Raw genomic sequence first — 57,671 nt, 5'->3', positions numbered from 1 at the left:
TGTGGCCATTAACGGGGCCACCGGCTCCTCCTATACCATCAGCAATGCCGTGGCAGGCGATGCCGGCGACTACACGGTAAGAGCAACTGGAAACTGTGGCATACTGACCTCCTCAGTAGCTACTCTTATCATCAATACCCTGCCAGCGATTACGACGCAGCCCACTGCTGCGCAGGCCTGTGTGGGCGGAACCGCCAGTTTTAGTGTAGCCGCTTCAGGCACGGGTGTAACGTATCAGTGGCAGAAAAACGGGGGCAACATTACCGGTGCAACAAGCAATACACTAACTCTGACCAGTGTGCAGACTTCTGACGCAGGCAACTATCGGGTTATTGTGTCGGGCACTTGTTCGCCGTCGCAAACCTCTAATGCCGTGGCGCTGACCGTGAATACGCCTCCTGCCATCACAGCGGCTCCTCAACCGGTAACGGTATGCGAGGGGCAGTCGGCATCCTTTAGTGTAGGAGCCACTGGCACAGGTCTGTCCTATGTGTGGCGTAAAAACGGAGACCCGATAACAGGTGCAACCTCTAGTAGCTATACCATCAGCAATGTGAACCGGGCAGACGCAGGTAACTATACCGTGACAGTTTCCGGGACGTGTGGCACTCCTGTAACGACGCTGGGTGCATTGCTCACAGTCGATACCGCCCCGGAAATACAAACACAGCCAGTGGCAGATGTTGTATGTGCCGGAGAAACAGCCACATTCAGCGTAGATGCAGTCGGAACTGGCTTAACATACCAATGGCAGAAGAACGGGGCTAACATTAGTGGTGCGAATAGCAGAATACTAACCTTGAACAATGTGCAGCCAGCCGATGCGGGCAACTATAGAGTTGTTGTAAAAGGTACATGTTCCCCTCTTGGCGAAACATCTGCAGTGGCAGCTCTTACCGTGAATACAGCGCCACAGATCACGGCAGATCCTGAATCGGTTACGGTTTGTGAGGGAAGAGAGAACGTAAGCTTTAGTGTGGTTGCCACGGGTGCGGGCATTACCTACCAGTGGTATCGAAACGGAGCTGCTATATCCGGGGCCAGAGCCAGCACTTACACGGTGCCGGTAGCCAACAACCAGACCGCAGGCAATTACACGGTGTTGGTAGCGGGTACATGCTTCCCGCCTATAACATCGGAGGTAGCCCTGCTGACAGTTAACCCAATGCCAGTAGTCACAGTAAACAGCCCTGCGGCCTGCGAAAGCATGTCGGCGACTGTAACAGCAACGACAAACAATGGCTCAGGCAATTATACCTATAGTTGGGTTGTGCCGAATGGTGTAGCTAATCCAGGTAACGTTGCCAGCTTTGAAACTACTGTAGCTGGGCAATATACCGTGCGGGTAACAGACAGCCAGGCTTGTGAGAGCGTAACACAAACCAGCACGGTGACAATCAACCCTGTCATACAAGCAACCGGCGACATACTCATCTATGATGAAAACGGTGTGCAGGTGATGGATCCTAGGAATATGAAATCCGGGGAGAAGTATACCTTTAAAGTGCAGTCGAATATTCTGGACAACAATGACGCCAACGTTTCCGCGATCGAGTGGTACATGGGAGATGGCTCTGAAAGCGGTTGGGTGCTCAAGCAAACCGGTGGAACTGAATATAAAATGACAGAACCTATGGGTACGCTAAAGGTTTCTATCAGGTGCGATATCCCTAAGAATCCGGGTACCTGCTATTCGCTGCTGGCTGATCGCGCCTTCTCTCTAAGCACCGAAGCTATCGTTCCGCTTCCGGTAGAGTTGATCTACTTCAAAGCCATGAAGCGCGGCAACGACGTGGCCATGGAGTGGGCAACGGCCTCCGAGCAGGACAACAAAGGCTTTGAGGTGCAGGTGTCAACCGATGCGAAAAACTTCCGCAGCCTGGGCTTTGTGGAGTCGAAAGTGCAAACGACTAGCCTCAAGCAGGTCTATACCTTCGTAGACAAGGAAAACGGCAAACACGGTACGCGTTACTACAGACTCAAGCAGGTAGATCTGGACGGTCAGTTCGAGTACTTCAGCACCAAGGCTGTGAGCTTCGGCGAGGTAACCATGAACAAAGTGAAGGCCTACCCAAACCCGTTCGAATCCGAAGTGGAACTCAGCATTGACGCTGAAGGAAAGGGAGACGTGCTCGTGACGGTGACCAATGCCACAGGCCAGCAGTTGCTGCAGCGCACCATCAAGGTAGAGAAGGGGGCTAACGTAGAGAAACTTGTGCTAGACCCGAATCTGCCACGGGGTATCTACATCATCTCCACCCGTATGGGCGACTTCACCAATCATTTCAAATTGCTCAAACAATAGACTATTAGGGTTTAAAGCTGAAAGGGCCGGGTATCTTACCCGGCCCTTTTGCTTTTAGGACGCTGTGATTGGCACCGTGAAGGTTAGCTGTATTGGCAATATAATCGTATGAAGAAATAAATGTAAATAACTGGTAAGTTGCTTCGTGTCAGGTTGGTACAGAAAGTTTTGAGAGAAGTGAGCCCGGTGAAATAAACAGAAACCAAAATCAATATTCGCATGGAAAGGCCAAAACATCCAACAGATTACGAAACAGGCAGACCGCCGAAGGAGCACTACAGAGAAAACAGCCTCCAGGGCATGATCAGGAAGCCAGTCGTTTATATTCCTGTACTACTTATACTCGCTTTACTGGTCATTCTGCTTATCCTGAACAATTCAAAAAATAACCAAATACGCGAAGCACAGGAGCAAGCTGCACAGGAAAAAGAAGAGATGGTGACAAGAGCAAACCAACGGCTCTCCAACAATACCGCCTATTTTCTGAAAACCCTGATGATGCCCTTTTCCTGGGCGGTGCGGACAGCCATGCTCTCAGGCAATGTGGAGCAGGTGGACCAATACCTTTATCAGTTTGTGCAGGAGAAGAACTTTGAACTGATATTGGTAACTGACGCCGAGGGCAAGGTAATCAGTGCGACCAACCAAAAGTATACAGGCGAATCCTTTGCCGACCATTTCGAGGCAAGCTTGCTGAATGGAGACGACACAGTACTGAACACAACCGACTCTACCAGCATAAAAGTGGCGACCCCTATCATGGGGCTGAATTCAAAACTGGGAACGCTATACGCCGTCTACAAGCCTGATCGGCCTTTAGCTGTTGGCAATAAATAAAGTATAGCCACCATGCTGGTTTTAGACTTGGTGTACAATTGGGAAAGTCACAAGTCCGCCTTTATTCAAGGTTGGGAAAACGGCTCTGCTGAAGTTGCAAAATCAACAGAGGGTTTGAGGTTATAAGAGAGGAAATAAAACCTACTCCCGCACCTGCCGCATCACCGAAAAAGAGAAGGGTGCCCAAACGGCAGCCCGGTGTCCCATTGCCTTGAGCCCGCCGTTGGTCCAGCCGTTGCAGGTTTTAAAGAGGTGAAACTTGCCGGTGGCTTCGTAGAAGTTATCCCGGTCATGGTAGCCCTTTCCTTCGATCAACAGAAATTCCCTATCCGGCTGCTGCTGAAAACTATCCAGGATATACTGCACCAGCTGTTGGTACTGCGCTTCGCTTAAAATGACTGCTTGCTGGTATTTGTTTTGCCGCAAAGGCCGTGCGATGTACTCCACGTGCATGGCAGTGCGGGTAGGCCAAAAGAGCGAGGTGAGGGCAGTAGTCAGGGTCAGGTCTTTCCATTCGGGTGTTTCCATGTAAAATTGCCGGTCGCCCCAGCCAAAGCCTACGTGTGTGAACGAGCTGTCAGCACCGGCATAGTCCTGCACATGCAGCTTGCCACGCCAGTCAATAATCTCCGTTTTAACAGGCAATACCAGGTCGGTGTGCACGCCATTATCCGTTACAAAGATCTCTATACCTTGCGTGGCCTGCGCATAAGAACTGTTGACAGGTATACTGCCCAAGACAAGCCCTGCCAGCACGTATAGCACGGTCATCAGGGCCAGACCCGCCAAGAAGGCGGCCAGGCCTTTGCCTGTTTTTCTCCAATAAAGGTACATAGCTATAGGTACGCACATGGCGATTCTACTATCGGGTTTAGAAAAGAAACCGATCAATTCACGCTTAAATTCCCGGATAAAGCAGCCTCACTCCCCGATATCATTGTATAGACAAGCTTTGGGGGTATAAAATTGTCTATTTCAGCTTTTTTGCGCAGATTGTGACTTTATTGAATTTTCCCCTTATCATCTTTTCTAAAAATAAATCATGCAAAATACAATGAGGCGATTTTTCGCTTTTGCTTTGGTGTTGCTAAGCGTGCAGGCGGCCATTGCGCAGCAGGCAGCACTGAAAACACCGGCGCAGTTTCTGGGCTATACCTTGGGAGAGGAGTTCACGACCCATGCCCGTGTGGTAGACTATGTAAATTACCTGGCCCAGCAGGCCCCAAACCGCATCAAGGTACAGGAGTACGGCAAAACTTATGAAGGACGCCCGCTCTTGCTGGCCTATGTAGCCAACGACGAAAACCTGCCCAGGCTGGAGCAGATCCGAGAGAACAACCTGCGCCAGGCCGGTGTGATGAGCGGGCAGGTACAGGGCAAACAGCCGGCCATTGTCTGGATGAGCTACAACATACACGGCAACGAATCGGTGAGCACGGAGTCGGTGATGCAGGTGCTTTACGACCTGGTTGACCCCAATAACCAACAGACAAAAAAATGGCTGGAGAACACAGTCGTGCTGCTAGACCCTTGCGTGAACCCGGACGGTCGTGAGCGCTACGTGCAGTGGTACAAGCAGACGCAGAATCAGGGGGGCAACGCCTCGCCCTATGCCTGGGAGCACCACGAACCGTGGCCAGGCGGAAGGCCAAACCATTATTATTTTGACCTGAACCGGGACTGGGCATGGCAAACGCAAATCGAGTCGAAGCAGCGTTTGGCGAAGTATAACAGCTGGCTCCCACAGGTACACGCCGACTTCCACGAGATGGGTGCCGAATCGCCTTACTATTTCTCGCCGGCCGCTAAACCCCTGCACGAGAGCATTACCCCGTGGCAGCGTCAGTTTCAGTATACCATCGGCGACTACAACCGCCAGTATTTTGACAAGAACAACTGGCTCTACTTCACCCGCGAAAACTTTGACCTGTTCTACCCAAGCTACGGCGATACCTGGCCTACCTTCAACGGAGCCATCGGGATGACCTATGAGCAAGGCGGCTCCGGCCGCGCAGGATTGGCTTACAAAAAGCAGGATGGCGACACACTCACCCTGAAAGACCGTATCACCCACCACCATGCGGCAAGTCTGGCTACCATCCAGGCTACATCCGAGAAGGCCGAGCAACTGACCCAGGAGTTCCGCAAGTATTACGACAATAACCTGAAAAAGCCGGCAGGCAATTACAAAGCCTTTGTGTTCAAAGCGGAAAGCCGCACCGCCGGCAACCTGAAAGCTTTGACTAATTACCTTGACCAGCAGCAGATACAGTACGGCTACGCCGGCAAGAACAGCTCTGCCAGGGGCTTTAACTATGCAACTGGTAAGGAAGAGAGTGTGCGTGTAAATGAGAATGACCTGGTGGTGAGCATGTATCAGCCAAAGTCAACGCTGGTAAAGGTGCTGTTTGAACCCTCCTCTAACCTGGAAGACTCCCTGACCTATGACATTACCTCCTGGGCAATGCCTTATGCTTTCGGTTTGCAGGCTTATGCCCTGAAGAGCCGCCTGGAGCCCGGAAAGCAGCAGCCAGCTAAAGTGGCCCATACACTGGCAGTTGAGCGCCCTTATGCCTACCTGGCCCGGTGGAACAGTCTGCAGGATGTGAAGTTCCTGACCAAACTGATGAGCGAGAAAGTGAAAGTGCGTATGTCCGAAAAGCCGTTTGAGACGGAAGGGAAGCAGTACGATGCGGGCACGCTCATCATCACCCGCACCGGCAACGAAGGGATGGGCGATAAACTCGACGCTACCGTTCGTGCCCTGGCCAGCAAGCATGGGATAGACCTACAGATGACGACAACCGGTTTTGTGAGCAGTGGTGCCGATCTGGGTTCGGGTAGCGTTCGTTACCTTAAAATGCCACGTGTGGCAGTAATGTCCGGGGAGGGCGTGTCGCCTTATGCCTTTGGGGAGATCTGGCATTACTTCGAGCAGCAGATCGGTTATCCTGTGACTGTTTTGGGTACCAGCTACTTTGCCAATGTGCCGCTGCATGAGTTTGATGTGCTCATTTTGCCAGCCGGCTCCTATGCGCGTGTGCTGAATGAGCAGACGCTGGAGCAGGTGAAAAACTGGGTGCGCGGCGGCGGAAAGCTGATCGCCATGGAGAGTGCGGCAGGTTTCCTGGCCGGCAAGAAAGACTTCAGTCTGCAAAAGAAGGGCACCGACGAAGCCGCCGAGAAAGAGAAAGCCAAAGAGGAAAAGGCAGACCCTTACCGTTTGTTGCGTGCCTACGGCGACCGTGAGCGCGACGCCATTTCCGAAGACGTGCAGGGCAGTGTGTTCCGTGTGAACCTCGACAAAACCCACCCGTTGGCTTTCGGCTACGGCGATACGTACTATGCGCTGGTGCGTACCTCTGATACCTTTGAGTTTATGAAAGACGGCTGGAATGTGGGTGTGCTCAAGAAGAACAACTACGCGACCGGTTTTGTGGGGGCCAAAGCCAAGGAAAAACTGAAGGACGCCCTGATCCTTGGCTCACAGCCTATGGGACGTGGGCAAGTGGTATACCTGGCTGATAACCCACTTTTCCGGGGTTTCTGGCATAACGGTAAACTACTTTTCGGCAATGCTGTGTTCCTGGTAGGCCAATAAGCGGTTTAAGTTAATTCCTTCTTTAATATTGAAACAGCGTCACTCTGCTATACCTGGTAGGGCGACGCTGTTTTTATAATTGCCGCTACCCCTTGTACACATATAATTTGTACCTTCACGTTATACCTGAAACACTATTACAAAATCCACCATAAATTATGGATAGAATCATAACAGCCCCACAAGCATCTGAATACGACGAGTTCTTCAACAGCTACATCGGTAACGCCAACACCGATGACTTGCTGACGGCACTCGCTGCGAGCGAAGAGTACATCGTAAATCTTATGCTCTCTCTGAAAGAACAACAGCTAAAGCACCGCTACCAGCCCGGCAAATGGTCGATCAAAGAAATACTGATGCACCTGGCTGATACGGAGCGCATATTTGCCTACCGAGCCCTGTGTTTTGCCCGAAATGATAAGACGGAGTTGCCTGGCTTCGACGAGAATGCTTATGCTGAAGAAAGCAAGTCAGATGCACGTCCCATTACTTCTATCCTGGCTGAGTACGCTGCTGCCCGACAAGCTACGATCGAGTTGTTTAAAGGGTTTGAAGATGAAATGCTGGACCGGAAAGGTACTGCCAGCGGCCGTAGCGTATCAGTGCGTGCCTTGGGTTTTGCTATTCTGGGCCATGAGATACATCACCTGAATATTATAAAACAACGTTACCTCATTTAGAAACAAACAAGGGCAGGCTGAGCCAGTCTGTCGGCACCTGTCTTTTCTTGGACTATACCTTAAAACCAGCCCCTTGTGCTGGTTTTATTGTTATATTTAAATCCATGAATTTAACCAGAAGAAACATTGGATTGATAGTAGCTCCTTTACTGGCTACGGCAATGTGGTGGCTTACGGCAGGACTGGAGCCCGATGCCCGGAAAGTGGCGACCATCATGGTGTTCTGTCTTGCCTTCTGGATGACTGAAGTGATTCCGCTTTCCATGACCGCTTTTCTGGGAGTGCTCCTGGCCGTGATGACAGGTATAGGGGACATCAGCACCGCCTTTCAAAACCTCGGTCACCCGATTATCCTGCTATTTATAGGCAGCTTCCTGCTGGCCCGCTCCATGACCCGCCACGGCCTCGATAAACGAATCGCCCTCTTTATTTTATCCCGGCGGGTTTTTCAGAAAAGCCTGTTCAGTCTGTTTTTGGGTTTTTCGCTGGTGTCGTATATGCTCTCGATGTGGGTGAGCAACTCTGTGACGGTAGCCATGCTGCTGCCTTTGACCATTGGCGTAGTGCAGCTTATTCATGAACCCGGATCACATAAAAGCCCGGCGCCATTCTTTTTGTTAGGTATAGCCTACAGCGCCTCGATTGGGGGCATTAGTACCATCATCGGCTCCCCGCCTAACCTGATCGGGGTAAATTATCTGGCCAAAGAGGGCATACGCATTGATTTTCTGGAGTGGATGATCATGGCCTTGCCGATCTCTTTGAGTTTGTATGCCTTTATGCTGCTGTATGTGCGCTGGTTTCTGAAGAAATTTAGCTTTAGCCTGGCAGGTATAAAAGCTTATGTGGCAGAACATACACAAACGCAACCACCGATCTCGAAGGGCGAACAGATAACTATGGGCGTTTTTGCACTGGCTGTTATACTTTGGTTGAGTCCTGGTGTGTTTAACCTGTTGGGTATGGAAGAGGCTTATACCTTCATGAGCACCTATTTTGCCGAGAGCACGGTGGCTGTGCTGGCGGCCTTGCTGCTGTTCCTGATTCCGCCGGGGCAGGAGAACGAAGGAGAAGGCACACTCACGGGCGACGATCTGCTGAAAATTGACTGGGATACGATTCTTCTTTTTGGGGGAGGTATGGCCTTGGGGCAGTTAGTGGTAAGTTCGGGTTTGGCTGACGTGATCGGAGCCAGCATCACTACTTTTGTTGATCCGGAGCAGCTGTTTCTTTTGGTACTGGTCTTGGTGGGCGGGGTGCTTCTGCTGACAGAAGTGAGTTCGAACACGGCCATCGCCATTACCTTTGTCCCGATTGTGATTGGGGTTCTGAATCAGCTGCAATTGCCGGGGCTATACCCCGTGCTGGGTGTAGTAGTGGCTTGCAGCATGGCTTTTATGCTGCCCGTTGCCACTCCCCCTAATGCGATCGTGTACGGTAGTAAACAAGTGCCCATCAGCACCATGGTGCGTACGGGGCTACTACTCAATATGGTGGCAGCGGCTGTAATTACCTTTTGGGTAACTTTCTATTTGTCGCGCTGATTTTATACCTTGTTCTCTTTGTTCACACTTACATAACGTTTATGCCTAACCAGAGAATTTTCAGAATATTGCTTGCCATCGCCTGTTTTGTCTTCGCAGGCGTAAAAGGCTGGCAGATTATGCAGGGAGTCTACACGTGGATGGATATCTTCTTTTTGATTGCTTTCCTCGGATTCGGGATCATGTATGTGGTACTGCTAAACAGAAGCAGAAAGCAGCAATAGGTAGCGGATTAAAGAAGAAAAGCCTGAAAATCATAGAGTATCTTGGTAGATATTCCTGATTTTCAGGCTTTCAACTTTTAGCCAAAGGTACTCTTTATACGCCCCCATTTTTGACAGGGTTTCAGATGGGTTAGGAAAAATAAAATATTTTTACGGTAGATTCGTTTGTCTGGATCAGGATTAACAGGATTTTAGGATTAGCAGGATTTTCCTGGATACGGGAACAGGATCCAACCACCTCTGATCCCTCTCCCGAACTTGATTCGGGAGAAAAAAGTAGAGACCGGCTGGCCAAGCCAAACAACAATACAAGTTGCTATACTTGTAACTGATGTAGCTACGCTAGCAAAAATCGGATCAAGCAATAGTTAAGCAGCTTACGCCGGGTCCACATCCGCAACAACCCTTATCCCTTTAAAGTCAGGAAGCTGATACAGCTGCTGAATTACCTTCGAAATAGCCTGTTTGGCAGCTCTTAAATTCACGTTCTCACGCGGCAATTTTACATGAATCTCATTCAGAAACAGGTTCCGGATCTTGAAGATGTATGGCACTTCCGGTCCTAGCACCAGCTGGCGACCTAATTGATCGGTCAGATCCTTGGCTAGCACAATGGCGGCATTCTCAGAGATCTTCTCATCGGCATGCTTCACTGTAATTCGGATCATGCGGGCAAAGGGTGGGTAGCCGAAGCGCATGCGCTCCTCTATCTCGTGCTCGTAAAGCGAGGTATAGTCGTTGCTGTGTACTTTCCGGAAGATTGGCTGCAGTGGGTCGCGGGTCTGGATGAGTACCGTGCCCGGTTTGCCTTTACGGCCTGCCCGGCCGCTTACCTGCACAAACAGTTGGTAGGCCCGCTCATGCGCCCTAAAATCCGGGAAATGGATGATACTGTCGGCATTGAGTATACCTACCAGACTCACGTTCTCGAAGTCGAGTCCTTTGGTGACCATCTGCGTGCCGATCAGCACGTTGGTTTTGCCGGTTTCAAAGTCGGCGATGATCTGCTGGTAGCTGTTTTTCTTTTTGGTCGTGTCCAGGTCCATGCGCTGCACCTCAGCGTTTGGCAGCATAAGTTTGAGGTCGTCTTCCACCTTCTCAGTGCCGAAGCCCATACTTTTGAGCGTGGTGGCGCCACAGGCCGGACAATCGTGTGGCATGCGCTCGTGGTAACCGCAGTAGTGGCAGCGTAGTTCGCTGTTATACTTGTGGTAGGAAAGACTCACGGCACAGTGTTTACACTTGGGTATCCAGGAGCACTCGTCGCAGCTGATGAAGGGGGCATAGCCACGGCGGTTCTGGAAGAGAATCACCTGTTCGTTTCGTGCCAGCCGCGTTTCGATGGCTGTAATCAGCTTGCCCGAAAAGTGATTGTGCATGTTTTTCCGGTGCTGTTCTTCGCGCACGTTAATGAGCTCTATTTCCGGAAGCTTCGCCTCGCCGAAGCGTTTGCTCATGGTCACGAGTCCCCAGCGGCCGGTCTTGCAGTTATAGTAGGTCTCGATGGACGGCGTGGCCGAACCCAAGAGTGTTTTGGCGCCTTGCAGGTGGGCCATCATCAGGGCCGTTTCCCGGGCGTTATACCTGGGCGCCGGGTCATACTGCTTGTAGCTGGGCTCGTGCTCCTCGTCTACTATGATCAGCGACAGGTTATGGAAAGGCAGGAAAACAGCCGAACGCACACCCACCACCAGCTGGAAGCGGCCCGAGAGCACGCCTTGCCATACCTCCGCTCTTTCGTTATCCGAAAACTTGGAATGGTAAATGCCCAGCTTGTCGCCAAACACTTTCATGAGGCGGGTCACGATCTGGGCCGTGAGGGCTATCTCCGGCAACAGGTAGAGTACTTGCCCGCCGCCTTCCAGCGCATGCTTGATCAGGTCGATGTATACCTCCGTTTTGCCGCTGCCCGTCACGCCATGCAACAGCACCGTATCCTTCTCCTTGAACAATCCCAGAATTTCATCCTTTGCCTGCTCCTGATGCTCCGACAGTGTCATGGGCTTGAGCGGCACAGAGTTGTCTACCGGGAAACGGGAGATGATCTGGTCGAACTGCTCGAGCACGCCTTTTTTGATGAGCGAGTCAATAGAGGATTTGGAAAGGTGCGGATTGTTGGCCAGTGCACTTTTCTCTATGCCTGCATAGTTCAGGTTGATGTCCTGGTGCACAGGCACCTTCTGAAGATAATTGAGGAGGATGTCAAGTTGCTTTGGCTTGGGTGCGAGCTGGTTAAAGAGTTCCTCCAGCATACCTTCTTCCTGCACAAAATGCTCGGTCAAGCGGATCTTCTTCACCACTTTGGGCGAAAAACGATCGCTTACCTGCTCAAATATGATAATCGCCTCCTTCTGGATGAGCGATTTGATGAATTTGTGGTAACTCTTGATCTGTAACAGATTGCCTACGTCCGAGAAGGTGAGGGCTTGGTTCTGTTGCAAAGCATAGATGATCTTGGCCTCCTGCGTTGCAAAAGGAATATCGTCTTCCTCCGGATTGAAATGCGGATGCAGCTGTATTCGTGACTCACTGCTGAGCTTGAGTGCAGAGGGCAATGCCGCATTGATCACCTCGCCGATGGTGCACATGTAATAGTCCGCGATCCAGCGGAAGAGCTTGAGTTGCGGGGCTGTGACGATTGGCTTGTCGTCGAGCACATCCAGAATATACTTGGCCTGATAGTCTGCAGGGGCGTTTTCGTGGATGTCGGCAACGATGCAGCTGAGTACCCGCTTGGCCCCGAACTGCACAATTACCCGGGCGCCTACAAGCACATCGTCGTTCATTTCGAATGGGATGCGGTAGGTATAGAGCTTTGGCAACGGCAGGGGCAGAATCACATCGGCAAAGAGTGTGACACGGTCCACTGCGGGCTCAGGCGGATAATTGAAATCGAGTAGTTCGGACAAGTTTCAGGTATAGGGTATACCTTACAAAGGTCGTAAAAAAGCCGGTAAATCCCGAAGGCTTTCCATGAGGTATGGCTATACCTGCAACGTTAAGACTGAGACGAATCAGAAACTCAAGCCGGAATTTACAGAATGGACTCAAAGCCTTTACCCATCCTTAGCACTCATGGGAAGGAAAATAAATTGCTTTTGCTCCAAATGCGCCTTTGTGGAGGGACAGGAGTGGGGCAATCGCAACCTTGGTTTAACAGTCAGAGATGAGGGGAATGCTGAGTTTTTTCAGTTGCGAGACTAGCGGTGGCTTTCAAATAAAGTAATGGAGCAGCGCCGTTGTAGGTATAGCAGGGATCATCCTTGCCCTGTTTTAAGTCTCACGACTAGTGTCCTGATACTTGCCAAGGTATACTACAGTGCCGGGAATTTGGGATCTTTCTTAAGTCCCTTTTGTAGCTGCTCCAAAGCTTCGCCGGCTGTGTGTACCGGAAGCTGGCAGGCTTTGTTATAGCACACGTATACCGTGGTTTTGCCATTTACGGCGCTGCGATCCTGCAGCAAGGGGAGGGTGCTTTGCTTGTCGGTGCCGGCCAGCAGCATGTTGGGGATGTAGAAGGAGCTAAGTTCGGAGCGCATTTCCGGTGCCGATTGACCCACAATCGCAACTTCAGCGGTGGGCTCCAGCTTATGGAAGTACAGACAGGCCCAGTTACTCATGTGGCTTGGCTCTTTCACGACCAGCGGTTTGACCTGCGCCAGCATGGCATCGGATAATTGCTGGAAGCGCTCCTCATTGAAGTACAACCCCAATAGGTAGAGGTTAGTCGCCATCACGGAGTTAGAAGAGGGGATCACATTGTCAAGCAGCTCTTTTGTACGGGCCACCAATCTTTGGGCGTTTTGATCAGTGAAGAAGAAGAGCTTTTCCTGTTCGTCGAAGAAGTTGGCCAAGGTATAATGGACGAGTTGCCGGGCTTCCTGCAGGTATTTCTCATCAAACGTGATCTCATATACCCGAATAAGTGCCCGGATGAACAGCGCATAGTCCTCTAAGAAACCCTCGATGGAAGCAGTGCCTTTTTTATAGTTATGGTATAGCCTGTCACCCTTTTTGAAGCGCTGCAGCATGAACTCCGCATTGCGTGTGGCCAAATGCAGGAAATGTTTATTGCCGAAGGTATAGTACGCGTCCGCAAGCCCTTTGAGCATGAGCGCATTCCAGGAGCAAAGAATCTTGTCGTCCAGCCCCGGTCGGATGCGTTTAGCCCGTGCCTCCATCAGCTTCTCTTTCCAGGTTTTTACCATTTCCTCCAATACCTCCAGCTCCAGTTCGTTCTCCTTTGCAAAATGCTCGTCGCTGATCCGACGGTGTAGGATGTTTTGCCCGTGCTCAAAGTTTCCGGTTGTGGTGGCATGATAGTATTTCGTCATGATCGGTTCTTCTTCGCCGACTAAGTCCTGCAATTCTTCTCTGGTGAAAACGTAGAATTTGCCCTCCACGCCTTCGCTGTCTGCGTCGAGCGACGAATAAAAGCCGCCTTCTTCGCTCATAAGTTCCCGCTCCACAAAGGCAATGGTCTCATAGGCTACGTCTTTGTAAAGCGGGTCTTTGGTCAGCAAATAGGCCTCCGCATATAGGCTTACTAACTGGCCGTTATCATAGAGCATTTTCTCGAAGTGAGGCACCAGCCATTTTTCATCCACCGAATAGCGGGCAAAACCACCCCCAATCTGGTCGTAAATTCCGCCATAGGCCATTTCGTGCAGCGTCAGGTTGAGGTGTTTCAGAGCGGTTTCGTCGCCGACATGGTGGTAGTAGCGGAGCAGGAACAGGTAATTGGTAGGCATGGGAAATTTGGGTGCTCTGCCCAAACCGCCGTGTTTCTTGTCGAATTGTTTGGCTAGGTTCTGGTAGAGTTGCTCAAATTCATGCTCACTCACACTGGCCTCACTTTCGTGCAGCCCATACCTGGTCAGCTCACTTTGGTTCAGGTGCTGCACAAACTGCTCGGCTGACTGATCGAGTTCCTGCCGGTTTTTCTGGTATGCTTCGGCAATGTTAAGTAAAAGGGTGACCCACTGTTGCGGAGAAAAATAGGTGCCACCATAGAAAGGCTTTGCGTCCGAGTTCAAAAACACATTCAAGGGCCAGCCTCCCTGTACGCCCATGGCCTGCAGTGCATCCATGTGCACGGCATCCACATCGGGTCGTTCCTCGCGGTCTACTTTGATACACACAAAATGCTCATTCATCACTTTGGCGATCTTATCATTCTCGAAAGACTGGTGCTCCATGACATGGCACCAGTGGCAGGCAGCATAGCCAATGCTCACCAAAATAGGCTTGTCTTCCTGCTTTGCCTTTTGTAGCGCCTCATCACCCCAGGGGTACCAGTCAACCGGATTATGGGCATGCTGTAGCAAATACGGGCTACTCTCTTGTATCAGTCTATTTGGTTTTTTGTTTTTGGCCATTGTCGTCAAGGTTTACTGGCTATAGGCACTCTATACCTACGGGCAAGACCAGTAAAAGTATGCCTATATGGGCCACCGTCCTGAAAGCCAAATGGCTATACCTGTAGCAGTTAACAGACCGTCCTGCAGCAGAAATTAAAGAATGATCTGGCGTTGGAGTACCTGCGCTTCTTCGGAAATGTCCAGGCTATACCGTTGCGATAGGGCATGCAGTTGCTGCAAAGTTTTATTCAAAAAGGATTGATGGGCCTCCGACTGAGGGTGGAAAGGGCGATGTGCCACGGCGCGGCGCATCTTTTCCCATTCTTTTAAAAAAACGAGAAAGCTTTTGTCGAGGTAGGCGTTTGTGAATTTATCCCAGATGTAGTCTTCAGCCACCGCTGTCGGATGCACCATGTCGCGGCCATAAAAACGGTAGTCCCGCAGGTCGTCCATCATTATCTCGAACGCAGGGAAGTAGCTTACCTGTTGGAATGGTTGGGTTAATTGATGGCACAGCACCCGCAGCATCGCCTTACTCACGCTATTGGTTTCGATGGTTTCCTTGATGTGCCGTACCGGGCTAACGGTGAGCAATACCTGCAGCTTGGGGTTGAATTGTCGCAATAAGGCCAACGTGTTTTCAAAATCAGCCTGTATGGTTTCAATCGATAACAACTCACGGTTAAACTGGCGGGCGGGCAGCTTATGGCAATTCGCAACAACCTCACCAGTGCTCTGTAAACGATAACCTATAGCCGTTCCCAATGTGATGATCAGTAGTTTCGCCTGTTTTAGGGCTTTGTTGGTGTGTTCGAGTCGCTCAGAAATAAGTTGTAAGAGCTCTGCGCGGTTAGGGGAGGAGAGGGAGGAGTGCAGATCGTAGGCATACCAGATTCCATCGTGCTGCACCAGATTATTCTCGAAGCTGTGCTGCTGTCCGATGGTAGCCTGTAGCAGACGGCAGACAGAAAGTGGGTTGAAAACCGTTCCAAAAGGGTTTACCAGCACATTCGCTTTGTTTTCGAGTAGTTTACCGCCGATTACTTCCGCAAAGCACGAACCGATAGTAACCATGCCATCCTGCAAAGTCAGGCTCAAGTCACTGGCAGGTATATTTACTTCGGTTCGGAACATAGGCTGACGAGTTTATGAGTTCTGAGTCTTGAGTTCTGAGTTAGTGATCAACGCGGTGTAGTAGGAGAGCATTCTAATTTTTAGAAATAACGTAGTATTGTGTTATCAGAGTAAGAAATATCCCGTTTTGTATTCTAATTCTTAATTCGGTGCAGCCACAGGTATACCGCAAAATAACCGGAAGTGGGCAATAAAAAAAGCGCCCTGCTTTTGGGCAGGGCGCTTTTTTTATTGGTAGCGGCTAAAATTACTCAGCTACTACGTTGAAACGGATCTGGTGCTTCACTTCTTTGTGCAGGTTCAGCGTGGCAGTGTATTCGCCAGCTGTTTTCACTTCCTGATCAAAAGAAATGCGCTTACGGTCTACATCGTGACCTTTTGCCTTAAGAGCCTCAGAAATCTGGTTCGTTGTAACAGAGCCGAAGATCTTGCCAGTTTCACCTACTTTAGTAGGGATTTCCAACGTAAGGTCACCGATCTTATCTGCCACTTCCTGCGCGTCATTCTGGATTTTCTCCAGTTTGTGAGCAGCCTGGCGGATGTTCTCAGCTACGATTTTCTTGTTAGTCTTGTCAGCCAAAACAGCCAGTCCCTGTGGGATAAGGTAGTTACGGCCATATCCTGGCTTTACAGTAACGATATCGTTCTTGTAACCAAGGTTCTTAACGTCATCTTTAAGTATTACTTCCATGTTCGTTACCTCCTTATTTTAAAGAATCAGTTACATAAGGTAAGATAGCCAGGTGACGTGCACGGGCAACAGCCTGAGCAACTTTACGCTGGAACTTCAGGCTAGTGCCTGTCAATCTTCTTGGAAGGATCTTGCCCTGCTCGTTTACGAACTTAAGCAGGAAGTTGCCATCCTTATAGTCGATATACTTGATACCGCTTTTCTTGAAACGGCAGTATTTCTGACGATTCTCTTGCTTGTGTACTCTTTCGTTAACTAGGCTCATTATGCTTTAACCTCCTCTTTTTTAGCCTGTGATTTAAACTCACCTTTTCTTCTGCGCTCGTTGTAAGCAACTGCGTGCTTATCAAGAGCAGTAGTAAGGAAGCGAACAACTTTTTCGTCGCGGCGATAAGCCAGCTCAAGCACATCAATTACAGTAGATGGAGCCTTAAACTCGATGAGGTGGTAGAAACCAGTAGATTTCTTCTGGATTGGGTAAGCAAGCTTATGCAGGCCCCAGTTCTCTTCGTGGATAATGTCGGCGCTATTTTCCTTAAGCACCTGTCTGAACTTCTCGACCGTTTCCTGCATCTGCGTCTCGTTCAACAGAGGCGTCAGAATGAAGACCGTTTCGTAATTTTTTAATTCCATTTGGTTATGAGAATTTTTTGTTTTAGGGTGCAAATATACGGTAAGGATTCTGTAATACAAAAACTTGTGTAGAAATTATGCGTGAGTGCAGGGAATTGAAGAGTGGATAACAACGGATATCCCGCGAGTAGGCTTTTGGGAGCATAACGATTACACACTATATATATATAAGGTAGCCAACTAGAGGGAGTGAACACAAATTGAAAGTTCAACAATTACCTCGGCGCAGGCAAACAAAAGCCCATGGGTATAGGTTCATAAAGTGTAAATTATGTGATTGAGAAATGCCTTTAAAATTGTAGATATTTTCAAGGAAAGACGAGCGTAATGCAAAGGGGTTATTTAGAATAATTTTAATTAAAAAAGGCCCTAGCATTAAATTAATAGCGGAAATAGGTTTAAAAGGATTGTACTCCCGGGGATATTGTGTATAGGGTCAAAAATAAACATATAATATTTGATTAATGGGTTTCAGGTAGTAGATTTGTGCCCGTAAAGTAAATTCACCATTATACTAAACACAAGCGATTCTGGCTATGATTAGCTGTATACTAAGAGCGAAAACCAAATTCTTGATTGCCTTTTTGTTTGCCCTGACGGCTTCCTTCGGGGTGTCTACATCTGGGTATGCGCAGGGCGCAAGTCTACCTGTAGATGATGCAGGTATTGTAAGTGCAGGCGAGTCCCTGTACAAGAATAACTGCGTGGTATGCCACTCTGTGGGAAGCGACGTAGTTGTTGGTCCTGGTCTGAAAGGTGTTAATGAGCGCAGAGCACAGCCTTGGCTGGTGAGCTGGATCAAAAACTCCCAGGCGCTGATCCAGTCCGGAGATAAGGATGCAATCGCGGTTTACAATCAGTTCAACAAGCAGGCGATGCCTTCCTTTGCTTTCTCTGATGATGAGGTGAAAGCTATTCTGACTTACATCAAGTCAGCTGAGGCTGCAGCTGCTGAGGCTCCGGCCGCTGGTGCGGTTGACGCAGCACCAGGCAAAAATGTTGGTACTGATGCTATAGGTGCGATTGGTGGTTACCTGGATATCATCCTGGTAGTGCTGATTATTGTGCTGATCGTGCTGGTCGTGACCCTATTGCTGATTTCTTCACTTCTTAAGAACTATCTTAACAAGAATAAGGAACTGGATGAGTATGACGCAGAGGTTGTTAATCAGCGTTTTGATTTCTCTAAGGTATACAAGTCTAAAGCCGTACGCACACTGGTAGTATTGATCTTTGTGATAGTGCTGCTGGATCTGGCCCTGGGTAAAGTGATGGGTATTGGTATTCAGGAAGGTTATGCGCCGACCCAGCCAATCGCCTTCTCGCACAAACTGCACGCTGGCGAGCATCAGATCGACTGTAACTATTGCCACACGACAGTATATGAGAGCAAGAGCGCAAGTATACCATCAGCGAATATCTGTATGAACTGCCATAGCCAGATCAAAACAGAATCTCCTGAAATCCAAAAGATTTACAAAGCCCTAGAGCGTAACAAGCCGATCGAGTGGGTGCGCATTCATAATTTGCCTGACCTGGCTTACTTCAACCACTCACAGCACACACAGGTTGGTGGAATCGAGTGCCAGACTTGCCACGGTCCTATCCAGGAAATGGAAGTGGTGTACCAGTACTCTCCGCTAACGATGGGCTGGTGTATCGACTGTCACCGTGAAACGCCTCTCAACACAGAAGGGAATGCATATTATGACAACCTGGTGAAATTGCACGAGGAGAGCTCCAAAGGTGCCTTTACAGTGACGTCCAATGGTGGTGCAGAATGTTCTAAGTGCCACTACTAATTAATTAAGATTTAAGGATTCGAGTTTTCTAGATATAATATGCAAGACAGAATAAAATACTGGAAAGGGATAGAGGAGCTTGAGAATACTCCTGGATTCGCGAAAAACGCTCATAATGAGTTTCCAGAATTCCTGCCGATAAACGAAGCAAAAGGAGACGGAGAGTCTTCGGGAGCAACTGCCCCAAGAAGAGATTTCCTAAAACTGTTAGGCTTTGGCCTGGCAGCTGCCACGCTCGCTTCATGTGAGGCGCCTGTAAGAAAGGCAATTCCATACCTGAATAAACCAGTGGATGTAGAGCCAGGTGTAGCAAACTGGTATGCGTCTACTTACTTCAACAACGGCGACTTCAACAGCATCCTGGTGAAGTCACGCGAAGGGCGACCAATCAAAATAGAGCCAAACCCAAGCTCTTCGCTCACGCCAATGGGCACAAGCTCAAAGGCACAGGCATCTGTACTGAGTCTTTATGACAATAACAGACTTCGCACGCCACTGATCAAAGGCAAAGAAGCAGAGTGGAAAAAGGTTGACAGTGAGATTCGTTCAGCACTTTCCCGTGTAAGCGGCAAAGTAGCTTTCGTGTCTTCTACTGTTATCAGCCCCTCTACCAAGCAATTGATCAATGAGTTCGGTGCTAAAACTGGTAATTTCGAGCACGTAACTTACGACGCTAACTCTGCTTCGGCCCTGATAGGAGCGAACGGTGGCGTGGTGCCAGGGTATGACTTCAGCAAGGCGAACATCATTGTGAGCATCGGTGCTGATTTCCTGGGTACATGGGTTGCTCCAATTCCATTTGCAAAACAGTACATCCAAAATAGAAAAGTATCTTCTGACAACCGTAACATGTCACGCCACTACCAGTTCGAGACCATTATGTCTCTGACAGGTGCTAACGCAGACGTACGTGTTCCAATCAAGCCTTCAGAAGAGCTGGCAGTAGTAAAGGCAATCTACAATGGTCTTTCTGGCCAGGGTTCAAGCGCTCCTGCTACTGTAGATAAAAAGGCCATCGACGCGGTTATCAAAGATCTCCGTGCGAACAATGGTCGTGCATTGGTAGTGTCGGGTTCTAACGATCCTGCTGTACAAACGCTTATAACGGCAATCAATAAGTCGATAGGAGCGGAAGGCACAACGATCGATACAGCTGCTCCATACTTTGTGAAGCAGGGTAACGATGCGCAAATGCTGCGTTTGATCGAGGAAATGAACAATGGTAGCGTAGGAGCAGTTTTCTTCTACAGTGCAAACCCTGTTTATGACCATCCACTTGCAGAGCGTGTGGCAAGTGGCCTAAAGCGTGTTGCCTTGAAAGTTTCATTTGCTGACAGGGTAGATGAGACTGCTGCACTGGTTGACTACGTTACGCCAGACAATCATTACCTGGAGTCCTGGAATGACTACGAGCCGAAAAGAGGCTTCCTAAGCCTGGCTCAGCCTGTGATCAGCCCAATCTTCATGACACGCCAGATGCAGGACAGCTTGCTTACCTGGAGTGGCAACAACACCAACTTCTACGAGTACCTGCGCAACAACTGGAGAAAATCTGCTTCAGGAGACTTCAACGCATTCTGGGAGAAAGCCGTGCATGACGGTGTACTGGAGAATGGTACCAGCATGCTTGCTTTAAGCACAGGAGCTGCCAGCACCATGACTGCAGCTGACGCTGCCGGAAGAGCATCCAAAGCTGTAGCCGGAGGCAAAATAGAAGCAGTAGTTTATGAGAAAGTAGCGATTGGTACTGGCTCAGAAGCGAATAACCCATGGTTACAAGAGATGGCTGACCCTATCTCTAAAGCAACTTGGGATAACTACGTTGCTATGTCACAAAGCATGGCAAAAGAAATGGATATCGTGCAGGGCAATGTTATCAAGGTAACATACGCGAATGGTAAAACACTGGAGCTCCCAGCACTTATCCAGCCAGGACAAGCGGCAGGAACAGTAGGTATAGCCATGGGCTATGGCCGTGAGGTGGAATCCATGCCAACTGCTAAAGGTCGGGGTGCTAACGCCTTCCCTATAGCTACGGTAGCTGACAATACTATTCTGTTTGCAGGTGGTGTGCAGCTAGAGAAAACCGGTTCAACTGTTGAGATCGCCCAGATGCAAACGCACCACACGATCATGGATCGTCTGGTTGTGCAGGAAAACACACTGGCTAACTATAAGAAAAACCCGAAAGAAGTAACGGAATACATCCGTATCGCTACGCATGAGGGTCCGGCTAAGCCAGCTGCTATCTCCCTATGGGATGACTACGAATACAAGAACCACCATTGGGGTATGGTAGTTGACCTTAACTCCTGTATCGGTTGTGGTGCTTGTACGATCAGCTGTCAGGCTGAGAATAACATTCCAGTAGTAGGCAAGCAGGAAGTTCTGAACCGTCGTGAAATGCACTGGATGCGTATCGACCGTTACTATAGTGCTGTGGAGCATGAGGCGAAGGATTACCAGACAATGGAAAATCCGGCCGACAATCCAAGCGTTATCTTCCAGCCAATGATGTGCCAGCACTGTAACCATGCTCCATGTGAGACGGTTTGCCCGGTTGCTGCCACAATGCACAGTTCAGAAGGTATCAACCAGATGGCTTATAACCGTTGTGTAGGTACCCGCTATTGCGCTAACAACTGCCCTTATAAAGTTCGTCGTTTCAACTGGTTCGCTTATTCTAACAACGATAAGTTTGACTTCAACATGAACAACGACTTGGGTAAGATGGTGTTGAACCCGGATGTAACGGTTCGTTCCAGAGGTGTAATGGAGAAATGCTCTTTCTGCGTGCAGCGCGTGCAGTTGGGCAAGCTCGAAGCCAAGCGTGAGAACAGAAGACCGGTTGACGGTGAAATCGTGAGTGCCTGTGCGCAGTCATGCCCAACCGACGCGATCATCTTCGGTGATATGCTGGATCCGGAAAGCCGTATTTCTAAGACTCTTGCCCGTGAAAAAGGCGAGCGTGCCTTCCACGTACTGGAAGAACTGAACGTACAGCCGAACGTGACATACCTGACAAAAATTAGAAACTTAGCTTAATTTAAAATTTAGATAGCGCTATGCAGCACGTATCTCCGATAAGAGAGCCTCTGGTAACGGGGGGTAAAACATACCACGATATCACCGAAGATGTCTGCAGACAGGTGGAGGCCAAGCCCAACGCACGTTGGGCGGCTGCCCTTGCTGTGGCTCTGGTAGGTCTGGCTATTTTTCTTTGGTCCGTATACCGCACCCTGTGGTTCGGTATAGGCGAGTGGGGCCTCAACAAAACAGTAGGATGGGCATGGGATATCACCAACTTCGTGTGGTGGGTAGGTATCGGTCACGCCGGTACGCTGATCTCAGCGATCCTCCTCCTGTTCCGTCAGAAGTGGAGAACTTCAATTAACCGCGCAGCCGAGGCGATGACGATCTTTGCCGTAATATGCGCCGCCATGTTCCCGGTTTTGCACATGGGTCGTCCTTGGTTGGCCTATTGGGTGCTTCCATTGCCTAACACCTTCGGTTCGCTTTGGGTTAACTTCAACTCACCACTCCTTTGGGACGTGTTCGCGATCTCTACCTACTTCTCAGTATCGCTTGTTTTCTGGTACATCGGTTTGATTCCTGACTTTGCAACCATCCGCGACAGAGCAACAGGTCCGATCGCCCGCAGAGCTTATGCGTTCCTTTCATTTGGTTGGACTGGTTCCGCCAAAGCCTGGTCTCGTTACGAAACGGTTTCCCTCATTCTGGCTGGTCTTGCGACTCCACTGGTACTTTCTGTTCACACGATCGTATCCATGGACTTTGCAACCTCTGTAATTCCAGGATGGCACACCACGATCTTCCCTCCATACTTCGTGGCAGGTGCGATCTTCTCTGGTTTCGCGATGGTACTTACGCTGATGATTATCACGCGCAAAGTATTCAAACTGGAAGATTACATTACGCTGGAGCACGTGGAGTCGATGAACAAGGTAATTATCCTGACTGGCTCCATCGTAGGTGTGGCTTATATCACTGAATTCTTTATTGCTTGGTACTCAGGTGTAGAATATGAGCAGTACGCCTTCATCAACCGTGCTACTGGTCCTTACTGGTGGGCTTACTGGGCTATGATGACCTGTAACGTAATTACACCACAGCTGTTCTGGTTCAGAAGCATCAGAAGAAGTCTGACCGCTACCTTCATTATCACTATCTTCGTGAACATTGGTATGTGGTTCGAACGATTCGTAATTATCGTAACGTCACTGCACCGAGACTACCTGCCATCTTCATGGGCTATGTTCTCTCCAACAATTGTAGACATCGGAGTTTATGTCGGCACAATCGGTTTGTTCTTCACATTGTTCCTTTTGTTTGCCAAGTTCTTCCCTGTAGTGAATATGGCAGAGGTGAAATCTATCCTGAAGTCTTCTTCAGAAGTGAAGCACCACCCACATGGCACCATGCACGGAACTGATAAGGATTCGCACACTAATACACATCCATAGCAATGACTAAAAAATTCGTTCTAGGTATCTACGATGATGAGGATGTCCTGCTGCAGGCCATCGAGAACGTCCGGGCTGCCGGTACTAATATTTACGAAGTTTTCTCGCCATACCCTGTACACGGTATCGATGATGTATTAGGTATCAAGCGTTCCAGACTTCCAATCGTAGCATTTTTCTGCGGTTTGTTCGGAACTTCCTTCGCATTGTGGATGCAAATCTGGATGCTTGGTTTCGACTGGCCAATGATCATCGGTGGTAAGCCGCACATCTCATTGCCGGCCTTCATCCCGGTAACATTCGAACTTACCGTATTATGCGCCGCTTTCGGTATGGTGATCACTTTCTTCATTGTTACAAAACTGAAGCCTTCCTTTAAGGTGAATGTTTTTGACAAGCGCTCAACAGATGACAAGTTTGTGATGGCGATCGAAGTGAAAGAAGGTGTAACAGACATGTCAGCACTTAACAACCTGCTTCGTTCTAATGGTGCTATCGAAGTTAACGAGAAGGAGGTAATCAAATAATGAAAGGTCTATTAAATCTAGGTATTAAAGCCTCTGCGGTATTGTTTTCAGGTGCCATGCTGGTAGCATGTAGCAATGAAAAGGAGCCAGGACTGGAGTATGCGCCTGATATGTATCATTCAGTTCCGCTTGACCCTTATTCTCAACTTGATCAGAATAAATTCAACCCAGGCGGTCTGAACATGCGTGAACCAGCGGAAGGTACTGTAGCTCGTGGCAAGATGGGTTACAACCTGTATCTAACCAAAGACGACGCAGAGACAGCTGGCGTGGAGTTGAAGAATCCACTGGAGAAAAGTGAATTGAACCTGTCAGAAGGACAAGTGCTTTACACACGTTTCTGTGCTCCATGCCATGGAGACCAGGGCGACGGACAAGGACTTGTTGGGCAGAAGTTTAAAGGTGTACCTTCCTATTCTGCTGGCCGAGTAGCGTCACTTTCTGAAGGACACATTTATCATGTGATCACCAATGGCAGAGGACGCATGATGCCACACGGCTCGCAGGTTAATCCAACAGAGCGTTGGAAAATCGTGATGTACGTGCAGCAACTTCAGAAAGGCGAGGCAGCAGCCCCTGCTACTGAGGAAGCAGCTGATACAACACAAACAGGTACTACACCTACTAACTAAGTCTAAGGCATAATATCAAAAGGATAATGACAGAAGAAAGACTCATCATTTCCAGAAAAACGAACAATAAGTTTTTCTTAATGATAGCTATAGGTGTTGTATTGCTTATAGCTGGGATAATTGTGGCTGCCATGGGTGGCGGAGATCATGCCGAAGGGCATGGAGAAGCTGCCGCCGCAGGCCACGAAGCAGTTTCTTGGACCAAAAGGCTCTTTGTGAACCTTTGGTTGAATAACGTTTATTTTACAGGTATAGCGCTAGTAGGCGTGTTCTTTGTAGCTGTGCAGTATGTAGCTTACGCGGGATGGTCTGTATTGATTAAGCGTATACCGGAAGCATTAGGTTACTACCTGCCAATTGGTGGTGCCGTTATGTTAGTTGTATTCTTATTGGGAGGTCACGATATATTCCATTGGACACACGACTATCTTTACAATGAATTTTTGGAAGACGGCGTAACGCCAAACCCTCAGTACGACCCAATTATTGCCGGTAAGGCCCCATTCCTTAACTTTTGGTTCTTCCTGATCAGAATGATTGCTTACTTCGTGCTTTGGATTGTATTCTTCAATTGGTTGAGAAGAAACTCAATCAACGAAGATCTGCATGGAGGCACATCTTATTACCATAAGAGCATCAGAATTTCTGCTATGTTCCTGGTAGTATTTGGTGTAACATCTTCGCTATCAGCTTGGGACTGGGTACTATCCATTGACACACACTGGTTCTCCACTATGTTTGGCTGGTATGTATTCGCTAGCTGGTGGGTATCTGGTTTGGCCGCCACTACATTAACTGTAATCATCCTGAAGCAGAATGGCTACCTGAAAATGGTTAATGCCAATCACCTGCACGATTTGGGTAAGTTCGTATTTGCCTTCTCAATCTTCTGGACTTATGTGTGGTTCTCACAGTTCATGCTGATCTGGTATGCAAACATTCCGGAAGAATCCATATACTTCATTGAGCGTTTGAGCGGAAATGAAGGCCACTACAAGTGGATCTTCTTTACGAACCTGATTGTAAACTTTGCATTCCCTTTCTTGGTTCTTATGACAAGAGATGCAAAACGTCAGATGATCATGTTGAAAATCGTTTGTATTGCAATCCTTGCCGGTCACTGGCTGGACTTCTACCTTATGATGATGCCAGGTACGCTTCGTACCGGAGCAGGTATAGGGTTTATTGAGATTGGTACTACATTGATCTTCCTGGGTGTATTCCTCATTACTTTTACAAAAGGCCTTGCTAAAGCGTCTCTTGTTCCAGTAAACCACCCGTTCCTGGAGGAGAGTGTTCACCATCATGTTTAGAGATCATACTAAAAGCGTTAAATAATGATTACGTTCGCCATAGGTTTATCCATAGTTCTGTTATTAGTCATCCTGTTCCTTATGTTCAGGATTGGCACATTGGCCTCTATTTTCAGAGGTTCGTCACAACGTGCTGCTGGAACAACCAAGACAAGTAACAAAGTAAACGGTGTTTTATTATTGCTCTTCCTGATTGTAGGTGGAGTAGTATTTGCCTGGTCTTTCTCTGACTCATGGGACCAGATGAATCAGCCTCTTGCATCAGTACATGGTGCCTGGACTGATGAGTTGTTCTGGATTACGATGGTTGTGATCGGCATCGTGTTTGTAATCACCCAGATCTTGCTATTCTTTTACTCTTACAAGTATCAGCACAAGGATGACAAGCGTGCTTACTATTACCCACACAACAACAAACTGGAAATCGTGTGGACCATGATTCCGGCTGTAGTAATGGCTTTGTTGGTGTTTGCCGGTTGGAAAACCTGGTCTAATATTACCAGCGCTGCACCGGAAGATTCTGTAGTAATAGAGGTAATGGGCAAGCAGTTTAGCTGGTTAGTTCGTTACCCAGGTGCTGATGGTAAATTGGGTGAGGCCAATGTGCAATACATTGATGCTACCAACGAGATGGGTGTTAATTTCAGCGATCCAAACTCAATGGATGATTTCATGCCACGTGAGATTCACGTTCCTAAGGGAAAGCCAGTGCTCCTGAAAATCAGATCAAGAGATGTGATTCATAGCGTGTTCCTTCCTCACTTCCGTCTTAAAATGGATGCTGTGCCTGGTATGCCAACCAAGTTTTGGTTCGTTCCTAGCAAGACTACAGCAGAGATGCGTTCAGAGACTGGTAACCCAGAATTTAACTATGAACTTGCCTGTACTGAAATATGCGGTCGTGGTCACTTTGCTATGAGATATATTCTGGTAGTTGATGAGCCGGAGGAATACGAGGAATGGATGGCTGCACAGTCACCTTTCATTGAGCAGAACCCACAGCTTCTTACTAAATTCGCTACTGATTCAAAAAATCAGGTGGTGCTTGAGAAGAGTGCAGAAGAAGTAAAAACAGAGTTGTAGCATTAAATCAAATCAACAATGTCGAGTACAGATATCTCAATCAATAAAGATGTACATCACGCTCACGAGGAGCATGATCATCATCACGATCAGAACTTTTTCGAGAAGTACATCTTTAGCCAGGACCACAAAGTAATTGCAAAGCAGTTTTTGTTTGCAGGTATTTTCTGGGGTTTTGTAGGTGGATTCCTCTCTGTTATTTTCCGTTTACAACTAGGCTGGCCAGAAGCTACCTTTACTTTCCTTGAGCCAATCTTGGGCGGATGGATCGTAAATGGTAAACTGGATCCGGAGTTCTACCTTGCTTTGGTAACAATGCACGGTACCATCATGGTATTCTTCGTGTTGACAGCAGGTTTGAGCGGTACCTTCAGTAACTTCCTTATTCCGCTGCAAATCGGTGCCCGTGATATGGCATCCGGATTCATGAACATGCTGTCTTTCTGGATTTTCTTTATGGCCAGCGTAGTGATGTTCATTTCTCTGTTCCTGTCTACAGGTCCTGCAGGCGGTGGCTGGACAGTATATCCTCCACTAAGTGCACTTCCACAGGCTATTTCTGGCTCAGGTACAGGTATGACGCTTTGGTTAGTAAGTATGGCCTTGTTTATTGTATCTCAGTTATTGGGTGGTGTGAATTATATCACAACCGTAATCAACCTGAGAACGAAGGGCATGTCCATGACCAAGCTTCCGCTTACCATTTGGGCTTTCTTCCTGACAGCTATTCTGGGTCTTCTTTCATTCCCGGTTCTTTTCTCAGCTGCTTTGCTTCTGATATTTGACCGTAGCTTCGGTACTAGCTTCTATCTTTCAGATATTTATATTGCCGGAGAGGCTCTTTCTAATACAGGTGGTAGCGCCATTCTGTTCCAGCACTTGTTCTGGTTCCTTGGTCACCCGGAAGTTTACATCGTGATCCTGCCTACTTTTGGTATCGTATCGGAGGTAATTGCTACTAACTCCCGTAAGCCAATCTTTGGTTACAGAGCCATGATCGGTTCCTTGCTGGGTATTTCCTTACTATCCTTCGTAGTATGGGCGCATCATATGTTCGTAACAGGTATGAACCCTTTCCTTGGTTCCGTATTCATGTTCCTTACATTGATTATTGCGGTACCATCAGCTGTTAAAGTATTCAACTGGCTGGCTACGCTTTGGAGAGGTAATATCCGCTTCACTGCTGCTATGATGTTTGCCATCGCATTCGTGTCATTGTTCATCTCTGGTGGTTTGACAGGTATTATCCTGGGTAACTCTTCACTGGACATCATGCTGCATGATACGTACTTTGTAATCGCTCACTTCCACCTTGTAATGGGAGCTGCTGCCTTCTTCGGCATGTTCTGTGGTATTTACCACTGGTTCCCGAAGATGTTCGGTAGAATGATGGATGAGAAGTTAGGATATGTTCACTTCTGGTTTACGTTCCTATCTGCTTACCTGGTGTTTATGCCAATGCACTACCTGGGTATTGCAGGCTTCCCAAGAAGATATTACTCTTGGACTGGATTTAACGCCTTCAATATGTTTGCAGATATGAACAGTTTCATCAGTATCGCTGCCATTCTTGGCTTTACTGCTCAGATTATCTTCCTGTTCAATTTTGTGTACAGCATTTTCAAAGGTCGTCGTGCTACAGCTAACCCGTGGCATTCTAACACATTGGAGTGGACTACGCCTGTTAACCCAGGTCACGGTAACTGGCCAGGAGAAATCCCTACAGTATACAGATGGCCTTATGATTACAGCAAACCAGGCGCGGTAGAGGATTACATTCCTCAGCACGTACCATTCTCTCAGACGCAGTCTTCAAATCTGCCGCACGAGAGAGATTTAGAATAACATAAATGGCTATTAAATCTTTTCAGCATAAAAGGTTTATAAATATTGGAGTACTTACAGTCATTGCTGTGTACTTCCTGATATTAGTTGGAGGAATCGTGCGAAGCACCGGGTCTGGGATGGGTTGTCCTGACTGGCCTAAGTGTTTTGGCAGTTGGGTTCCTCCAACTGATGTTAAACAGTTGCCAGATGATTATCTGGAGGTATATAAAGAGAAACGCATAGAGAAGAACAAGAAACTAGCCGGGTACCTGGATAGGTTGGGCTTCGATCAAGTATCGAAGCAGTTGTTTGATCATCCGAGCCAATACATCGAAACGGAGTTTAACGTTACGAAGACTTGGATTGAGTATTTAAATAGACTGGTAGGGGTAATCATTGGTCTTTTGATCTTCCTGACTGTTGTGTATGCAGTTCCATATTTAAAAACGGATAAAGCTGTTTTTTATCTATCTCTGGTCAGTTTTATACTGGTAGGTTTTCAGGGCTGGCTAGGTTCAATTGTTGTGTCAACTAACCTGTTGCCTGTTACCATAACGGTACACATGGCGCTGGCGCTGGTTCTGGTAGCGCTATTACAGTACGCAGTCGTTAGAGCAAAGTCAATTTCGATACCGATTCGTTTACAGTTTTCCAGAAAACTGTTTTTTGTGATCTGGCTAGTGATGCTGGCTACTTTTGTACAGATTCTAATTGGCACGCAAGTGCGCGAAGAAATTGACATAGTGGCTTTCGACATGAACGGCGCAAGTAGAGAGCTGTGGGTTGATCAGCTTGGGATGAGTTTTTACATCCATCGTTCTTTTTCTATCCTGTTACTGGCGATTCATCTTTACATGGCTTATGTGATTTACAAGCTAAAAGATCGTCAGCTGAGAGTATTAACTAACTGGATGCTTTTTCTGGTAGCAATTGAGATTGTATTTGGTGTGATCATGGCATATTTTGCTATACCTGCCATCTTGCAACCTCTGCACTTAACATTTGCTACTTTGTTATTTGGCATGCAGTTTCTGATAATGATTGTTTACTATTACGCTTCTAGAAAAGCGATTGAAAAACCAGTGGTGGTTCTTAACTAATGATTTCCAATAGATCTGAATCGGTACTGTCCTTAGCTTTCATGGCACAAAAGGCTTCAGCATATTTCAAACTTCTCAAGTTCAGATTAAGTTTTACTGTAGCTTTCTCGAGTGCTATTGGTTTTATTTTAGGTCACCCAGGGGGAAGTTGGGTACAGATTGCATTGGTCATGCTGGGAGGTTTAATGGTAACCGGCGCTGCAAATATTGTTAACCAGATCTTAGAAAAAGACCTGGATAAATTAATGAAGCGGACAGCTAACAGACCCTTGCCAACCAATCAGCTGAGTGTTTTAGAGGCTTCCGTTTATGGCGTTATCCTAGGTATAGGAGGCTTGCTGATACTGGCGAATCTCTTTAATACGCTCACAGCGGCAATTGCGCTCTTATCGCTTGTACTTTACGGTTTTGTTTATACCCCGCTTAAGAGAATAAGCCCAATCAATGTTTTTGTGGGAGCTATACCTGGTGCATTGCCTCCGCTTATCGGTTGGGTGGCTGCTACAGGTACTTTAAGTGTAGAGGCCTGGATCCTGTTTGGGATACAGTTCATCTGGCAATTCCCTCATTTCTGGGCAATTGCTTGGGTATTGGATGATGATTATAAGAAAGCTGGTTTCAAGATGTTACCCATGGAAGGTGGCAAAAACCTGAAAACGGCCGTCCAAATTATGATCTATACCTTGGTGCTGATACCGCTAAGCCTTTTGCCCTTGCAATTTGGTATGACAGGTACCACTTCGGCACTGATTGCGGTTATTTGCGGTGTGCTTTTTCTGGCTCAAACTTTTCATCTCATGCGCACCTGCACCAATAAGGCTGCTATGAATATCATGTTTGGGTCATTTCTGTATCTGCCTATTGTGCAGATAGCTTTCGTTTTAGATAAAATTTAGTAGATGGATATGGTGGCTAAATCACTTGGAGAGGAGAATAACACAGCGGGAGTACACCCATTAAAGTTTACGCTGTGGTTGATTATTATTAGTATTATTATGATGTTTGCAGCCTTTACGAGCGCCTACTTGGTGCGCCGGGCAGAAGGCAACTGGCTGGAATTCGATTTACCAAACATCTTGCTCATCAACACGGTGATCATTGCGCTAAGCAGTGTTACCATGCAAATGGCGCACAATGCTGCAGCCTCTGATAATATTTCAAGGATGCGTTTGTTGCTGTACCTTACCTTTGGTTTAGGTATAACTTTCTTGATTGGGCAGTGGAACGGGTGGTCTGAACTGGTATCGAACAATGTTTTCTTCGGTGGTGAGACCAGCAACCCTTCCGGTTCATTTATGTATGTATTAACTGGAGTGCATGCATTCCATATAATTACAGGGTTGTTATACCTTGCTTTTGTAATTACGGCCAGTATTCGTTATAAAGTGCATTCAAAGAGTATGTTGCGCATTCAGCTATGCACGATTTACTGGCACTTTTTAGGAGGGCTTTGGCTATATTTGTATATATTTTTGAGATTAAATCACTAAACACGTTTTTTTCAATACATAAACTATGTCTACTTCAACTACGCTGGAAGCACCTAAAACAGGTACATGGGATGGTGGTAACGAGCCTCTAAAAGCGAGCTACGGGAAACTCATGATGTGGTTTTTCCTGCTTTCTGACGCATTTACTTTTGGTGCGCTTCTGATCGTTTACGGTCTGTCACGCCACAGTAACGCACCATACACAGGAACGCCAGAAGATTTTACATTCTCTACAGAATGGTGGCCTATACCTGAGAAGGTGTTCAATGCATTCCCTGGTTTCCATGGGGTGGATCTTCCTTTGGCTTTCGTAGCCTTAATGACGATGATCCTCATTCTGAGCTCTGTAACTATGGTATTGGCAGTAGAAGCGGGGCATCGTATGGATAAAAATGATGTTCAGAAATGGTTGCTGTGGACAATCCTGTTCGGTAGTATATTCTTAGGTTGTCAGGCATGGGAGTGGGCTCACTTTATAACTGGTACTGACGAAGGTATGCTGCTGGCTGATGGCACACGTATATTCGGTGCAAACCTGACGATGAACCAGTACGGTCCGCCATTGTTCGCTGACCTGTTCTTCTTTATCACTGGATTTCACGGAACGCACGTATTCTCCGGTGTGGTATTGCTTCTCATGATTTTCATCAATACAGTAAACGGAGTATATCACAAGCGCGGTCACTATGAAATGGTGGAGAAAGTAGGCCTTTACTGGCACTTTGTAGACCTTGTTTGGGTATTCGTGTTTACGTTCTTCTATCTGATCTAATTTCATTCGGTATAAACTAAAACGGTTGCAGCGCCCGTTAAAAGCGGGGGCTGCCTCTAAAACATAAAGCACATTATGGCAGCTCATTCGGATCACTCCAACGATTTTCACCAGACAGGTGAAATACCTAAAGCACAGACAAAGGTTATCTGGAAAACTTTCTTTATCCTGGTAGGCCTGACTGCGGTTGAATTCTTGTTCGCTTTCACGATGGATGCAGGTACGCTTCGTAACTCGATCTTCATCATCCTGACTATCTTCAAGGCGTTCTACATTGTAGCTGAGTTCATGCACTTGAAGCATGAGTCTAAAGCGCTTATCTGGTCAATTCTGATCCCGATGGCTTTGGTAATCTGGTTGATGGTTGCCCTTATTTCTGAAGGGAGCTATTACTTCGATTCCATAAGAAACTACTTCAACTAAGTATACTTACTATGAGTAATGCAAAGGCACTAATATTAGGAATCCTACTATTAGTGCCTATTCTTATTTTTATATTCATCGGAAGTTTCGGTGAACATCATTTCACGCTGAGAACCTATTTCCCCCAGGTTGACAATGTAGGTGAGGTTGTGACGGATGCTCAAGGTGATACTGTTTTCAACAGAATACCAGAGTTCAGTTTCACTTCCCAAACAGGCCAGACGATATCCCAAAAGCAATTAGATGGACACATCTATGTAGCAGACTTCTTTTTCGCTACCTGCCCGGATATTTGCAAGGACATGTCATCTCAATTGGTTCGGGTACAAGAGGCATTTCAGGACGAGTTACAAGTTAAACTTGTGTCATTTACCGTCAACCCTGAATATGATACACAAGCGGTATTGAAAGAATATGGGGAGCGCTACGGAGCAGATCCAGCCAAATGGCATTTTCTGACAGGCGACCGGGAACAAATTTATTCGCTGGCACAAAAAGGATTCTACCTTCCTGTCATGCAGGTGGAGGGCCAGCAGGATTTTATCCATAGTGAGAAGTTTATGCTGGTAGATAAAAACAGGTATGTGCGAGGCATTTATGATGGCACGGACGTGGCTGATGTTGACCGGCTTATTTTAGAGATTAGAGTTCTTTTAGATGAATACAGTAAATCAAAATAGTCCTGCCACCAGCAGCGACAAAAAATACCTGATACTGATTGCTATTCTTTCATTAGCAATCCCAGTCGTAGTGGCCATTCTTTTTTTTATGCCCAAAGAAGGTTCTCAAAGCGTGGATGTATCCTTTTTGCCCACTTTGCACGCTATCCTGAATTCATTGACGGCGATTGCTTTGGTAGTAGGATATTATCATATCAAGCGCGGCAACATCAAATGGCATAGAGCCGCCATGGTGACTGCCTTTGGTTTGTCCGCTATCTTTCTGGTATCTTATGTGACCTATCACTTTTTTGGTGAAAGGACTATTTATGGTGGCGATGGTCTACTCAAAACGTTCTACTACTTTGTGCTGCTGACGCACATAGTACTGGCAGTGGTGATCGTGCCATTGGTATTGCTTTCGGTTTACTTTGCCATTACAGAGCAGTTTGCGCGACACCGTCGTATTTCCCGTTGGACCTTCCCGATCTGGTTGTATGTAGCCGTAACTGGGGTGTTGGTCTATCTATTGATCTCACCGTATTATACCTAAGAACCTACTTCACCTTTTGGTTGTTATCAAGCCATGAAGCGACAATTATATAGAGTATTTTTTTCAGTGCTGATGGCCTTGACCCTTAGTTTGGTTGTTTCCGATGCTTATAGCCAATGCGCCATGTGCCGCGCCACTGTGGAGTCTAATGTGGGTACGGGTAGCAAGGAGCCAGAGTCGCAAGTTGGTGCTGGCTTAAATACGGGCATTCTATACCTCATGCTGATTCCTTACATCTTGGTAGGTACGGTAGGATTTCTCTGGTACAGAAGCAGCCGTAAAAAAAATACCAAAGCTGCCTAAGCTCTTAACCTATCTTGCATCGGATTTACTGGGGTGATGGCCTCTCCATTTGGTCGAGGTGTAATTACCTTTGGATTGTCTAGTTACACTTATCTCGTATCCCTAAATTCCATTTCTTTTCTGGAGTGAAATTTGATTCCTCTTTCTCCTGGGGCGAAGTCAATTCCTGAACTCTTATAGTTTCAGAGCTGTTAGACCCTTTTATCAATAATGAAGCATTTCCTGGGAATAGACTAACGAATGGGATAAAGCCAATTTAACCCATGGCGTTTAGCAAAACATCTTATATGGAGCTTCATTCTATAGATTGGTACCCATACTGTTTAATAGATAAGCTTTAAACATGTTCTTATCCCGCGATTTGTTTAAATTCGTGGATAATCCATGCTGTTTTGAATCGGAAGGTTACGCCAATACTTTTATTTGCTGCTGCTGCGCTGTGCTTCATAGCGACAGCTTTTTTGCATTTCAATGTCCCTCCCTCTTGGCTCGAAAATCAAAATGAGCGCATACAGCTAGGTATAGCACAGCAAGTACACCAAACAATATCCGATGCGCATCAGGAAGCGTCGAACTTGGGTGACCAGCTGGCTGCCGGCCATGTGGACTTTTCCTCCTTGTTAAGCCAGACAAATTATCCCACCTTCATATACCGGCAAGGTAAGTTGGTATTCTGGTCCGACCATACGGTTATCCCGGATCTTGATATTCCCCCTACGGTCACGACCACGACCACGATCCGCAATAACTATGGTACGTTTATCGTCCTGCCCCATCAGGTGCAAGATTTCCATATTTATACCTACATACCGCTGCAAGTCGATTATGGAATCGACAATAACTACCTTTCATCCGGCTTGCAAAAAAACATTTTCGGGAATGCCTCTGTCAGGCTCGTGTTGGAGCGCCCGGGCAAGCTACGCCAGGTACTGACGCCAGACGGTCAGTTTTTATTTGCCGTGGATTATGGAGGCAATCGGCTTAACTCTGGGTTTGATGACCTGCAGTTGATTCTGCTGGCATTGGGGACGGTTTTCTTTGTCTTATTCAGTATACAGCTGAGCAGCCTTTTTGGGCGAAAAGGTAAGTATGGGCGGGGTGTCGTTTTATTGCTGGCTTTATTGAGTGCCTTTAGGCTGGCACTACTGCTACTCAACTTACCTTTCGAAATAGCCGAAACAGAACTCTTCGATCCGAGATTGTACGCCGCATCTTTTTGGTCGCCTTCAGTTGGAGACTTGGGGCTTAACGTCCTGTTGTTGTTGGCGGTGGCCTGGGCGGTTTTTAACCTTTTCCATAAGAAGGGTGTGCTGACAAAGCTAAGGTCGCTTCCGCCTGGGCAGAGCCGATTGTTGCAGGCGGGCACTATGTCAGCTTTTTTTATCCTGTTGGCTATCCTGTTCAGGTTCTATTACGGCATCTACCACAACTCCCCGTTGGCGCTGGATATAAACCAGTCTCTGGATCTTGGCAGGTATAAACTGGTGATGTTTGGCTTGATGTTCGTGCACACCATCGCGCTCGGTATATTTACATACATGCTGTCGTCGGTGGTCACGGTATTGCTCAAGCGGGAGGAAACCTGGTGGCCTTATAAGGTGCTGGGGTTGTTGACCGGCATTATGCTGGTGCTTGCAGCCTTCCTCGCTCCGCAATATGTAAGTGTGGTGCTGATCGGGGCTGTGTTCTGGCTGATTATCATTATGGCGGCGCAACACCGGCATGCCATCAGTCTCCCTTACCGCACCTACCTGTTCTTTTTCCTTATCATGGCGGTGAGTGCTATCACAGGAGCTGCCTCGCTGTATACACACTTTCAAGGGGAGTTGCTGGCCTATAAGCAGAAATTTGCCTTTGACCTGATGCAGAGCAACGATGTGCTGGCCGAGTACCTGCTCGAAGAAGACGTGGCTGTGCGCGTCTCAGAGGATATGCTGATCCAGTCGAAGATGAAGGGCCCGTATGTAGATGCCTTTTTTATCCGGCGAAAAATCTCTCGACAGTTCTTGAGTGACTACTTTGATAAGTACGAAACGAATATCCTGCTCTTCGACAGTGAGGGTCGTGCCCTTGAAAGTGCCGACACCACGGCTGCTACCCTGCAGGAACTGCGTCAGAAGTATGCCACACAGCAGAACCGAACAGAATACGAAGACCTATACCTGATCAACGACCCGGCCAGGCCGCACACCCGTTTCTATTTAAAGCTGATACAGGTCCCTCTTGGGCCAAAAATGCACGGCACTATAGTGCTACAGCTCAGTCTGAAAGAATTGCTGCCCAACAGTGTGGTGCCCGAGTTGCTGTCGGGGCAGCGGTACCAGCAACCTTTTAGGGCTGACATTCTGAGTTATGCGATTTACAACAAGGAAAGGTTGACGTACAGCGAAGGTGATTTTGATTACGCCACCAATTTCAGCCGCAATCATTTAAAGCGAAAGGAGCTGTTTGCGCAAGGCACAACCGAGAATGGCTACCACCATGTGGGGGTGCAGACAGAGGCTGGTCCAGTGGTAATTATCACAACAAGCAAGTATGGTATAAGAGAGGTACTTTCCAATTTTTCTTTCCTGTTCCTGTTTTTCACGGTGGGCTTGATCGTGCTGGTGCTGGTTTACATTTTGTTGCAGCATGAGCGTTTGCGCGAGTTCAAACCAAATTTCAGTACCAAGATCCAGCTTTTCCTGAACTTCGGTATACTGCTACCGCTGATGCTGGTGAGCATCGCCACGGCTGGCCTTGTGACTGCCTCATATAAGAAAGACCTGATGTCTTCTTACGAAAAGAAAGGGGAGACCATACAGGATAACCTTAGTGAACTAGCCACTTCCGATCTGCTGCGCGACAAAGGCCGTTTGTTGCGCCGCGTTACCTCCATTGCCGCACTTTCAGAGGCTGACATCAGTTTGTATGACCGCAACGGACGCCTGTTGGTGACCAGCCAGCCGCTTATATTCGAAACCGGTTTGCTGTCTAAACTGGTCAACCCCAATGCTTTTGCGGCCATTTCGGAGCGGCAGGCGTTGCGGGTGCTTTTGGATGAACAGGCCGGTAACCTGAGTTTCAATGCGCTATACCTTCCGCTGCGACAGTACAACGATCCGGAGCAACTGCTGGGTTTTATTGGCATCCCTTTCTTCGACTCGGAGCGGCAACTCGACATGAAACTGATCGAACTGATCACGACGACCATGAACATCTTCACCGTGATGTTCATCATGTTCATCATCCTGACCTTCTTTGCCTCCAGGGCGCTGACAGTGCCTCTGCGTATGCTGGCCGACAAACTGAAGCATACCTCCCTGACAGGCAAAAACGAGATGCTGGCCTACGAAGGAACAGATGAGATCGGTATGCTCGTAAATGAGTACAACCGCATGCTCCTGACACTGGAGCAGAATAAACAGGAGTTGGCCATGCGCGAGAAGGAAGCCGCCTGGCGGGAAATGGCGCGTCAGGTAGCCCATGAGATCAAGAATCCGCTTACCCCCATGAAGCTGTCGTTGCAGTACCTGCAGAAAGCCATCGCGGAGAAGAACCCCAACACGGAGGTAATGATCAATAAGATATCGCACACGCTAATCACCCAAATCAACATCCTGAGTGATATTGCCACCTCCTTCTCCAACTTTACCTCCATGCCGGAGCCAAAGACAGAGCTAATGGATCTGGGACTGGCCTTACGCAAAGCCGCCGACCTGCATAACAACCCGGCTTCGGTGGCTGTGACCGTACGCATACCTGAAGCTCCGGTTATGGTAATAGCTGATGAAGCGCTGATGGTGCGTACCTTCAATAACTTGCTGCTGAATGCCATACAGGCCGTGCCAGCTAATCGAATGCCCGAGATAAACGTGGTGCTAAAGGTGGAAGAGGATGATTTGGCACTCATCTCGATCACGGACAATGGCAGCGGTATACCTGTAGATATTCAGCAGAAGGTGTTTATACCTAATTTCAGTACAAAGTATACCGGCTCAGGTATAGGCTTGGCCGTGGCCAAAAAAGGAATTGAAAACGCAGGTGGTCGCATTTGGTTTGTGACAGAAGAGGGAGAGGGGACGACGTTTTATATTTCTTTACCGCTGGCCAAACCATGAGCAAAGGGCTGATCATCGGGATTGCTTTGCTGCTTCTGAACCTGTCTGCACTGGCGCAGACCCCCGTCAGTAACCGCTATTGCCGTTGGATACCGGTGAACGAATACCCTATCCAGCTCGACACTCTGACCATTGATGTGAATTCGGTCACTTTTGTAGGGCCACGCAAAGATCAATTTAAATTCGACTACAATTACTACAGCCATGAGTTTCGGTTGACGGAGTTTCCGAAGCCGACCTTCCTGTTTTTGGATACCCTGGGCACGCTGGCTCCTATACCGGATTCGGTGATGATTTGCTACCGGGTGCTGCCGCTGAGCCTCGCCAAACCTGCTTTCCGCCGCGATATTGGGAAGCTGGAGATGAGTTCTTTCCAAAAGGATTTTTACAAAGAGGACTTCGCGCAGCGAGAGGAGATCTTCAAGACCCCCGGACTGAATAAGACTGGCAGCATATCAAGGGGGATTTCCTTCGGCAACACCCAGAACGTCTTCGTAAACTCGGCCCTGAACCTGCAGCTGGATGGCAAACTAACCGATGATATCAGCATCACGGCTGCTATCACCGACCAGAATATACCTTTCCAACCAGAGGGAAACACCCAGCAGCTGAACGAGTTTGACCGGGTATACATCACGCTCAAACACAGACAGTGGCAGCTGTCGGCCGGCGATGTGGTGCTGCGAAACAAACCCTCGTACTTCATGCAGTTTTACAAAAACGTGCAAGGCGGGGCATTTGAAACGACCTTTGACAAATCGCCGGAGCGGTTGGGCACAACCACGGTGGCCGCATCGGTCTCAAAAGGGAAATTTGCCTCACAAAACGTGCAGGCGTTGGAAGGGGTACAGGGACCATACCGCCTGAGAGGACCGAACAACGAACGGTTTATCATTGTGCTGGCTAATTCTGAACGGGTGTTCCTGGACGGTCGCCTGCTTGTCCGGGGTTTCGACTTCGACTATGTGATCGACTATAACCAGGCAGAGATCACTTTCACGACCCGGCACGTCATCACCAAGAACTCCCGTATCAAAGTTGATTTTGAGTACTCCGACCTGAACTACAGCCGAAGCATTTACCACGCCAGCCACTACCAGCAATTAGGAAAAGTACAGGTATACGCCAACTACTACAACGAGTCCGATAACCCGAATAACCTCCTGCACCTCGACCTGCGGAACGAAGAAAAACAACTGCTGGCAGGTATAGGCGACAGCCTGAACAGGGCGGTTACTTCGGGTGCCGTGCAGGTGCCCTTTGATCCGGCACAAGTGCTATACGCCCTGCGCGACACGCTGGTGAACGGCATACCTGAAAGTATTTATGTGTTCTCGAGTAATCCGGATTCGGCCCTTTACAGTGTGCGCTTCTCGGAAGTGGGTATGAACCGGGGCAATTATGTGACAGCCAACAATGCCGCGAATGGCAGGGTATACCGCTGGGTAGCGCCGCTTAATGGCGTGCCGCAAGGCAATTATGCCCCTGTGCGTATCTTGCCTACGCCTCGAAAAAAGCAGCTGATGACGCTGGGTGGTAACTATGAATTGCAGAAAGGAGTCAACTTCTTCGTGGAAGGTGCCGCATCCCAGAACGATCTCAACCGCTTTTCTAAACTCGACGCGCAAGACGATAACGGAGCGGCCATGCGGGTTGGCTACGCATTGCAGGACCGACAACTCGCCTTTTTGGGCAAGTACAGGCTCAACAGCACGCTTAACTATGAGTATACGGATGTCAACTTTGAGCCAATTGACCGTTATCGGCCCATAGAGTTCGACCGTGACTGGAGTCTGGATAACCTGGAGCGCAAAGCCGAAGACCATATTTTCAATTTCTCAGTGGGTGCCGTGCGTGACCTGCAGAATTTGGTGAACTACCGCATCAGTCGTCGTTATCGCGAGCAACAGGTGGATGGGGTACAGCATTACCTCGATGCCCATAGACAGGTGGGGAAATTAGAGCTGCGCAACAGTTTTTTTATGCTCCAAAGCGACCAGGCTAACCGGGAATCGGAATGGTATAGGGGCGACGTAGGCGCCAAATATAAACTGGGTAAAGTGGAGCCAGGCTATGTGTACCGTTTCGACAAAAACAAACTGAAAGCCCTGGGTACCGATTCCGTGACAGGTTCGGCCATGTACTTCGATGAGCACCTTGTGTTTGTGGAGAGCCGCGATACGGCTAGCACGCGGTTTAGAGTGGATTATAGCTACCGCACCGACCTTCGCCCGACAGCAGCAGGAGGGTTGGGCGCCCCCGAAGTAGGGCAGACCTACAACGCCATGCTCCAGCGCCGCTATGGCCGCGACAGCGACATTGCCCTGCAAGGGACGTATCGCAAACTCAAGCTGACGCAGGGACTGGACGAAGAAACCGTGCAGTCGCGTGTGGACTGGAACACGTCTTTTCTGGATGGTAGCTTCCGCTCCGAGATGAGCTATGCTGTGGGCACAGGGCGCGAACTGAAACGCATCTTTATTTTCAGGGAAACGCTGCCGGGGCAAGGCACGCACTACCTCCGCGATGGGGGCAACCCAAATGATCTGAACGACTACTTGGAAGCGCAGACCGTCGACCAGCGGCGCTACATCAAAGTTTTCCTGCCTACAGATGAATACATTAACGCCTATACAAACCGCTTTACTTATCGCCTAAACAGTAATGTGCCCCGCAGCTGGCGCAGCGCCGAGGGTTTCAAAGGTTTTGTGGCAAAATTCTCCGCCCTGACATTTGTGAGCATCGACAAGAAAACGACTGATGATGAGGTGATGAACCGTTTTAACCCGTTCAGTGAGGACTTTGAAGATGAGTTTCTGATCTCGTTGATAAAGTCGCTTCGCAATACGCTTTACTTTAATCGGAGCAATCCGAAATATGGGTTGGAGTATACCGTACAGCAAAACCAGCAGAAGTCGCTTTTGGCGAACGGCACAGAGACCCGCAGTGTGGGCAATCACCAATTGATTGCCCGCCTAAACCTGAATGAGGTGCTGAGTTCCAAGATAAGCCTTGCCCAGAATGTGCGCGATAACCGCTCTAATTTCCTGAGCTCCAAAAATTTCAGCATTGTGTCGCAGGAGCTGACACCGGAACTGGCCTACCAACCAAACGCCAAGTTGCGCTTTACGGGCACTTATCAACTAGCGCTGCGCGAAGACAAGCTATCACCCGCTGACTCCGAGCAGCAAGCCACCTTCCACGAATTGGGGTTGGAGACAAAGCTAAGCCAGGTGAGCAAGCGCACCGTGTCCGGGCTTATCCGCTGGGTGAACATTGGTTACGACGGCGATATGAATTCCTATGTCGGTTACGAAATCCTCAATGCCCTCCGCCCCGGCAATAACCTCACCTGGTCCTTTAATGTGCAGCAGCGCCTGAGCAACGGCCTCAACATTTCGCTGAACTATGATGGCCGCAAGGCGAATAGTGTAGGAGCAGTGCATACTGGCAGAACGCAGGTATCGGTTTTGTTTTAGACGGTGGTTTAGCTTTCTTTTTCTAAGTGCTAACTGGAATATTGGTAAAGTTGTATATTGTACTGAGATAAGGTATTTATTTAACTATAAGTCATTAACTCCACACATAGTGCAGATAGTAGGAGTAGGTACTCCTGCTAGCAGATAGTTGGCTGTAAGATAAATTTAAAAGAAAATAGAAATGTCTTCTCTGATTCTAATCCCTTGGATAATATATGGTTTCAAAAATCCAGAGAAAAACACATTAGGACTGAATCAGTCTAAGCTTTCACTGATTTTATTGATAGCGTTTGAAGTTTTATATTTTGCTATACTTGTTGGGTTACTTGGAGAAAGAAATCCAGAAATTGCAGGTAGTGGCAGTTTCGGCTGGATGTATTATTTAGTTTATGAGAAAGGCATTTTCCCAATATTTATGATTGCCGAATTGATTGAACCTGTACTTGGTGACAAAGTAGACAATTACCCCATTCTCTATTTTATTACAGCACTTCTAATGGACTATATTATTTTAAAGATTATAAGTCCTAAAACAATTTATTATTTTGAAAGGAATCCATCAGCCAACAAAAGCTAAAAATCACTAAAGCGTTTTTAAGCCCAGACGTTGGTGGTAATACAGGATTAATAAAAATAACAATGACAGAAGATAAAGTTCGCAGACCTTTACAGATTGACTTTATTAATCCGAGAGAAATCAGAATGGGTTCCCCGTATCTTCTCTGTGAAATCAAATTGTCGGGCAGGACTAACATAAACTTAGAAAATAATGCTTGGCAAGATTTGTCTCTTTGGACTGATGACAATAAGTATTTAATTCTAGTCAAGTGGAATCTAGAAAAGAATGAACCCGGTTTTAATTTTGTAATTTTCAACATTGCTACAGGTGACAATGTCATAAGTGAAAGAATAATGGGTTGCCTAAATTCAATGGAAGTTGAAAATGGGAAAATAAGATATAACAAATTCCTCTATACTGGACAAAAGACTGAAGACGGTGATTTAATTGGTAATTTTGATGAAGAATATTCTTTGCAACAGTTTTAAAGAAGCACTTCCACTAACAAAACCTAAAAACCATTAAAACGCTTTTTAGCAGAGCCGTTACAAAATCCATAGCATATGAAAACAAAACTATTCATACTTCTTCTTATTGTATTCTCTTTTCAAGCAGAAGCTCAGACGCAGTCAATCGAAAGCCATAAAAAAGCAATTTTTGTTGAAGCTTATGGGCAAGGCCTGCACGCGTCGGTTAACTTCGATATGCGCTTCGTCAAAGGGGTGCCCTGTGGACTTGGGTTCCGTTTAGGCGTTGGTGGCATATTCACTGGAACCTCAAATGCTGACGCAGGAACTGAAGCGACAGGCGTTGTTGCTTTCCCTGCAGGCTTAAACTACTTGATTGGTGAAAAGAAAAGCTCAGTAGAGGCGGGTTTGGGGGTTATGCCTTATTATGCTCGTACGGATATTTACAGCCCCACAAATCCTGAAATGATAGATAAGAATGGTTGGGGAACGAATGGCTATTTAAATTTAGGGTATCGATTTCAGCCAATTGGCAACGGATTTATGTTTAGGCTCAACTGGACTCCTGTGATCAGCAGTACAGGTTTCTTAGCACAGAATTTTGGTGTATCAGCAGGGTATAGCTTCTGAAAAACTTTAGGCATATAAACAGTTATGCCTCCGTTGCTTCTACAAGTCAAGGTTCTCAACTTTAATTAAAAACGCCCCGCTTATAAAACCATAAGCGGGGCGTTGCTATACCTGCCGAATTTTTATCCAGCAAAATCAATACTATTTAGTAATACTTTCCCTCCGCCAGGTAATTCTGCACATAATCTTTCACGCCTTCCTCCAAGGTATAGAACTCCCGGTTGTACCCAATAGAGCGCAACTTGCTCATATTGGCCTCTGTGAAATACTGGTAGTTATCTCGCAGGTTTTCCGGGGTGTCCATAAAATCGATGTTAGCTTCTACGCCCATGGCCTCAAAGGTATTCAGAGCCAGCGCCATAAACGTGCGGGCGTTGCCGGAGCCTAGGTTGTAAATTCCGGAGTTCTTGCGGTGCTGCATCAGGAACATGCATACCTCCACCACATCCTTCACATACACAAAGTCGCGCATCTGCTCGCCGTCCGCATAGTCCGGGTTGTGGGAGCGGAACAGTTTCATGCTGCCCTGATCTTTTATCTGGTTGTAGGCGTGGAAAATAACGGAGGCCATTTTGCCCTTGTGGTATTCGTTAGGGCCATACACGTTAAAGAATTTGAGGCCGGCCCAAAAGAAAGGCTTCGCTGTTTGCTCCAACGCCCACTTATCGAAATCATTTTTGGAGTCGCCGTAAGGGTTAAGCGGCTTCAGCAAAGGTATAGTCGCTTCTTCGTCGTCGTAGCCCAGGGTGCCAGAGCCATAGGTAGCCGCAGACGAAGCATACACCAACGGAATCTGGTACTCGCAGCAGGCGTTCCATACCTGTTTGGAATAGTTAAGATTGAGCAGGTCGAAAACATCTTTGTTGAACTCAGTGGTATCGGTGCGGGCACCCAGGTGGAAAATGAACTCTACTTCCTCGTAGTTTTCGTCCAGCCACTCAAAGAATCCATCGCGATCCACATACTCCTTTATGTTTTTCCCTTTGAGATTCCCTTCTTTTTTGGCGACTGAGAAATTGTCCACCACTACTATATCATTGAAATTAGCTGCATTGAGCCTGCTCACGAGGCAGCTCGCAATAAAGCCGGCAGCTCCAGTTACGACGATCATAATTCAGATTTAAAGGCTGTCATGTAAATTGCGTAAATTTACGAAAATAAAATGGAGCGGGACGCGCCAATGGTCGCCTTACCTTTCCTACATAAACGAAGCTATACCTTGTCTCTATACCTGAACCGCCTGATTGCTTTCCTTCTTTTGCTCATTGCTGTGGCCTGTAGCCAGGAAAAAAAACAGCCAACAGGGGAGGAGGTTGTGCTACAAGATGGCCTGGGACGTGAAGTGCGCCTGCCGCAACCGCCCAAGCGGGTGATGGCTTTCGCCTCGTCCATGACCGAAATGCTTTTCGCCGTGTGCGATACAGCCAGCATTGTGGGCCGCACCCAGCAGTGCGATTACCCGGCTGAGGTATACAGTAAACCCATCGTTAACAACTACCCCGTGGACTTCGAGCAGGTACTGGCCCTGAAGCCCGATCTCATTTTCACCATAGAAGGAATGACGCCCTTGGATGTAGCCGCCCGATTGGAGGAACTGGGTATACCTGTCTATTACCAAAAGTACCGCACCGTAGAAGATATTTTCGAAGGTATAGAAGACATTGGCCGCATTATGGGACGCCAGCAGCAGGCCAGTCAGCTGGCAGATTCGCTCCGGAGGCAGGTGCAGGTGATTGAAAACAGGTATAAGCAGCAGGCCCAAAAGCAGCGGGTACTGGCCATCACCTGGAGCGATCCCATTTATGTCTATGGCCAAAACACGATCCTGACAGACCAGCTTCGCATACTGGGTGCAGAGAACGCCGTGCAGGAAGTATTTGACCAACCATACCCGGCGCTAACCCGCGAGTATATCCTTAAAATGAATCCGGATATATTGCTGGGCGGAAGCATCGAGCGACTGGAGAAAGAATTTTTCAGCCTATACCCGGAACTCCGCAAAATTGATGCTTACCGCAACAAGCGCATCTATGCCCCAACCGGAAACCTGATTGAGCGGCCCGGGCCGCGCGTAGTGGAGTCTATCGTTGAACTGCAAGGTTTCTTGTACCCATGAGCAGGGCACTTTACTTTCTGGTAGCTTTCGTGCTTATTCTGGCGGCGCTGCTGCTGGGTTTGCAGGTAGGCTCATTCGAAGCCGATCTGGCTACCATCGGGCAAGCCTTCACCCAGTACGACCCGGACAATAATACACACTACGCCATTGTGCACCTGCGTCTGCCCCGGCTTTTGCTGGCCTTGGTGGTCGGGGCTTCACTGGCGTTCTGTGGTTACCTGATGCAGGCCATGGTCAACAACGGCTTGGCCGACCCCTACCTGCTGGGCACTGCCTCAGGTGCTTCGCTCGGAGCCGTCATCGTTTTTTTCGGTTTTGTAGAAATGACAGTGGCCGGCATCTACATGCCACCGGTCTTTGCTTTAGCGGGGGCCTTTGTCGTGACACTCGTCGTGGTGATTCTCGGTTACCGCAAACGGCAGCTTATACCTGCGCAACTGCTGCTGGCAGGTATAGCCATCAGTTCCCTCATGACAGCCGTTGTCGGTCTGCTCACCTTTTTATCGGATTCAGAGGGCAAACTCAAGTCAGTTATTTTCTGGTCGATGGGAAGCTTCGAAAGAGCCAGCTGGACTGTTTTGCCATACCCTGCCACAGCCCTGCTCGTTGCGCTTCTGCTTTTTGCTTTCCTGCAAAAGCAACTCAATATACTGTTACTCGGGGCAGACCGTGCGCAGGCACTGGGTGTGCCGGTAGCACAAACGCGCTGGGCCATATTGGCTACTGTTTCCATCGTAACCGGTTTTGCCGTGGCTACCTCTGGGCCTATCGGTTTTGTCGGGCTGATCATTCCGCACGTTACCCGGGGTCTGATGGGGACCACCGGCCGGAGCAACCTGCTTTTCTGTGCTTTCGTGGGTGGTTTTTTTATGCTTTTGTGCGATTTGCTTTCCCGTATTTTGTATCCGCCGGCAGGGTTGCCAATTGGAATCATTACTTCGTTCTTTGGTGTTCCTTTCTTCGTATATTTGCTGTCTCGAAAGAATTATAAGTTTAGTAGTTAGATGATTTACGTAAGCAGATTAGAGCATTTTAACGCAGCCCACAAGCTGCACAACCCAAACTGGTCGTTGGCGAAGAATAAGGAGGTGTTTGGGCCATGTGCGAACACCAACTGGCATGGGCACAATTATGAGCTGATCGTGACCGTAAAAGGCAAGCCAGATCCCGATACCGGTTTCGTGATTGACCTTAAAAGACTGAGTACCCTCATCCGCAAGAACATCATTGAGAAGGTTGACCATAAAAACCTGAACTTGGATGTTGCTTTCATGGAAGACAAACTGGCCAGCACAGAGAATCTGGTCGTTGAATTCTGGAAAATATTGGAGCCCAAGATCGCTGAAATTTCCAGCGCAAAGCTGCATAGCCTGAAATTATATGAGACGCCACGCAACTACGTGGAGTATTTCGGCGAATAAGCATTCATAGCCGCCTTGCTATATTTTCAGATAGCTGTCAAGCTGTACCATCTGCCCAGGTAGCTCCAAACGAATACGCATTACATGAAATATTACATTATAGCTGGTGAGCGATCAGGCGATCTGCACGCTTCCAACCTCATTAAGCAGCTCCGCAAGCAAGATCCGGAGGCTGAGATAAGAGGCTGGGGAGGCGACATGATGCAGGAGGCCGGCATGCAACTGGTAAAGCATTACCAGGAGATGGCCTTTATGGGCTTTGCTGAAGCTGCCGCTAATTTTTTTAAGATACTGGGCTTTCTGCGCGAGTGCAAGGCTGATGTGGCCGCCTTCAAACCAGATGTGGTCATTTTGGTAGATTATGCTGGCTTCAACATGCGTGTGGCCAAGTTTGCCAAAGAGAACGGCCTGAAAGTTTTCTACTATATCTCGCCTAAGCTTTGGGCCTGGAACCAGGGCCGGGTACACAAGATCAAGAAGTTGGTCGATCGCATGTTCGTCATCATGCCCTTTGAGGAAGAATTCTACGCCGGCTTCGATTACAAGGTAGACTACATCGGCAATCCGGTTTCGGACTCTGTGAACGACCACATGGCGGCACCTGATTTCCGGAACCGCAATCACATCCAAAACAACAAACCCATTATTGCTTTGCTGCCCGGCAGCCGCAAGCAGGAGATAGAGAACATGCTGGATGTGATGCTGAGCGTGTTGCCTTCCTTCCGTGACTACCAGTTCGTAGTGGCTGGCGTGTCCGATTTCCCTAAGGAGTACTACGAGCAGTATAACAAAGATCCGAATATCAAGATCATCTACGATCAGACGTATGATTTGCTTGCCCACTCCAAGGCGGCATTGGTAACGTCAGGTACGGCTACTTTAGAAACGGCTCTTTTTGGCGTACCGCAAGTGGTTTGCTATAAAACAAGCGCCATATCCTATGCCATTGGTAAGCGGGTAATCAAAGTGCCCTATATTTCGCTGGTTAACCTGATCGCCAACCGGCCTGTCGTAACAGAGCTGATACAGGACGACTTTACACCCAAGAAGATTGTGGCGGAGCTGAAGAACATTCTGTTTGATAACTTTGCGATCAAAAAGCAGAAAGAAGGCTACGCTTTGGTAAAAGAGAAAATAGGGGAGTACCGCACGGCCGAGCGTGCCGCAGAGTTGATGGTGGGCTACCTGAAGCAGTTTTAAGAAATTTTGAGGGAGCAGGTCGCTACCTGTCCATAGCTTGTGTAGGTATACCTATACCTTGGAGGATATTAAAAACAAAGGCCTCAGCTGATTTCAGCTGAGGCCTTTGTTTTTAATATTAATGTCTTAGGCAACACGCAACTGCTTCAAAGGGGACTTGTCAAATTTTTCACGGGCATATTCGCCGGTGATCAACAGTTCTTTTGCCCCTTCATCGGATGGTAGCTCAAACATGGCGTCGGTCATGATGCCTTCGCAGATAGAGCGTAAGCCACGAGCTCCTAACTTATATTCGGCCGCTTTCTCCACAATGTAATCCAGTGCATCGTCATCAAACGACAGGCTGATGTTTTCCATCTCGAACAGGCGCTTGTACTGCTTCACAATAGAGTTCTTTGGCTCTAGAAGAATGAGGCGCAGCGTTTCCTTATCCAATGGATCGAGGTGGGTGAGCACTGGCAAACGACCGATCAATTCCGGAATCAAGCCGAAGTTTTTCAGATCCTGTGCCGTCAGGTACTTCAGGAAGTTTTCTTTCTCTTCTGTCTCGTCCTGCTTCGATTTGGAGAAGCCGATTGGTCGTGTGTTCAAACGGTTTTTGATCAAACGATCTATACCTACAAAAGCGCCACCGCAGATGAAGAGGATATTCTCCGTGTTTACAGTAATCATTTTCTGCTCCGGGTGCTTACGCCCGCCTTGTGGCGGAACGTTTACCACGGTACCTTCCAACAGTTTAAGCAAAGCCTGCTGTACACCTTCGCCGCTCACATCGCGGGTTATCGACGGGTTATCGCTCTTACGGGCAATCTTGTCAATCTCGTCGATATACACAATGCCACGCTCCGCTGCTTCTACGTTGTAGTCAGCTGCCTGCAACAATCTGGTCAGGATACTCTCTACGTCTTCGCCTACATAGCCTGCTTCTGTCAGTACGGTAGCGTCAGCGATACAAAATGGCACCTGCAGAATACCAGCCATCATCCGAGCCAAGTATGTTTTGCCGGTTCCAGTTTCGCCTACCATAATGATGTTTGACTTTTCGATCATCACATCATCCTCATTGCTGCGCTGCATAAGGCGCTTGTAGTGGTTGTATACTGCCACCGACATAACCTTTTTCGCATTGTCTTGCCCCACCACAAACTGATCAAGGTATTCCTTCATCTGCTTGGGTTTCATTAGGTTGAATTTTGGCGTGCGGCTGTTGGCGCGTATTTTATTCTCCTCGTTCAGAATTTGCTGAGCTTGTCCGATGCAACGGTCACAGATGTGCGCGTTTATACCGGATATCATCACAGATACGTCTTTTTTGTTTTTGCCGCAGAAGGAGCAAGTTATTTCAGCCATAAAAAGTTTGTTCAGAAGATTCTAAGACTCTCAATTGATCTTATACAAAAGCAAAGGTACAAAATTGAAACTTTATTGATGTATTATTTTCAGCGCACTAATGTTGATATGGTTATAAAAAGTAACCATAAATTAAAAAATTGCTATTCGTTTATTTTAATTTAAATAACTGATTATCAATATCTTGCAATGATGGTGTTTCCACAGCGTACTGTTGATAAATTTTTGCACAAATTTTATCTTACGAACACCGAAGTGGTTATGGTGCAATTTTTTACATTTAAATTAATAGCAAAACCCGCACCAGTTAGCTGATGCGGGTTTTGTTGATAGAGCGACAAGTGCCCGTTGATTATCAGTTACTTACTCTTTCTTGCGGTGCAATACTTCATCGATCAGGCCGTACTCTTTTGCTTCTTCGGCTTTCATCCAGTAGTCACGGTCAGAGTTATCGTAAATGTCCTGATATGATTTGCCGGAGTGCTCAGCCAGAATTTCATAAAGTTCCTTCTTCAGCTTCAGGATTTCACGCGCGGTGATCTCGATATCAGAAGCCTGTCCCTGTGTACCACCCATTGGCTGGTGAATCATCACGCGGGCATGCGGTAGGGCAGAGCGCTTGTTCTTAGCTCCACCTGCCAAAAGTACGGCACCCATTGAAGCGGCAAGGCCAGTACAGATGGTGGCCACATCCGGATTCACATACTGCATGGTGTCATAAATACCCAAGCCAGCATATACTGAACCACCTGGGCTATTGATATAGAGTAGTATGTCCTTCTTGGCGTCGGCAGACTCTAGGAACAGCAGCTGGGCTGTGATAATGTTGGCGATAAAATCATCTACCTGAGTGCCCAGGAAAATGATTCTATCCATGATCAGGCGTGAGAATACGTCAATCTCACGGAAATTCGTAGGGCGCTCCTCAATTACAGAACGGGTCATACTCTCAATGGTATGCATCGCCCGGCCTTCTACATGACTGATATATTGATCTACGCCCAGGCCACTCATACCTTGGCCCTTTACGGCAAATTTCCGGAACTCGTCTTTGTTAAACATCATCTTGTTTAGATTTACGGTTTGGTCAAAAATAAAAAAGTCCTTTAAAAAATAAAGGACTTTTTTGCTTAAATATTATTTATGCGTTTCTAGAACGACATGTTTTTGAAGTCCTCTGCAGAGATGCTTTTCTCTACAACAGTCATCTTTTCCTTAAGTTTAGCGAGCACCTTCTCGGCCAGCAGTTGCTCGTACTCATTGATGTAGTTACGGCCGTTGTCCTGGCTCAAGTATTGGTTGGCATAGTTGTTCATGCTCTCCGCCAATTCCTCTGGTACTTCTGGCATGTTAAACTGAGCCAGCATTTTCTCTTTGGTAGCGTTTACAACCTCTTCGTTTGTAACCTTCAACTCGTGCTCTTCTACAACCTTGTTTTTGATCATAGACCACTTAAGCTCCTTCAGGTACTTGTCGAAGTTTTCCTCGATCTGCTCAGCTGTCAAGCGACCTTCGTTGGTCACCTGTAGCCAACGCTTGAAGAACTCGTTAGGAAGTTCTACGTCTACATTGTCAACAAGAGTATCGATAATGTTGCGGCTCAGCAGGTTATCTGCCTCACGGTCGTAATTTTCTTTGATCGTCTCACGGATCTTGGCGTCGAACTCCTCTTCGGTCTTAACCTCATCCTTCCCGAACAGCTTGTCAAAAAGCTCTTGGTTCAGCTCAGCAGCCTCCGTGCGGTTGATTTTCTCAACTGTAAACTCAAATTCGCCATTCAGATCTGCAACAACTTCTTTGCTCAAGCCTGTAACGTGTGCCAGGGCAGCGTTGTCATCGCCAAAAGCCTTACGGATATCAAAGCGGATGATATCATCGGCTTTAACACCTATGAATTGCTCTTTGCCTGCAACTATACGGTTGGTCGGGATAAGTGTTTTAGACTCAAACTCACCGTCTACCTGCTTTAGGTCACCGTAAATGAAGTCACCTTCTTCAGAAGTTTCCGGATTAGTGGTCTTGCCAAACTGGCGCTTCAGGTTTTCGTAAGCCTCGTCGATCGTAGCCTGGTCTACATCAATAGTGTATCCCTCTACGCTTTTGTCAAGCGGAAGGTTGAAGGCAGGCAGTAAGCCAACAGCGTAAGTAAATTCGAAATCTTTCTGGTTGTCCCAATCGATCGCGTCCTGGCTTGGCTCCGGAAGCGGCTCGCCCAGTAGTTTCACGTCGTTGTCCTTGATATATTTGGAGATCGCCTCCTGCAGGAGTTTGTTGATCGCCTCAACCATTATGCTCTTGCCATACATCTTTTTGATAAGGCCGGCAGGCACTTTACCAGGTCTGAAGCCTTTGATCTGGGCTTTCTTGCTGAACTCTTTTACTTGCTGATCAACCTTTGGAGCATAGTCTGACTCTTCCAGAACTACCTTGAGTTGCGCGTTAGTGCCGTCGGTTTGATTTAATGTAATATTCAAGGCTTACAATAATTTTAATGATGATACATCTAGTAAAAACAAACCCCCAACATGGGCTGTTGAGGGTTTCGTTTGTGTGCGGATGGAGGGACTCGAACCCCCATGCCTCGCAGCGCTAGATCCTAAGTCTAGTGCGTCTACCAATTTCGCCACATCCGCATGTGTGCTTGTCTGTAATGATGGTGCAAATTTACACACGCTATTTTTAAAAACAATAGCAGGGCCTAAAAAAAACAGATTATTTTTCGATTTTGGGTTTGTGAAACAGGTATGTGTTCGCTTACTGTTTAAGTATCAATTAATTGCATGAATCGTGGTGCATTGTGTGTATGGAAGCGTATATTCACTTATATTTGAAACTTAAACTGCCACTACCCAACTTATACTTATAAAGAGTAGCATAGGTATGGTTGCAGGCTCACAGGGCCTGAACGCAATGACCCCTAGCTTACAAATTGATATGATCGATCCGGAAGCAGAACGCAAAGAGATCTTACGACACTATCGCAGATTACTCCGGCATGCAAAGCCTTTTTTGAAGGACAATGATGCCAAGATAATCAAGAAAGCCTTTAATACCTCCGTGGAAGCGCACAAAGACATGCGCCGTAAGTCCGGAGAGCCTTACATACTACACCCGCTTGCCGTTGCCCAGATCGCAGTGGAGGAAATTGGCCTTGGAACGACCTCCATCGTGGCAGCGCTGCTGCACGATGTGGTGGAAGATACCGCCATGGAGGTCGATGAGATCGAGCGTGAGTTCGGTTCCAGCGTAGCCCGTATTATCGAGGGGCTCACCAAAATCTCCGGGGTGTTCGATTATGGTACCTCGCAACAGGCCGAAAACTTCCGGAAGATGCTGCTCACACTGTCAGACGACGTGCGGGTAATCCTCGTAAAGCTGGCCGACCGTCTGCACAACATGCGTACCCTCGACAGTATGCCGCGCCACAAGCAGCTCAAGATTGCTTCGGAGACCATGTACCTGTATGCGCCCTTGGCCCATCGTTTGGGGCTATATGCCATTAAGTCGGAGTTGGAAGACCTATACCTGAAGTATACCGATACTGAAACCTACAAGGACATCTCCAACAAAATAAGGCAGACACGAACTGCCCGGGGTAAGTTTATCAAGGATTTTATCACACCGATAGAGGAGGAGCTGCGTCAGCATGGTTTCAAATTCAATATAAAGGGTAGGCCGAAGTCTATTTACTCTATATTAAAGAAGATAAAGAAACAGAACATCACGTTCGAGGAAATATACGACCTGTTTGCCATCCGCATCACACTGGACGTGCCCCTGGAATATGAGAAGGCAGCTTGCTGGCAGGTATACTCTATCATAACGGACTTCTACCAGCCGAACCCGGATCGCCTCCGCGACTGGGTAAACACCCCGAAAGCCAACGGGTATGAGTCACTTCATACGACCGTGATGAGTAAGTCTGGTCAGTGGGTGGAGGTGCAGATACGCACCAAGCGTATGGACGAAATTGCCGAGCGTGGTTATGCCGCCCACTGGAAGTATAAGAGCGATGGCACTGGCGGAGAGTCTGGTCTGGAACTCTGGATCAACAAGGTGCGTGATATGCTGGAGAATAATACAGCCAACGCCCTGGAGTTCATGGACGAGTTCCGGAAAAATTTGTTTGTGGAGGAAGTGTTTGTCTTTACCCCTAAAGGCGAATTGCTCATCCTGCCGGATCGGGCCACTGCCCTGGACTTTGCTTTTGAGATTCATTCACACATTGGCCTGCAATGCCTTGGTGCGAAGGTTAACCAGAAACTGGTGCCGCTGAGCTTCAGGCTTCGTAACGGAGACCAGGTAGAGATTCTTACTTCGCAAAAGCAGAAACCGAACGAAGAGTGGCTGGACTATGTGGTAACCTCCAAAGCAAGATCACGCATTAAAGAATACCTGCGGGAGGAGCGTAAAAACAAATCGGAGCAGGGGAAGGTGATGTTGGAGCGACGCATGTCCTACCTGAAGGTGCCGGAGACACAAGGAAACCTAAACAAGTTGCTGGCTTTCTTCAATGTGCCTACCGTGCAGGACCTGCATTACCGCATTGCCACCGGGCACATCGACATCAAAAATATAAAAGAGGTGATCTTTACGGCGCAGGCCGAACGGGGCGCTTCCATGTTGGAGCCTAAATCCTTCGATCGGGAAGTTCAGAAATTACGGGGTGTGAACTCTGACATGCTGGTAATAGGGGAGAACACCTCTAACATGGCGTATAAAGTGGCCTCTTGCTGTAACCCTATACCTGGCGACGAAGTGTTTGGCTTTGAAACCGAAGGAGATGGTATCGAAATTCACCGCACCAATTGCAAGAAAGGTATAGAGCTGATGTCGAACTACGGTAACCGGATTATAAAGGCGAAGTGGACAGATCAGAAAGAGTTGGCCTTCTTGGCAGGTATACGCATTAAAGGTACAGACCGCGTTGGCCTAGTAAACGACCTGACCCGAATCATATCAAATAGTCTGCGCGTGAACATGCGCTCTATCACGATCGATTCGCATGATGGAATCTTTGAGGGTAACATTATGGTTTTTGTAAATGATACCGGCCACCTGGACAAATTGATCCAGCGTATGGGCAAAGTAAGTGGTGTGCTGACTGTTGAGCGTTTTGACTAGGCAGCTATACCTATATATATAAGGAGCAGACATGGCGATAGACCAGAAAAATAGAATAGAGGAAGTAAAAAAAATATTCACAGCCTATCTGGAGAGCAAAGGCCTGCGCAAGACACCGGAACGCTACGCTATCCTAGAAGAGATCTATTCCCGTTCGGGGCACTTCGATGTAGAGTCACTTTACATCAGCATGAAGAATAAAAACTACCGCGTGAGCAGGGCTACGGTATACAATACTCTGGATTTGCTGGTGGAGAATGATCTGGTGAGCAAGCATCAGTTTGGCCGTAATCTGGCGCAGTACGAGAAATCCTATGGTTACCGTCAACACGACCACGTCATCTGTACAGAATGCCATAAAGTGGTGGAGTTTTGCGATCCGCGCATTCATAATATACAGACAATGGTGGGCGACCTTTTAAATTTTCATATCTTGCACCATTCCCTAAACCTATATGGAGTATGCGGTGATTGCCGCGCCAAAAAAGCAACCGAACAACAGCATGAAGTATCAGACAGAACTGAAGGATGATGTCCTGTTTATCAGGCTGGAGGGAGATTTGATCGCCGGCCCTGATACGCAGAATTTAATGGCCGTTGCTGAGGAGCAAGTGGAGGGGAAAATACTATTGTGTGCTGTGGACTTGTCCAATGTCCGCTTCATGGATAGCAGTGGCATGGGTGTGTTGGTTTCGTTGCTCACCAAGTTCAGAAACAGGGGGGGAGAGCTGGTGCTCATCAAACCTTCTGATCACATTCGCAAACTTTTGATCGTTACGAAGCTCAATGCCATTTTTACCATCGCAGAAAATGATAACTTCGCAGCTCAATTCTTAAAGGAATCAATTTACTAAAGTATAAATGGCAGTTGACATATTAATAGGTCTGCAGTGGGGCGACGAAGGCAAAGGCAAAATCGTCGACGTACTGGCACCTACCTATGACATTGTTGCCCGTTTCCAGGGCGGTCCTAACGCAGGCCACACACTCGAGTTTGAAGGAACAAAGCACGTGTTGCACCAGATCCCATCTGGCATTTTCCATCCTACTATTCAAAACATCATTGGTAATGGCGTAGTGCTGGATCCTATTGTGTTCCGCATCGAAATGCAGAAATTACAGGATCGCGGAGTAGACGCAACCAAAAACCTTTTCGTTTCCAAAAAGGCAGCACTTATCCTTCCTTCTCACAAAATATTAGACAAAGTGTCTGAAGAGGCACTGGGTACTGGGAAGATCGGCTCTACCTTAAAAGGTATAGGACCAACCTATCAGGACAAAATCGGTAGAGTCGGACTGCGAGTTGGTGATATACTGGCAGATAATTTTCAGGACAGATACAACAAGCTAGTAGAGCGACATCGCAAAACAGTGGAGTTTTATGGTAAAACGCTGGACCTGGGGGACCAAGAGCAATCATTCTTCGAGGCAGTGGACTACTTGCGTACCTTAAAGCTAGTAGACAGCGAGTACATGATTAATGAGGCTTTGAAAAATGGCAAACGCATATTAGCAGAAGGAGCCCAAGGTTCATTACTTGATGTAGATTTCGGAACCTATCCGTTTGTGACGTCTTCGACTACACTTGTAGCAGGAGCCTGTACCGGCTTGGGTGTTGCGCCACAGCATATAGGGGAGGTATACGGCATCTTCAAGGCATACTGTACTCGTGTAGGAAGCGGACCATTCCCAACTGAGTTACTAGATGAAGTAGGGGAGCAGATCAGAAAAGCGGGTAATGAATTCGGCTCGACAACAGGGCGCCCTCGCCGATGTGGTTGGGTAGACTTACCAAGCTTGAAGTACTCCATTATGTTGAATGGTGTGACGCAGCTTAATATGATGAAGGCAGATGTGCTAACTGAGTTCGATACGATCAAGGTATGTACACACTATAAGTTACCTACAGGAGAGATAACAGATCAATTACCTCACTCACTAGATGCGGTAACTATAGAGCCAATCTATGTGGAGCTACCAGGTTGGAAAGTTGACTTAAATCAAATTGAGACTGTAGAAGCATTGCCAGAAGCATTTAATAATTATATGACTTTCCTGGAAGAGCATCTACAGGTTCCGATAACAATAGCTTCCGTAGGACCAGATCGAAAGAGTACTCTAAGAAGAGATAAGATATAGATAAGATAACCAATCTGTTTCTAAAGCTAAAGGGCTTTACCTATTATGGGTAAAGCCCTTTATTTATTTGGGTGGAACGGAATACTAAATACAAATTATTAAACCGAAACTAGGAGAATATAATAAGACATTGCCATTATGTCGCAAGATAAAAAGTATGGGAATGGATGAAGAGAACACTTCGAACTATTACTTTCAATAGGCAAAAGCTTAGAGACAATAAGATCATCTTGAAAACCGGAAAGTTTTTTTGCAAATATTCCCAGTGCAACTCAGATAGTTAAGCGGAACCGCCCGGTGTCCGGGGCCAAAGTTCGGGGTCAGCCCTTGCGGTTTCGGGGATTTTTGAGACCTTTGCACTCCCAACCCGGACAAGCCGGAGGGGGGAACGGGCCAGCCGGCAGGGCGGCCCGCGGCGGCTGGCTCAACGGGCAAACGTCGGAAAGAAAGACTGAGAAAAAAACTTTCGCCGAGGGCTTGCAGATTGAGAAAAGCTGCTTACCTTTGCACCCCGCTTCGAGAGGAAGGGGATTCCGGAAAGGCCGCTCACGCAGGCCGAAAAGAAAAGGAAAAAAAGTCTGAAGAGGTTGTTGCGGATTGAAAAACTCTTCTTACCTTTGCACCCCGCCTCACAAGGAGGCGTCCTGGAGCGCCTGGTAACACAGGCCGGAAGGAAAAGGGAAAAAAGTTTTTGAAAGTTGTTGCAAATTCGAAAAAGCTTCTTACCTTTGCAGCCCGCTCCGAAACGAAGGTTTCCGGGGCGAGAGAAACAGAGTGCCGATCGGCCGGAAGGGTTGAGAGGAAAGAGAAAAAAAGATTGAGATTTTGCTTGTGGATTCGGAATTGTTTTCCGACCTTTGCACACCGAAAACGAGGAGCGCTCGGCACGGGAGCGCAAGCAAGACAGGCCCCAGGAAGTTGGGGCGCTACTGGAAGAGGAAGTCTTCCGAAAGTTCTTTGAGAGATTGTTGAGACAGAAAAGAAAAAACAAGATAGGTACATCCGCGCGGGTGTGACTGCAGAGTCACCCACCGCGTCAATTCAAGAGAATTAAAAAGGAAAAGGCCGGGGTCGAACGGACACATTAGCTCTTCGGAGCTTGAAAA

At 47.7% G+C, this 57,671-nt stretch carries 46 protein-coding genes and 1 tRNA gene (1 of these 47 running past the window's edge); 35 read left to right on the top strand and 12 right to left on the bottom strand.

Features of this window, described 5'->3' with window-relative positions; all coding sequences use genetic code 11:
* Positions 1-2,305: the 3' portion of an immunoglobulin domain-containing protein gene (locus H9Q13_RS11735; protein ID WP_191183999.1), read on the top strand. The gene continues 4,805 nt to the left of window position 1, outside the view; only the last 2,305 of its 7,110 coding nucleotides appear in the window; the start codon falls outside the window, past its left edge; it ends in the stop codon at positions 2,303-2,305.
* 219 nt (positions 2,306-2,524) lie between these two features.
* The gene (locus H9Q13_RS11730) at positions 2,525-3,142 is read left to right on the top strand and encodes a hypothetical protein (protein ID WP_191183998.1); all 618 of its coding nucleotides are present in this window, start codon (positions 2,525-2,527) and stop codon (positions 3,140-3,142) included.
* Between the two features lie 141 nt (positions 3,143-3,283).
* On the opposite strand, the gene H9Q13_RS11725 is transcribed toward H9Q13_RS11730, so the two are convergent.
* Entirely contained in the window at positions 3,284-3,976 is a 693-nt protein-coding gene (locus H9Q13_RS11725; RefSeq protein ID WP_191183997.1) for a TIGR02117 family protein, read from the bottom strand.
* Between the two features lie 220 nt (positions 3,977-4,196).
* Between H9Q13_RS11725 and H9Q13_RS11720 the strand changes: the two genes are divergently transcribed.
* From H9Q13_RS11720 to H9Q13_RS11705, 4 genes are all read left to right on the top strand, one after another.
* The gene (locus H9Q13_RS11720; protein ID WP_191183996.1) at positions 4,197-6,743 is read left to right on the top strand and encodes a M14 family metallopeptidase; all 2,547 of its coding nucleotides are present in this window, start codon (positions 4,197-4,199) and stop codon (positions 6,741-6,743) included.
* A 158-nt stretch (positions 6,744-6,901) separates the two neighbouring features.
* Entirely contained in the window at positions 6,902-7,426 is a 525-nt protein-coding gene (locus H9Q13_RS11715) for a DinB family protein (protein ID WP_191183995.1), read from the top strand.
* A 104-nt stretch (positions 7,427-7,530) separates the two neighbouring features.
* On the top strand, positions 7,531-8,970 hold the full coding sequence (locus H9Q13_RS11710) for an SLC13 family permease (protein WP_191183994.1): 1,440 nt from the start codon (positions 7,531-7,533) through the stop codon (positions 8,968-8,970).
* A gap of 41 nt (positions 8,971-9,011) precedes the next feature.
* Entirely contained in the window at positions 9,012-9,194 is a 183-nt protein-coding gene (locus tag H9Q13_RS11705) for a hypothetical protein (RefSeq protein WP_191183993.1), read from the top strand.
* A 377-nt stretch (positions 9,195-9,571) separates the two neighbouring features.
* On the opposite strand, the gene priA is transcribed toward H9Q13_RS11705, so the two are convergent.
* The 6 genes from priA to rpsF all read right to left on the bottom strand — a co-directional run bounded on the left by priA (position 9,572) and on the right by rpsF (position 17,012).
* Entirely contained in the window at positions 9,572-12,103 is a 2,532-nt protein-coding gene (priA, locus tag H9Q13_RS11700; protein WP_191183992.1) for a replication restart helicase PriA, read from the bottom strand.
* Between the two features lie 405 nt (positions 12,104-12,508).
* The gene (locus H9Q13_RS11695) at positions 12,509-14,572 is read right to left on the bottom strand and encodes a thioredoxin domain-containing protein (RefSeq protein ID WP_191183991.1); all 2,064 of its coding nucleotides are present in this window, start codon (positions 14,570-14,572) and stop codon (positions 12,509-12,511) included.
* A 135-nt stretch (positions 14,573-14,707) separates the two neighbouring features.
* Complete coding sequence (locus tag H9Q13_RS11690) at positions 14,708-15,688, bottom strand: GSCFA domain-containing protein (protein WP_191183990.1); 981 nt, start codon at positions 15,686-15,688, stop codon at positions 14,708-14,710.
* Between the two features lie 247 nt (positions 15,689-15,935).
* Complete coding sequence (gene rplI, locus H9Q13_RS11685) at positions 15,936-16,379, bottom strand: 50S ribosomal protein L9 (protein ID WP_191183989.1); 444 nt, start codon at positions 16,377-16,379, stop codon at positions 15,936-15,938.
* A gap of 13 nt (positions 16,380-16,392) precedes the next feature.
* Positions 16,393-16,644, bottom strand: a complete 252-nt coding sequence (rpsR, locus tag H9Q13_RS11680) for a 30S ribosomal protein S18 (RefSeq protein ID WP_068838643.1) — start codon at positions 16,642-16,644, stop codon at positions 16,393-16,395.
* A complete protein-coding gene (gene rpsF / locus H9Q13_RS11675) occupies positions 16,644-17,012 on the bottom strand; it encodes a 30S ribosomal protein S6 (RefSeq protein WP_191183988.1) in 369 nt (122 codons plus the stop codon). Before rpsF ends, rpsR begins: the two co-directional genes overlap by 1 nt.
* A gap of 536 nt (positions 17,013-17,548) precedes the next feature.
* Here rpsF and H9Q13_RS11670 point away from each other — a divergent pair.
* The 21 genes from H9Q13_RS11670 to H9Q13_RS11570 all read left to right on the top strand — a co-directional run bounded on the left by H9Q13_RS11670 (position 17,549) and on the right by H9Q13_RS11570 (position 43,215).
* Positions 17,549-18,814 carry a c-type cytochrome gene (locus H9Q13_RS11670; protein WP_191183987.1) on the top strand — a complete coding sequence of 422 codons (1,266 nt, stop codon included), beginning with the start codon at positions 17,549-17,551 and terminating at the stop codon, positions 18,812-18,814.
* A 39-nt stretch (positions 18,815-18,853) separates the two neighbouring features.
* Positions 18,854-21,859: a TAT-variant-translocated molybdopterin oxidoreductase gene (locus H9Q13_RS11665; protein ID WP_191183986.1), complete on the top strand. Its 3,006-nt coding sequence runs from the start codon at positions 18,854-18,856 to the stop codon at positions 21,857-21,859.
* Between the two features lie 20 nt (positions 21,860-21,879).
* Entirely contained in the window at positions 21,880-23,298 is a 1,419-nt protein-coding gene (gene nrfD / locus H9Q13_RS11660) for an NrfD/PsrC family molybdoenzyme membrane anchor subunit (RefSeq protein ID WP_191183985.1), read from the top strand.
* 2 nt (positions 23,299-23,300) lie between these two features.
* A complete protein-coding gene (locus H9Q13_RS11655) occupies positions 23,301-23,825 on the top strand; it encodes a DUF3341 domain-containing protein (RefSeq protein WP_191183984.1) in 525 nt (174 codons plus the stop codon).
* 56 nt (positions 23,826-23,881) lie between these two features.
* Complete coding sequence (locus H9Q13_RS11650; protein WP_224744251.1) at positions 23,882-24,457, top strand: c-type cytochrome; 576 nt, start codon at positions 23,882-23,884, stop codon at positions 24,455-24,457.
* A 26-nt stretch (positions 24,458-24,483) separates the two neighbouring features.
* Positions 24,484-25,770: a quinol:cytochrome C oxidoreductase gene (locus tag H9Q13_RS11645; RefSeq protein WP_191183982.1), complete on the top strand. Its 1,287-nt coding sequence runs from the start codon at positions 24,484-24,486 to the stop codon at positions 25,768-25,770.
* A gap of 24 nt (positions 25,771-25,794) precedes the next feature.
* Positions 25,795-26,853 (top strand): cytochrome c oxidase subunit II, encoded by a 1,059-nt coding sequence (locus tag H9Q13_RS11640; protein ID WP_224744250.1) that lies wholly within the window; start codon positions 25,795-25,797, stop codon positions 26,851-26,853.
* 18 nt (positions 26,854-26,871) lie between these two features.
* Complete coding sequence (locus H9Q13_RS11635; RefSeq protein WP_191183981.1) at positions 26,872-28,698, top strand: cytochrome c oxidase subunit I; 1,827 nt, start codon at positions 26,872-26,874, stop codon at positions 28,696-28,698.
* Between the two features lie 5 nt (positions 28,699-28,703).
* Positions 28,704-29,780 carry a COX15/CtaA family protein gene (locus H9Q13_RS11630; RefSeq protein WP_191183980.1) on the top strand — a complete coding sequence of 359 codons (1,077 nt, stop codon included), beginning with the start codon at positions 28,704-28,706 and terminating at the stop codon, positions 29,778-29,780.
* The gene (gene cyoE, locus H9Q13_RS11625) at positions 29,780-30,676 is read left to right on the top strand and encodes a heme o synthase (RefSeq protein ID WP_191183979.1); all 897 of its coding nucleotides are present in this window, start codon (positions 29,780-29,782) and stop codon (positions 30,674-30,676) included. The genes H9Q13_RS11630 and cyoE overlap by 1 nt, the downstream gene beginning before the upstream one ends.
* A gap of 3 nt (positions 30,677-30,679) precedes the next feature.
* Entirely contained in the window at positions 30,680-31,270 is a 591-nt protein-coding gene (locus H9Q13_RS11620; protein ID WP_191183978.1) for a cytochrome c oxidase subunit 3, read from the top strand.
* A gap of 25 nt (positions 31,271-31,295) precedes the next feature.
* Positions 31,296-32,042: a cytochrome c oxidase subunit 3 gene (locus H9Q13_RS11615; protein WP_191183977.1), complete on the top strand. Its 747-nt coding sequence runs from the start codon at positions 31,296-31,298 to the stop codon at positions 32,040-32,042.
* Between the two features lie 75 nt (positions 32,043-32,117).
* The gene (locus tag H9Q13_RS11610; protein ID WP_191183976.1) at positions 32,118-32,465 is read left to right on the top strand and encodes a cytochrome C oxidase subunit IV family protein; all 348 of its coding nucleotides are present in this window, start codon (positions 32,118-32,120) and stop codon (positions 32,463-32,465) included.
* Positions 32,466-32,476: 11 nt separating this feature from the next.
* Positions 32,477-33,145, top strand: a complete 669-nt coding sequence (locus tag H9Q13_RS11605) for an SCO family protein (protein WP_191183975.1) — start codon at positions 32,477-32,479, stop codon at positions 33,143-33,145.
* A complete protein-coding gene (locus H9Q13_RS11600; protein ID WP_191183974.1) occupies positions 33,123-33,677 on the top strand; it encodes a DUF420 domain-containing protein in 555 nt (184 codons plus the stop codon). The genes H9Q13_RS11605 and H9Q13_RS11600 overlap by 23 nt, the downstream gene beginning before the upstream one ends.
* A 33-nt stretch (positions 33,678-33,710) precedes the next feature.
* Positions 33,711-33,980 (top strand): hypothetical protein, encoded by a 270-nt coding sequence (locus tag H9Q13_RS11595; RefSeq protein WP_191183973.1) that lies wholly within the window; start codon positions 33,711-33,713, stop codon positions 33,978-33,980.
* A 461-nt stretch (positions 33,981-34,441) separates the two neighbouring features.
* Positions 34,442-38,080, top strand: coding sequence for a sensor histidine kinase (locus H9Q13_RS11590; RefSeq protein WP_191183972.1), 3,639 nt, complete (start codon positions 34,442-34,444; stop codon positions 38,078-38,080).
* Positions 38,077-41,559: a hypothetical protein gene (locus tag H9Q13_RS11585; RefSeq protein WP_191183971.1), complete on the top strand. Its 3,483-nt coding sequence runs from the start codon at positions 38,077-38,079 to the stop codon at positions 41,557-41,559. The genes H9Q13_RS11590 and H9Q13_RS11585 overlap by 4 nt, the downstream gene beginning before the upstream one ends.
* A 181-nt stretch (positions 41,560-41,740) precedes the next feature.
* Positions 41,741-42,136 (top strand): hypothetical protein, encoded by a 396-nt coding sequence (locus H9Q13_RS11580; RefSeq protein WP_191183970.1) that lies wholly within the window; start codon positions 41,741-41,743, stop codon positions 42,134-42,136.
* Between the two features lie 62 nt (positions 42,137-42,198).
* Positions 42,199-42,606 (top strand): hypothetical protein, encoded by a 408-nt coding sequence (locus tag H9Q13_RS11575; RefSeq protein ID WP_191183969.1) that lies wholly within the window; start codon positions 42,199-42,201, stop codon positions 42,604-42,606.
* 75 nt (positions 42,607-42,681) lie between these two features.
* The gene (locus H9Q13_RS11570) at positions 42,682-43,215 is read left to right on the top strand and encodes a hypothetical protein (RefSeq protein ID WP_191183968.1); all 534 of its coding nucleotides are present in this window, start codon (positions 42,682-42,684) and stop codon (positions 43,213-43,215) included.
* A gap of 145 nt (positions 43,216-43,360) precedes the next feature.
* On the opposite strand, the gene rfaD is transcribed toward H9Q13_RS11570, so the two are convergent.
* Positions 43,361-44,326, bottom strand: a complete 966-nt coding sequence (gene rfaD, locus H9Q13_RS11565) for an ADP-glyceromanno-heptose 6-epimerase (protein WP_191183967.1) — start codon at positions 44,324-44,326, stop codon at positions 43,361-43,363.
* Between the two features lie 51 nt (positions 44,327-44,377).
* On the opposite strand from rfaD, the gene H9Q13_RS11560 reads away from it, so the two are divergent.
* The 4 genes from H9Q13_RS11560 to lpxB all read left to right on the top strand — a co-directional run bounded on the left by H9Q13_RS11560 (position 44,378) and on the right by lpxB (position 47,952).
* Positions 44,378-45,331 (top strand): ABC transporter substrate-binding protein, encoded by a 954-nt coding sequence (locus tag H9Q13_RS11560; RefSeq protein WP_224744249.1) that lies wholly within the window; start codon positions 44,378-44,380, stop codon positions 45,329-45,331.
* Positions 45,328-46,335, top strand: a complete 1,008-nt coding sequence (locus H9Q13_RS11555; protein ID WP_191183966.1) for a FecCD family ABC transporter permease — start codon at positions 45,328-45,330, stop codon at positions 46,333-46,335. Before H9Q13_RS11560 ends, H9Q13_RS11555 begins: the two co-directional genes overlap by 4 nt.
* Positions 46,336-46,752 carry a 6-pyruvoyl trahydropterin synthase family protein gene (locus H9Q13_RS11550; RefSeq protein WP_191183965.1) on the top strand — a complete coding sequence of 139 codons (417 nt, stop codon included), beginning with the start codon at positions 46,336-46,338 and terminating at the stop codon, positions 46,750-46,752.
* A gap of 84 nt (positions 46,753-46,836) precedes the next feature.
* The gene (gene lpxB, locus H9Q13_RS11545) at positions 46,837-47,952 is read left to right on the top strand and encodes a lipid-A-disaccharide synthase (protein ID WP_191183964.1); all 1,116 of its coding nucleotides are present in this window, start codon (positions 46,837-46,839) and stop codon (positions 47,950-47,952) included.
* A gap of 126 nt (positions 47,953-48,078) precedes the next feature.
* Here lpxB and clpX read toward each other — a convergent pair whose 3' ends face one another.
* From clpX to H9Q13_RS11525, 4 genes are all read right to left on the bottom strand, one after another.
* On the bottom strand, positions 48,079-49,302 hold the full coding sequence (clpX, locus tag H9Q13_RS11540) for an ATP-dependent Clp protease ATP-binding subunit ClpX (RefSeq protein WP_191183963.1): 1,224 nt from the start codon (positions 49,300-49,302) through the stop codon (positions 48,079-48,081).
* A gap of 363 nt (positions 49,303-49,665) precedes the next feature.
* On the bottom strand, positions 49,666-50,364 hold the full coding sequence (locus H9Q13_RS11535; protein WP_026236224.1) for a ClpP family protease: 699 nt from the start codon (positions 50,362-50,364) through the stop codon (positions 49,666-49,668).
* Positions 50,365-50,453: 89 nt separating this feature from the next.
* On the bottom strand, positions 50,454-51,776 hold the full coding sequence (gene tig / locus H9Q13_RS11530) for a trigger factor (RefSeq protein WP_191183962.1): 1,323 nt from the start codon (positions 51,774-51,776) through the stop codon (positions 50,454-50,456).
* A 77-nt stretch (positions 51,777-51,853) separates the two neighbouring features.
* Positions 51,854-51,935: transfer RNA gene (locus H9Q13_RS11525), tRNA-Leu, on the bottom strand.
* 301 nt (positions 51,936-52,236) lie between these two features.
* Here H9Q13_RS11525 and H9Q13_RS11520 point away from each other — a divergent pair.
* The 4 genes from H9Q13_RS11520 to H9Q13_RS11505 are packed head-to-tail and all read left to right on the top strand — an operon-like array spanning position 52,237 to position 56,565.
* Positions 52,237-54,426: a RelA/SpoT family protein gene (locus H9Q13_RS11520; protein ID WP_224744248.1), complete on the top strand. Its 2,190-nt coding sequence runs from the start codon at positions 52,237-52,239 to the stop codon at positions 54,424-54,426.
* Between the two features lie 31 nt (positions 54,427-54,457).
* A complete protein-coding gene (locus H9Q13_RS11515) occupies positions 54,458-54,958 on the top strand; it encodes a Fur family transcriptional regulator (protein ID WP_191183961.1) in 501 nt (166 codons plus the stop codon).
* Positions 54,930-55,280, top strand: coding sequence for an STAS domain-containing protein (locus H9Q13_RS11510; protein ID WP_191183960.1), 351 nt, complete (start codon positions 54,930-54,932; stop codon positions 55,278-55,280). Before H9Q13_RS11515 ends, H9Q13_RS11510 begins: the two co-directional genes overlap by 29 nt.
* A 7-nt stretch (positions 55,281-55,287) precedes the next feature.
* Positions 55,288-56,565 carry an adenylosuccinate synthase gene (locus H9Q13_RS11505; RefSeq protein WP_191183959.1) on the top strand — a complete coding sequence of 426 codons (1,278 nt, stop codon included), beginning with the start codon at positions 55,288-55,290 and terminating at the stop codon, positions 56,563-56,565.
* Positions 56,566-57,671 lie beyond the last annotated feature (1,106 nt).

The sequence above is a fragment of the Pontibacter aquaedesilientis genome (genome assembly GCF_014773225.1).
In the GTDB taxonomy this organism is placed as follows: Bacteria; Bacteroidota; Bacteroidia; order Cytophagales; family Hymenobacteraceae; genus Pontibacter; species Pontibacter aquaedesilientis.
This window is presented reverse-complemented; position numbering and strand designations above follow the sequence as displayed.

Bases quoted from the DNA above. Each gene is read 5' to 3' on its own strand.
- H9Q13_RS11730 (WP_191183998.1), top strand. From the start codon at position 2,525: ATGGAAAGGCCAAAACATCCAACAGATTACGAAACAGGCAGACCGCCG.
- H9Q13_RS11725 (WP_191183997.1), bottom strand. From the start codon at position 3,976: ATGTACCTTTATTGGAGAAAAACAGGCAAAGGCCTGGCCGCCTTCTTG.
- H9Q13_RS11720 (WP_191183996.1), top strand. From the start codon at position 4,197: ATGAGGCGATTTTTCGCTTTTGCTTTGGTGTTGCTAAGCGTGCAGGCG.
- H9Q13_RS11715 (WP_191183995.1), top strand. From the start codon at position 6,902: ATGGATAGAATCATAACAGCCCCACAAGCATCTGAATACGACGAGTTC.
- H9Q13_RS11710 (WP_191183994.1), top strand. From the start codon at position 7,531: ATGAATTTAACCAGAAGAAACATTGGATTGATAGTAGCTCCTTTACTG.
- H9Q13_RS11705 (WP_191183993.1), top strand. From the start codon at position 9,012: ATGCCTAACCAGAGAATTTTCAGAATATTGCTTGCCATCGCCTGTTTT.
- H9Q13_RS11695 (WP_191183991.1), bottom strand. From the start codon at position 14,572: ATGGCCAAAAACAAAAAACCAAATAGACTGATACAAGAGAGTAGCCCG.
- H9Q13_RS11690 (WP_191183990.1), bottom strand. From the start codon at position 15,688: ATGTTCCGAACCGAAGTAAATATACCTGCCAGTGACTTGAGCCTGACT.
- rplI (WP_191183989.1), bottom strand. From the start codon at position 16,379: ATGGAAGTAATACTTAAAGATGACGTTAAGAACCTTGGTTACAAGAAC.
- rpsR (WP_068838643.1), bottom strand. From the start codon at position 16,644: ATGAGCCTAGTTAACGAAAGAGTACACAAGCAAGAGAATCGTCAGAAA.
- rpsF (WP_191183988.1), bottom strand. From the start codon at position 17,012: ATGGAATTAAAAAATTACGAAACGGTCTTCATTCTGACGCCTCTGTTG.
- H9Q13_RS11670 (WP_191183987.1), top strand. From the start codon at position 17,549: ATGATTAGCTGTATACTAAGAGCGAAAACCAAATTCTTGATTGCCTTT.
- H9Q13_RS11665 (WP_191183986.1), top strand. From the start codon at position 18,854: ATGCAAGACAGAATAAAATACTGGAAAGGGATAGAGGAGCTTGAGAAT.
- nrfD (WP_191183985.1), top strand. From the start codon at position 21,880: ATGCAGCACGTATCTCCGATAAGAGAGCCTCTGGTAACGGGGGGTAAA.
- H9Q13_RS11655 (WP_191183984.1), top strand. From the start codon at position 23,301: ATGACTAAAAAATTCGTTCTAGGTATCTACGATGATGAGGATGTCCTG.
- H9Q13_RS11650 (WP_224744251.1), top strand. From the start codon at position 23,882: ATGCTGGTAGCATGTAGCAATGAAAAGGAGCCAGGACTGGAGTATGCG.
- H9Q13_RS11645 (WP_191183982.1), top strand. From the start codon at position 24,484: ATGACAGAAGAAAGACTCATCATTTCCAGAAAAACGAACAATAAGTTT.
- H9Q13_RS11640 (WP_224744250.1), top strand. From the start codon at position 25,795: ATGATTACGTTCGCCATAGGTTTATCCATAGTTCTGTTATTAGTCATC.
- H9Q13_RS11635 (WP_191183981.1), top strand. From the start codon at position 26,872: ATGTCGAGTACAGATATCTCAATCAATAAAGATGTACATCACGCTCAC.
- H9Q13_RS11630 (WP_191183980.1), top strand. From the start codon at position 28,704: ATGGCTATTAAATCTTTTCAGCATAAAAGGTTTATAAATATTGGAGTA.
- cyoE (WP_191183979.1), top strand. From the start codon at position 29,780: ATGATTTCCAATAGATCTGAATCGGTACTGTCCTTAGCTTTCATGGCA.
- H9Q13_RS11620 (WP_191183978.1), top strand. From the start codon at position 30,680: ATGGATATGGTGGCTAAATCACTTGGAGAGGAGAATAACACAGCGGGA.
- H9Q13_RS11615 (WP_191183977.1), top strand. From the start codon at position 31,296: ATGTCTACTTCAACTACGCTGGAAGCACCTAAAACAGGTACATGGGAT.
- H9Q13_RS11610 (WP_191183976.1), top strand. From the start codon at position 32,118: ATGGCAGCTCATTCGGATCACTCCAACGATTTTCACCAGACAGGTGAA.
- H9Q13_RS11605 (WP_191183975.1), top strand. From the start codon at position 32,477: ATGAGTAATGCAAAGGCACTAATATTAGGAATCCTACTATTAGTGCCT.
- H9Q13_RS11600 (WP_191183974.1), top strand. From the start codon at position 33,123: ATGAATACAGTAAATCAAAATAGTCCTGCCACCAGCAGCGACAAAAAA.
- H9Q13_RS11595 (WP_191183973.1), top strand. From the start codon at position 33,711: ATGAAGCGACAATTATATAGAGTATTTTTTTCAGTGCTGATGGCCTTG.
- H9Q13_RS11585 (WP_191183971.1), top strand. From the start codon at position 38,077: ATGAGCAAAGGGCTGATCATCGGGATTGCTTTGCTGCTTCTGAACCTG.
- H9Q13_RS11580 (WP_191183970.1), top strand. From the start codon at position 41,741: ATGTCTTCTCTGATTCTAATCCCTTGGATAATATATGGTTTCAAAAAT.
- H9Q13_RS11575 (WP_191183969.1), top strand. From the start codon at position 42,199: ATGACAGAAGATAAAGTTCGCAGACCTTTACAGATTGACTTTATTAAT.
- H9Q13_RS11570 (WP_191183968.1), top strand. From the start codon at position 42,682: ATGAAAACAAAACTATTCATACTTCTTCTTATTGTATTCTCTTTTCAA.
- rfaD (WP_191183967.1), bottom strand. From the start codon at position 44,326: ATGATCGTCGTAACTGGAGCTGCCGGCTTTATTGCGAGCTGCCTCGTG.
- H9Q13_RS11560 (WP_224744249.1), top strand. From the start codon at position 44,378: ATGGAGCGGGACGCGCCAATGGTCGCCTTACCTTTCCTACATAAACGA.
- H9Q13_RS11555 (WP_191183966.1), top strand. From the start codon at position 45,328: ATGAGCAGGGCACTTTACTTTCTGGTAGCTTTCGTGCTTATTCTGGCG.
- H9Q13_RS11550 (WP_191183965.1), top strand. From the start codon at position 46,336: ATGATTTACGTAAGCAGATTAGAGCATTTTAACGCAGCCCACAAGCTG.
- lpxB (WP_191183964.1), top strand. From the start codon at position 46,837: ATGAAATATTACATTATAGCTGGTGAGCGATCAGGCGATCTGCACGCT.
- clpX (WP_191183963.1), bottom strand. From the start codon at position 49,302: ATGGCTGAAATAACTTGCTCCTTCTGCGGCAAAAACAAAAAAGACGTA.
- H9Q13_RS11535 (WP_026236224.1), bottom strand. From the start codon at position 50,364: ATGTTTAACAAAGACGAGTTCCGGAAATTTGCCGTAAAGGGCCAAGGT.
- H9Q13_RS11520 (WP_224744248.1), top strand. From the start codon at position 52,237: ATGATCGATCCGGAAGCAGAACGCAAAGAGATCTTACGACACTATCGC.
- H9Q13_RS11515 (WP_191183961.1), top strand. From the start codon at position 54,458: ATGGCGATAGACCAGAAAAATAGAATAGAGGAAGTAAAAAAAATATTC.
- H9Q13_RS11510 (WP_191183960.1), top strand. From the start codon at position 54,930: ATGAAGTATCAGACAGAACTGAAGGATGATGTCCTGTTTATCAGGCTG.
- H9Q13_RS11505 (WP_191183959.1), top strand. From the start codon at position 55,288: ATGGCAGTTGACATATTAATAGGTCTGCAGTGGGGCGACGAAGGCAAA.